The organism is Streptomyces aurantiacus JA 4570 (genome assembly GCF_000414115.1).
Taxonomy (GTDB): Bacteria; Actinomycetota; Actinomycetes; order Streptomycetales; family Streptomycetaceae; genus Streptomyces; species Streptomyces aurantiacus_A.
In genome coordinates, this window is sequence record NZ_AOPZ01000078.1 from 57,672 (window position 1) to 113,886 (window position 56,215).

Genomic DNA, 56,215 nt, shown 5'->3' on the forward strand with positions numbered 1-56,215 from the left:
TCGGTCGCCGGGGAGCGCGTCGTCCTCGTCGACGGCCGGGTCGCCGCGACCTGGGTCGTCGACGCCGGCACCGTGGTCGTCACCCCGCTGCGCCGGTTCTCCCGCGCCGACCGCGCCGCCGTCGCCGAGGAGGGGCGGGAGTTGGCGTCGTTCCTCTCCGACCAGGAGAGCCGACGTGTACGGGTCGCCGCCTCTCCGGGCTGAGGGGCGCCCACGGCCCCCGACGCGGCGGCGGGGACGGACGGCTCAGCGGTCCCTCTTGGTGACCACGAACCGGTCGATGACCAGGTAGTCGATCTCGGTGGCGAGGAAGCACTCCAACGCGTCCCGCGGCGAACAGACAATGGGCTCACCGGCCACGTTGAAGGAGGTGTTGAGCAGGCAGGGCACATCCGTGCGCGCGGTGAAGGCGCGCAGCAGCTCCGCGAGGGCCGGGTTCTGCCGCTCGTCGACCGTCTGGACGCGCGCCGTGCCGTCCACGTGGCAGGCGCCGGGGATCCGCTCCCGGTACTCCTCGCGCACCGGGAAGACGAACGTCATATAGGGCGACGAGGTCTTCTTGCCCATCTCGAAGACGCGCGGCGCCTCGGACGTGAGGACGACTGGCGCGAACGGGCGGAACGGCTCCCGGTGTTTCACCCGGACGTTGATGATGTCCTTGATGTCGGGGAAGGCCGGGTTGGCGAGGATGCTGCGGTTGCCCAGGGCGCGCGGCCCGAACTCGGTACGGCCCTGGAACCAGCCCACGACGTTCTTCTGGGCCAGCAGCTCCGCCGTCCTGTCGGCCACCGAGGCGCCGTCGGGCTCCTCCTGCCACTCGACGCGGTCCGCGTACTCCGCCAGCGCGTCCAGGGTGTGCTGTTCGTCGTACGAGGGGCCCAGGTAAGGGGTGGTGACGGCGTCGGCGGGGCGGTTTCTGAGACCCGCGGTGTACACGGCCGCGCCGATGGCGACACCGGGGTCGCTGGCGCCGAAGCTGACGTCCATGCCGGTGAACGACGACCTCTCCAGCATCTTCGTGTTGGCCACGCAGTTGAGCGCGAGGCCGCCCTCGAAGAGCAGGTGGTCCAGTTCGGAGGCCGCGGTCAGCGCCCGCAGTTGATGGGCGGTGACGGCCTCGACCATGTGCTGGGCGAAGCCGGCGACCTTGACCCGGAAGTCGAACTCCTCGCGCTTCTCGCTGTCGCCGCCGAAGAGGTCGTCGAACAGCGCGTAGTAGGCGTCGCAGTCCCGGGGGACGGAGACGGTGTACGAACCGTTCTCGTGCAGCCGGACGACGCGTTCGAGCAGCGGGTTGTGACCGGGCGGCGGGCCGTACGCGGCCAGGCCCATCACCTTGTACTCGTCGTTGTTGGGCACGAACCCCAGATAGCGGGTGATCCGTCCGTAGGCCACAGCGAGGGAGCTGGTCATGTCGACGGCGCTGTCGTCGAAGACGCGGACCACGCCGTTGCAGAGCTCGCCCATGACGGAGGACAGGGTCTCCGCCCGGCCGTCGCTCACCAGGAAGGCGGCGTCGCCCCCGCCGGCCAGGTAGGCGCCGCACATGAGGTGGGCCAGATGGTGGGGCACCAGGGCGAGCTTGTTGGGGTCCAGCTCGTGGCCGGTGCGCCGGACGAAGTCGTCGTACACCGCGTCGGGGCCGAGCATGCCGGTGTAGAGCTCGCCCGTGCGCCGCAGGGCGTCGAACTTCGCCGGGACCGACAGGTCGGTGTCGCATATCCGGGAGATCATCCGCTCGCCCACCGTCGCCGAGAAGCGCCAGGGAAAGGCGAAGACGTCCACCTGGTCGAGCTCGACGCCGGCCGACTCCAGGCACCAGTTGATCGCGTTCACCGGGAAGTCCGAGGTCTTCTTGACCCGGCTCAGCCGCTCCTCCTCGACCGCCGCGACCACCTCGCCGTCGATCACCAGCGCCGCCGCGGCGTCATGGCCCACCAGGAGATTGCGGTCGATGCCCCTCGCCCCGTACAGCCGCCCGAAAAGCTCCGCACCCCTGGTGAATCCGTTGTAACCGAGCACGATCACTGGCCCTCAGCCTCCCCAGCACGACAGCAACGGCGGACGCAGGCTACTCGGCGCGGATACGGGAGGGATAGGAGTGGTGCACGAGGAGTATGTGACGGACTCGGGGCCCGTCCACGTCCGGCGTCGCCCGGCGTGCCCGGATGTGTCGGGTGTGGCAGCTTGGGCACGCGGTCTGCACAGCACCACGGCCCGTCCGGAAGGTCATCCACACCATGGGCAGCGACATCCACGACGGCGATACGGGCGGCGAGCGTCCGGCGCCGCCGACCGGGCACCGTTCCGGCTTCGAAGAGCACCGTCCCGACACCACCGAGCACCGTTCCGCGACCACGCTCCGGGTCAACGGCAAGCCCCACACCCTCGTGGTCGACCACCGGCGCGCCCTGCTCGACGTACTGCGCGAGGACCTCGGCCTCACCGGCGCCAAGAAGGGCTGCGACCACGGCCAGTGCGGGGCCTGCACGGTCCTGCTCGACGGGCGCCGCGTGAACAGCTGCCTGCAGCTCGCGGTCGCCCTCGACGGCTGCGAGGTGACGACGGTCGAAGGGCTCGCGGGCGACGGTGAGGAGCTGCACCCGCTGCAACGGGCCTTCCTCGACCGGGACGCCTTCCAGTGCGGGTACTGCACGCCGGGCCAGATCTGCTCGGCCCTCGGTGCCCTCGACGAGGCGGCCGCCGGCCATCCCTCGCACGTCACCGTGCCCGCCACGCCCTCGGGCCGCCCGGTCCCGCTGGACGCGGACGAGATCCGCGAGCGGCTGAGCGGCAACCTGTGCCGCTGCGGCGCCTACCCCCGCATCGTCGAGGCCGTGGAGGACGTGGTCCGGTGAAGCCCTTCGGATACGTACGGGCCGCGAGCGTCGAGGAGGCGACCGAGGCGTTCGCCGCGCATCCCGGCGCCCGCTACCTCGGCGGCGGCACCAACCTCGTCGACCTCATGAAACTGGGCGTGGAGCGCCCGGCCGTCCTCGTCGACGTCAGCCGACTGCCCCTGGACACGGTGGAGGAGCTGCCCGACGGCTCGGTGCGCGTCGGCGCCGCGGTGCGCAACAGTGATCTCGCGGCGCATCCCCTGGTCCGCGACCGCTACCCCGCGCTGTCGCAGGCGCTGCTCGCGGGCGCTTCCGGCCAGTTGCGCAACGCGGCCACCACAGGCGGAAATCTGCTCCAGCGCACCCGGTGCCCGTACTTCCAGGACGTGTCCAAGCCCTGCAACAAGCGCGAGCCGGGCAGCGGCTGCGGGGCCCGTGACGGCGTGCACCGGGATCACGCGGTCCTCGGGCACTCCGAGAGTTGCGTCGCCACCCATCCGTCGGACATGGCCGTGGCGTTGGCGGCGCTGGACGCGCGCGTGGAGCTGTACGGGGAGCTGGGCGCCCGGAGCGTTCCGGCGGCGGCGTTCCACCGGCTGCCCGGGCAGCACCCGGAGCGGGACACCGAGATCCGTCCCGGTGAGCTGATCACGTCGGTGGTGCTGCCCGCCGCCACGGCCGGGTTGCCGTCGGCCTATCGCAAGGCCCGCGACCGGGCCTCGTACGCGTTCGCCCTCGCGTCCGTCGCGGTGGTGCTGCGGGTGTCGGACGGCGTGGTCGCGCATGCCGGTATCGCTTTCGGGGCGCTGGCCCACCGGCCCTGGCGGGCCCAGCGGGCCGAGGAGGCGCTGCTCGGCGGGCCCGCCACCGCGGCCGCCTTCGCACGCGCCGTCGAACTGGAACTCGCCGCGGCCGAGCCGCTGCGGGACAACGGCTACAAGGTGCCGCTGGCCCGCAACATCGCCGTCGACGTGCTGACCCGGCTCGCGTCGGCTGCCGCGACCTGAGCCCGCGACCTGAGCCGCGAGCCGCCGAACCGTCTTGTCCGCGGGCCCGCACCGTCATGTCACAGGAGGACTCCATGCCCGGCACCGGTACCGCCCTCGGCGCTCCCGCCGAGCGCCGCGAAGGACATCTGAAGGTCACCGGCGGCGCCCGCTACGCCGCCGAGTACGACCTGCCGGGCCGCGCCCAGGCGTGGCCGGTGCCCGCGACCGTCGCCCGCGGCCGGGTCACGGCCGTCGACGCCGCGGCCGCCCTGCGCCTGCCCGGCGTCCTGGCCGTCCTCACGCACGAGAACGCTCCCCGGATCGCCGAGCCCGAGGACCCCATCCTCGGCGTGCTGCAGAATCCGGCGGTGCCGCACCGCGGCTGGTTCGTCGCCCTCGTCGTGGCCGAGTCCCTGGAGGCCGCGCGCGCCGGCGCGGCGGCCGTCCGCGTCGAGTACGCGGCGGAGGACCACGACGTCACCCTGACGACGGATCACCCCGACGCCTACGAACCCGAGAGCGTCAACGGCGAGCATCCCACCCGCCGCGAGCACGGCCGCCGCGCGAGCGACTCCCCCGCCGCCCGCGTCAACGTCGCCTACGAGGTGCCGCCGCTGCACAACCACCCCATGGAGCCGCACGCCAGCACCGCGCACTGGGACCAGGGCCACCTGACCGTGTACTCGTCGAGTCAGGGCGGCACGACGGTGCGCGAGACCCTCGCCGCGCTGTTCGGGATTCCCGAGGAGCGCATCACCGTCGTCGCCGACCACGTCGGCGGGGGCTTCGGCTCCAAGGGCACTCCGCGCCCCGATGTCGTCCTCGCCGCGATGGCCGCCCGCGAGACGGGCCGGCCCGTCACCGTCTCGTTCCCGCGCCGCTTCCTGCCCGCCGTCGTCGGCCACCGCGCCCCCACCCTGCACCGGGTCCGCCTGGGCGCGGACGCCGACGGCCGGCTGACCTCCCTCACCCACGAGGTCACCACCCACACCTCGCGCATCAAGGAGTTCGTCGAGCAGGCGGCGGTGCCCGCCCGCGTCATGTACGACGCCTCGCACAGCCTCACCGTCCACCGCGTGGCCCGGCTCGATGTGCCCACCCCCTCGTGGATGCGCGCCCCGGGCGAGGCGCCCGGCATGTACGCCCTGGAGTCGGCCATGGACGAGCTCGCGGCCGAGCTCGGCATGGACCCGGTGGAGCTGCGCATCGTCAACGAGCCGGAGCGGGAGCCGGACAGCGGCAAGCCGTTCAGCAGCAGGCATCTCGTCGACTGCCTCCGCGAGGGCGCGCGGCGCTTCGACTGGTCCCGGCGCGATCCGCGGCCCGGGTCCCGCGCGGAGGGGCCCTTGCTGATCGGTACGGGCGTGGCGTCTGCCACGTATCCGGTGCTGGTGTCGCCGTCGACCGCCGAGGCGCGGGCGCTGCCCGACGGCACCTTCGTGGTGCGGGTGAACGCCACCGACATCGGTACCGGTGCCCGCACCGTGCTCGCGCAGGTGGCGGCGGACGCCCTGGAGGTGCCGCTGGAGCGGGTGCGCACGGAGGTGGGCAGCAGCGATCTGCCGTCGGCTCCGCTGGCGGGCGGCTCGTCGGGGACCGCGTCCTGGGGCTGGGCGGTGCACGTGGCGTGCCGTGAGCTGGCGGGGCTGCTCACGGCACACACAGGGCCGCTGCCCGCGGAGGGGATCCGCGCGCACGCGGACACCTCCGGCCGGGCCGACGCGGAAAGCCCGTACGCGCGCCACGCCTTCGGGGCGCACTTCGCCGAGGTCGGTGTCGACACCGTCACGGGCGAGGTCCGGGTCCGCCGACTGCTCGGGGTGTACGCGGCCGGGCGGATCCTCAACGCCCGTACCGCGCGCTCCCAGTTCGTCGGCGGCATGACCATGGGCCTGGGCATGGCGCTCACCGAGGGCAGCACGATGGACGCCGCGTTCGGCGACTTCACGGAGTGCGACCTGGCGTCGTACCACGTGCCCGCGCACGCCGACGTACCGGGCGTCGAGGCGCACTGGCTCGACGAGACCGACGCCCACCTCAACCCGATGGGAAGCAAGGGGGTCGGCGAGATCGGCATCGTGGGCACCGCCGCCGCGATCGGCAACGCGGTGCACCACGCGACGGGCGTGCGCTTCCGCGTACTGCCGCTGACGCCGGACAAGGTGCTCGGCGGTCTCGCGGGCCGACCCGGCTGACCGGGCCGGCACCTCTCCCCTTTCCCCGGTACGCGGAGTTCCCCGGTGCGCCGAGGCCGCTCAGGCGACGTCGAGGCGTTCCGTGTACGCCTCGGTCGGCGGGGCCGGTGTGGGGCTCGTCATGCCCGCCGACCAGAAGCTCGCGGTGCCGGGAATGGGGGTCACGTCGTTGAGGTAGGGGGCCGTGGCCGTGCCGGCGGGGCCGCGGACGACGGTCCAGGCGGCGCCGTCCTTGCGCAGGTAGGTGGTGCGGCTCTGGTCCTGGTAGTTCCAGCCCGATATCCATGCGGCGCGGCCCTGGGCGTCGGCGGCGATGCCGCTCAACGCGCCGACCACGAAGCCGGGTTGCGGCCGCGTCCAGGCCGTGCCGTCCCAATGGGCCAGGGCGGGGTTGCCGGGGCGTCCCGGCGGTCCGCCGACGCCCGCCTCGGTGCCCACCGCCCAGACGTCGTCCACTCCGTCCGGGTGTACATCGCCGATGCCCAGGCGGGCACCCGCGATCGGCGGCAGGACCGTCCACGCTCCGTCCCAGCGGGCCACAAGTCCCGACCAGCCGCCGCCACTTGCCTGGTCGCCGCTCACCCAGACCTCGCCGGACGAGCGCAGCACGATCCGGTACAGGTTGGCGCTCGCGACGGGCAGGGGGTCCAGCCACCGCCACCGCCCGCCGTCGCCGAGCAGCAGGCGGGCGGCGCCGCCCCGGCTGCCGCTGATCCACACCCGACCGTCGGGTCCGGCCACGACCGCGTGCAGCCGTACGTCGGGCTCGCCCTGTCCCGGGAAGGCGGTCTCGCGCCAGGTGGTGCCGTTCCAGCGGAGCAGCGGGCTCGCCTGCCCGGCGGGCGTGCCGACGCTCCACGCCGAGGTGGCGCAGGTGCCGGAGACATCGGTCAGCCGCGTGTGACCCAGGTGCGACAGGTCGGTCTTCGACCAGGCCGTGCCGTTCCAGACCATGGCCAGCGCACGTCCGCGCGACGGCCCGGCGAGGCCCTCCTCGCCGACGGCCCAGGCCAGTTGGGGTCCTGCGGCGGAAATCCGGCGCAATTGCGCGGCCGGGGTGCTGCCGGGCGCCGGCACGGCCTGCCAGCCTTGCGCACGGGATGCCGCCCCGGTGGCCTGAACCGGCCCCGAACCGAGTGTGATCCCCGAGAGCGCGCCGATCGTTCCTGCCACGAATTGTCTGCGTCTCATCGCTGGTTCCTTCCACGCGGGTAGGACGGACCACCCTCAACCAGCGGAACTCCCCGGTCTAGCCACGCACGTGACAAATTCCGCCCCGTCACGAATCCTTGCCGTTGCATTTCGGCCAGTTGTAGCCTGACGCAGGCAACTCGCCGCCTCGACCGAAAGGAACCGGCTCGTGGGTAATGCGTCCTCCTCCGCCCCCGCTCTCACCAGCACTGTCGTCGCCAAGGAATTCGACCGCTGGAGCCCTCCGCTCCGGCAGGAATTCATCGACAACGTACACAACGGCTGCCTCGGCCAGTCCCTGTTGAACGAGACCGATTCCGTACGCGTCTGGGAGACGACGCTCCAGCCGGAAGAGCGCATTCCTGTTCATCGGCATGTGCTGGACTACACCTGGATAGCGCTCACAAACGGACGGGCCCGCCAGCACAACAGCGACGGCAGCACGCGAGAGATCTCTTACGTCCGCGGCCAGACCCTCCATTTCCGTTTCACCGCGGACCAATACCACCTGCACGACCTCAAGAACATTGGCGACGACGTTCTCTCGTTCCTGATTGTCGAGGAGAAGCGGGACGGAGCGAACGAGCCCATTCCGCTCGACTGACGGCGTCGGTGTGGGCGGCGCTGTCGCCGCCCACACCCCCTCACTCACAGAACGGACACTCACAGGGCGAAGGAGAGCGCCTCCAACAGGGCGTCGTTCGCGCGCCGATCGCCGACGGATACGCGGCAGGTGGCGGGGACGACGTGCCCGGTGTCGGCGACGGCGATCCCCGCACCCCGCAGCCGCTCCATGACGCGCTCGTGCTTGTGCAGCCGGACCAGCAGGAAGTTGGTCTCGGACGGGAAGACGCGCTCCACCACGGGATGTTCGGCCAGGGCCGCGGCCATCCGGTCCCGCTCGGCCCGGATCGACGCGATGGCGGCGAGCGCCGGTCCCGAGTTGGTCAGCCGGTCCCGTACGGAGCGCTGCGAGGCGTCGGTGAACCCGAAGGGCACCTGCACACGCCGCAGCGCCTCGACGAGACCGGGCTGGGCCAGGGCGATCCCGCAGCGGGCGCCGGCGAGCCCCCATGCCTTCGACAGGGTCCGCAGCACGATGAGGTTGTCGTGCCGCTCGATCAGCCCCGCGTACGAGGGGTTCTCGCTGAACTCGACATATGCCTCGTCGATCACCACGAGGCCGCGGGCGCGAGCGACGAGGTCGAGCACCTGGGCCCGGTCGAGCCGGGTCCCCACCGGGTTGTTCGGGTCGCACAGGATCGTCACGCGGGGATCGGCCGCGAGGATTCCCTCGGTGTCCAGCTCGGACAGCTCGTCGCCGCGCAGCGGTGCCTCGACGACGGGCAGGCGCAGGACGCGGGCGAAGTGGGTGTAGAGCGGGAAGGTGGGCGGTGTGACGCAGACCCGCTCGCCGGGCGAGGCCAGCGCGGCGAGCAGCAGCATGACGCCGTCGACCGCGCCGCTGGTGAACAGCAGGTGATCCGTGCTCAGCGCGCCGACGCCCTCGTGGCCGGGGAGCCCGCCGATCGTGGTCAGGTACGTCCTGGCGAGTTCCGCCGTGTCCAGGTGGGGGTACTGGCCTTCGCCGCCCAGGAACGGGTTGGTGTTGCTCGACAGGTCCACCGTGTCGAAGCGCGGCATGTGCCGGAAGCGGGCCGGCCCCGGGACCGGCACCGTCGTCACGGGGGGAGCCGCGAACCTCGACAGCGCCGGCTCCGCCTCGGCCTGCTCCGGCGCCGTGAGGTCCTCGGCGCGCAGCCAGTGGTCGAGGGGCACGAACAGGTCGGCGCCGAGGCGGCGTCCGCCCTCCTCGTCGCCCCGGCCGAGGTGGACCCAGTCCAGGCCGGCGTGCCGGGAGTCGAGGTACAGCTGGTACACGGTGGCTTCGTGGAGGCTGTCGGGTGCGAGGGGGCCGTCGACGGCCTGGGTGAGGCAGTAGATTCCCCGGCCGTTGTGGGACGTCGTCGTCAGCCCCGCCTGGACGACGGTGCCCTTCCGGCGGCGTACGAACATGTCGGTGCGGGCCCCCAACTCCCCCTGTACCAGGGCGTCGAGGGCCGCGGTGTTGTACGGGTTGGGGAGGTCGCCCTGGCGTTCCGCGTGGCGCCGGTGGAGTTCCACGAAGGCGTCTCGCGCCCACGGGCTTCCGTCCAGTTCCCTCAGGGGGATCCGTTCCCAGGTGACTTCCTGGGACAGCGCGTGGTGGTGGCCGCGGAGTTCGCGGTGCCGGTCGTCGCCCACGTGCCGGCGCAGCACGTCCTCCACGTCTCCGGTCAGCCACAGGACGCACTCGGAGCCCGCGGCGAAGGGCACGAACCCGGCTGCCCGCAGCGGGCCCGTGTCGTCGCTGCGGCGCACGCCGGGCACGAGGATCTGGCGCACGTCCAGCGCCTCCGCGCGGCGCACCAGCGCGTCGAGGGCGTGGGCGGTGGGGGCGGGGCTGGTGGGGCGGGGCTGGTGGGGCCGTAAGGGGTCGCGCCGCCGATCAGCGTGGGACGTCGCAGCACCGCGGGGTCCAGGGCGGCGAACGCGGCGGCGTCCTGGGCCAGTTGGGCCGGCGCGCACACGGCCGCCTCGGAGGAGAGGGCGGCGCGCATCACGCGCTGCAGGGCGTCGGTGTCGATGGGCCTGCGCATGCTAACCCCGCTCGCTGTCGAGCTCGTGTGCGTGGATGCGGTCGCGGTATTCCTCGAACGACTCGGCCATGGTGCGGGCGATGCCGGCCTTCCAGCCGACGGAGCAGTCGCCGATCAGGCTCCGGCGGACGCTGTGGTCGAAGATCGCTGTCTCGCGGCTGTAGTCGCCGCGGTCCAGGTGGACCGGCACTCCGGTGAGCGCGGACATGTACTCCAGCAGGTCGGTGATGCCGACCTCCTCGTCGCCGCCCCAGTTCACGACGCGCGCGGGCGCCTGCGCCGTCTCCCACAGCAGGGGGACCTGTCGGACGACGTCGTCGGTGTGCAGCAGGTTGCAGTAGTTCTGGCCCTCGCGCGGCACCGCGCACGGCTGCCCCTCGCGCATCTCCCTGAACAGGATCATGGGTACGCCGCCGTGGCCGTACGGGCCGTAGGCGATGTTGAGGCGGGCTATCACGGAGGGCAGTCCGAGTGCCTCGGCGAGGCCCCGCACGACGCCCTCGGCGGAGAGCTTCGCGATGGGGTACGTCGGCAGCCACGGCGCCGTCCCGCCCAGGGGGTCGCCCTCCCGGTAGCGGTGGGTGCGGTCGGCGCGGTGGTAGACGACGCCGGAGGAGACGTACAGGAACGCCTCCGCGGCGGCGCAGTGGGTCATCAGCCGCGCGGTGCCGGCGGCGTTGACGCGCGCGGTCTCCTCGAAGTCCCGGCGGTCGCCCCGGTGCACCGCCGAGTGCAGTACGTGACTGAAGTCGCGGGGCAGGCCCTCCAGGTCGTCGGTGGCCATGTCCCAGGTGAAGGTGCGGGCGCCGCATTCCTCCAGTTCCTTGCGGGCGGCCGGGTCTCCGAACCGGCCGAGGCACCACACCTCGTTGTCGGCGGCGAGCGCTTCGGCGACGGGCCTGGCGACCTGCCCCGTGCCTCCGGTGACGAGAATCTTCTTGCCTTGCATGATCAGTGGCTCCTGGTCTTCTCTGTGTCTCGGGCTGTCCTCGAGTCGCCGGGTTCCTCAGCCGAGCGCACGGGCCAGTTCACGCCGCAGGGTCGCCTGGAAGGTCCCCACGTGCTGAGGGCTCATCAGCGTGTAGTGCTCACCGTCGACTTCGACGTACCGGTTGGTGTCGCGCGTGAAGTCGTCCCAGTGCCGGAGCTGGTTGTCGAGCCACTCCTGCTTGGTGCCGCGCAGCGGGGTGCAGTAGAAGACCTGCGTCCGCGCGACCGATCCCGACGGTTCGTAGTCGCGGCCCAGGTGCACCATGTTCTGCGCCAGGTGCACCCAGGCGGTGAACCGCTCGACGGTCAGGTCGAGTTCGGTCAGGCGGCGCTTCGGCGCCTGTTCGACGAGGTGCGCCAGTTGCTCGGCCTCGGGCAGCAGGCGGAGGCTGGTGGTCAGCCCTTCGACGTCGGCGGCGTCGATGAGTTCGAGGAACAGCGCGAGATTGATGGCGCCGTCGGTGAAGGTGATCTCGTTCATGCGGTCGGCGATGCGCGGCGGCAGGTTGAAGACGCCGACGAACTTGACCTCGTCGCCGTCGGCCTCCAGTCGTTTGGCGATCTCGAAGGCGACGGCACCGCCGTAGGAGTAGCCCGCGACGGCGTAGGGGCCGTGGGGCTGGACGCGCCGGATCGACTCCACATAGGTGGCGACCATCTCGGCGAACGACCCGAAGTGGGTCTCGCCCTGCCCGAAGCCGCGCGCCCGCAGCGCGTAGAACGGCCGCTCGCCGGTGAAGTACTTGGCGAGGTTGACGAAGACCAGCACCTCCCCGAGGCCGGGGTGGACGCAGAACAGCGGCGTGCCGTCGCCCGTGACCTGCAGGGGCACCAGCGGATCGTAGGCGGAGTCTCCCTCAACGCCCTGGGCGCCGGTCAGGCGGCCTGCCAGGGCGCGCACGGTCGGGGCCTGCAGGAGCGTCGCCATCGGTACGTCGGCGATGCCGAACGCGGCCTGGATCTCCAGCTTGAGCCGCAGGACGTCCAGTGAGGTTCCGCCCAGATCGAAGAAGCTGGCGGTCGCGGGCACGGCCGTGGCGACGTTCAGTACGCGGGCGTAGACGGCGGCGAGGGTGGTCTCGGCTTCTCCCTCCGGCGCCACGTAGGGGCCGAGGAACCGGGTGCTCACCTCGCTCGCCCGGCGCGCCGCCGCGTCGAGGTCCCCGGCCTCGACGGCCCCGCGCAGCCGGGTCCGCTGGATCTTGCCCAGGTTGCTGCGCGGTATCTGCTTCTCGTCGACGGGCAGGATCAGTTGGGGGCGGAATCCCCAGTGCATGACCGTGGAGCTGCGGATGGCCACGATGGCCCGGTACACGGCGGTGTCGTCGGCGGGGTCGCCCGACGGGGCGAACGCGACGGCTAGTTGCTCGGAATCGGCGCCCTCGGGGCGGATCGGGAACGCCGCGATCTGCCCGCGCCGCACGTCGTCGAGTTTGTCCAGGACCGCTTCCAGGTCGTGGCTGTAGTAGTTGACGCCGTTGACGATGACGGAGTCCTTGGTCCGGCCGACCAGCGCCAGCCGGCCGTCGGAGTCGAGGCGGCCCAGGTCGCCGGTGCGGAACCAGCCGTCGGCGGTGAACGCCTGGGCGGTGGCCTCGTCGTTGCCGTAGTACCCGTCGGTGACCATGGGGCCGCGCAGGTGCACCTCTCCCGGTTCGGCCGTTCCGGGCCGGGCCGCCGCGGTCCCGGGGTCGTCCGTGGAAGCCAGCACTGTGCCGTCTCCGTCGGTGATGCGAATGCGCAGGCCCCGCACCGGGCGGCCCAGCGGGGGGAACTCCGTGTCCAGGTCACGGGTGGCGAAGTCGGGGTTGAACACGCTGCCCGCGCAGGTCTCGGTCATGCCGAAGGCCGGCACGATCACGTCCTCGCGCAGTCCGTATCCGGACAGGGTGGTCAGGAAGTCCCGGACGGTGGCGGTCACGGTGGCCTCGCCGCCGGAGATGATGTACCGCACCTGGGAAAGGTCCACCTCCTGCTGCGGGGCGGGCCGTTGTGCGAGTGCCTGGTTGATCTGGCCGAACAGGAAGTTGGGGGTGAACGTCACCCCTATCCGGTGCGCGGTGAGCAGCCTCAGGAACTCGACCGGGTCGGCCAGCACCGTCGCCGGGGTCGCCATGACCTGGTCGGCGCCGTTGAACATCGGCAGCAGGTGCGCCTCGATGGCGGCGATGTGATCGGTGGAGATCCAGTTCAACGTGGTGTCGGCGGGCCCCAGTCGCAGCGCATCGGCCTTGCCCGCCTGCGCCGCGAGCAGGTTGGCGTGGGTGAGCCGGACCGCCTTGCTCGATCCGGTGGAGCCAGAGGTGAGCATCAGCAGCGTGAGGTCGTCGGGAGCGGCCACGTGGTCCTGTGCGGGGTCGGGCGAGGTGTGGCTCAAATCCTCCACGGTCGCCGTGCGCAAGCCGATGTCGGGCAGATCGCCGTACGCCGTCTTGGACACGACCACCAGCGGGTCGCCCAGGAGTGCCCGCAGGTGCCCGAGCTGCGTCTGCCGCCGGGAGGGGTCGGCCGGGAGCGCGAGCGGGCACGGCACGAGACCGGCGAGCACGCACCCCCAGAAGACGCGGAAGAACTGCTCGGGCTCGGTGGCGACAATCAATACCCGGTCGCCCGGCGCGGCACCGTGACCGCGCAGCCCTTGAGAAACCCGGCAGGCGCTCTCCCGCAATTCCGCGTAGGACAGGAATGAGCCACCTGGGTCACCGATGAATGTGATGCCTCGGTCCGTGTCACGGGCCGCGTTCTCCAGCAGGTGCGGGAGCGTGGTGGCAGGCGTGGTGGCAGGAATGTTTTCGGGCATGGGGGCGGAGACCTCCGATCGGCAGGGCCGGGCATGCGGCCCTGAAGTTTCATCGCGAGCGGATGTTTGATAGAGGTTCTGAATTGCTGTCCGGCTCGTCACTGCCCATACGTCAGGGCCCCGAGCGTCGGCCATGGTCATGGCCGGACGGCGTGACGCGCACCAGGATCGGGGGCGGCCGAAACGGCCTGGGGAAGGTCAGCCGAGCTCGTTGAAGCGGACGATGTCCTCGATCGTCTTCTTCAGCTTGAGCTCGTCCTGGTCGGACACGATCGCCTGCCCGACGCGGCCGTAAGGGCCGGCCTTCGTGTCGGGCGAGGAAGAGTACTCAATTTCATCAAAGATAAAGTTGCGCTCAAAATCCTGTTGCGTCAGCGAACCGTGCGCGGGGCGCCGCAGCAGAATGTAGCCATAGAAGCGGTCGGGTGTACCGTTGTCCAGAGTTTGCGTCACTCCTTCGCCCAATGCGAGGCTTATTTCCACGTCGAAGAGATCGACGCCGTACGTCATTTTGTTCACCTGCGGCGACAGCGCCCCCGGGAGCCGGATCGCGCACTCACCGAACGTCAGCCCCGATTCTTCCGTGAACACCTCCAGATGGAATACGCAATCGGGCGCGTTCAAACTGTCGAGCACTTGCCCGGCGAGGGCTTCCGTTTCGGCGAACAGCTCGGCATGACGTGTCTTGTCCAGCATGTGTGCTGCCAGGATTCCGCCCTGTGCCGCACTCAGCGGCGAGCGATGGTAACGGGTCATGGACGACCAGCGAATATCCCCCTCTCCCCAGATGCCGTCCATATACACTTCCGGAGCGTCTATGAAGGATTCGGCGACGATCTCGACGTCCGACTGGGTCGGCAGTGGCCGCAATGCTTGCGCATAGTCTTCCGGGGAGCGGACGACACTCGTCCGAAGTGCTCCGGCTCCGGTGGCCGGCTTGATGACGAACACTTCCCCCAGATCGTTGACGAGATCCGAGTACTCCGTGTCTCTGGAGGCGTATCGGCAGCGTGCCCGCCTGATGTGCGGCGGCAGCTTGCTCTTCTGGAGATACTTGTCCCGAAAATAGAGCGCCGTCTTCGAGTCCGCATTACCGGGAAGATTCAGCTGCTGCCGCAGATAGGCCGCACCGAAGACACCCATCTCATGAACACTGAGCACCCCCACCACCTCATCAAGAGGCTCGGAAAGCACCGCCCGCAATACTTCCTGGACGTTCTCCATGTCGCTGACGCGTCTGAAGCTCCGCCCCGTCGGCGGGCTCACCGGCGCCTGCACGAGATAGAAGGGGTCCAGGCCGCGGCGCCGCACCGCCTGGTCGAGGTCGTCCCGGTACCCGATAACGATCATTGTCGGCATTCTTGTGTCCCCCGTATGACAACCGGCCGATCTCGGCGATTCCGCCGGCGAAATCTCCGCCGTCAGCCGAGCTCATTGAAGCGCACGATGTCCTCGATCGTCTTCTGCAGTTTCAGCTCGTCCGGATCGGACACGATGGCCTGTCCGAAGCGGCCGTAGGGGCCGATCGGCGCATCGGGCGACGAGGGGTAGTCGATTTCGTCAAAGACGAAGTTGCGTTCGAAGTCCTGCCGGGTCAATCCGTCGGAACGACGCAGCAGCATGTATCCATAGAAGCGGTCCGGTGTACCGCTGTCCAGGGTCTGGGTTATCTCTTCGCCCAGCGCGAGGCTGATCTCGGCGTCGAAGAGGTCGACGCCGTACGTCATTTTGTTCACCTGTGGCGACAGCGCCCCCGGGAGCCGGATCGCGCACTCACCGAACGTCAGCCCGGATTCTTCCGTGAACATCTCCACATGGAATACGCAATCGGGCGCGTTGAGACTCTCGAGAACTTGGCGGACGACAGCGTCCGCCTGTCGGAACATGTCCGGATGCTGATTTCTGTCGAGTATGTGCGCGGCCAGGATGCCGCCTTTGACGGCACTGAGCGGTGCGATGTGATTGCGGCTCATGGACGACCATCGAAGGCCGCCGTCCGTCCAGATGCCGTCCATATAGACTTCTGAGGCGTCTATGAAGGATTCGGCGACGATCGCCACGTCCGACTGGCCCGGCAGCGGCTTCAAGGCTCGCGCGTAGTCTTCCGGGGAGCGAATGATCTCGGTGCGGAGAGCGCCGGCCCCGGTGGCGGGCTTGATGACGAACACCTCCCCCAGATCGTTCACGAGATCCGCGAAGGAAGTATCGGCCGTCACGTAGCGGCAGCGTGCCCGCCTGATGTGCGGAGGCAGCCTGCTCTTCTGGAGATACTTGTCCCGAAAATAGAGCGCCGTCTTGGAGTCCGCGTTCCCGGGGAGATTCAGCTGCTGCCGCAGATAGGCCGCACCGAAAACGCCCATCTCGTGAACGCTGAGCACCCCCGCCACCTCGTCAAGAGGCGCGGAAAGCACCGCCCGCAATACTTCCTGGACGTTCTCCATGTCGGTGACGCGTCTGAAGCTCCGGCCCTTCGGCGGCGTCACGGGTGGCTGCACGATATAGAAGGGTTCCAGGCCCCGGCGCCGCACCGCCTGGTCGAGATCGTCCCGGTACCCGATCACTATCAATGTCGGCACTCTTGCATCCCCCGAATTACAGCTAGCCAGAACTGTCGAGAAGCCATTTGCCGTACTGTCGCCCGGGTTGCGATCCAGCCAAGAACCAAGGGCAATCCGTTGGCATCGTGCCACAAAAAATTCAGCCATGTGGACATGCGAAACCATGATCCTTTACGGGCCGATACGTGATTTGGATCACAAGATGGGTTCTTTTTTTGGGCAGCATGGAATCACTCGCCGCCTTTCGGCTCATCGGGCCGCATTCGCCATGCTGTGTGCCGGTGGGCGCGACCCCGGCGACCACGCCGCCGACGCGGTGGTGCGCGCGTGACGCTAGGTGCAGGAGGGGCACAGCCCGCGGTAGGTGACCTCCACCTCGGACACCGTGAAGCCGAAGCGCTCCTCCTGCGGGAGGTCGGCCAGGGGGTTGCCGCTGGGGTGGACGTCACGGATGGTGCCGCAGTTGGAACAGATCAAGTGCTGGTGCGGATGGTGCGCGTTGGGGTCGTAGCGCTTGGCGCGGCCGTCGGTGGAGACCTCCATGACCTCACCGAGGGACACCATCTCGCCCAGCGTGTTGTAGACCGTCGCCCGGGAGATCTCGGGCAGCAGGTGCGCCGCACGCGCGTGCACCTCGTCGGCCGTGAGGTGCACGTGATCGCCGTCGAGGACCTCGGCGACGACACGCCGCTGAGAGGTGACTCGCCAGCCGCGTCCTCGCAGCCGCTCCAGCAGGTCGCTCATATCGTTCACCTATTCAGGCTCGGTGGAGTACGCAGAGCTTACCGGTAGCTGTACGGAATCCGAATGGATATGGATCAGTTGAGCTTCTTGACCTGGACTCCGTCCATCGTAGGATCGGTTCCCCGACCATGACCAAGGGTCGGACAGGTTCGGCGTCGACCTCTGCCCTGCTGTGTTCGACCGCCCGACCATGTTCGACGACACGGCTGTCGATCGACAAGGCCATGGCCATCCACCGGGGCCCCGCCCCGACCGCTCCACCGATCGCTCCACCGCGCAGTTCTCCGAGCATCACGATCCGCCAAGTTCGACCCGTTCGAAAGGATTTCCATGGCTGAGAACCCGGACGCAATCGTCACCGACCCCAAGATCGAGGACGCCGAGGGCTGCCCGGTCGTCCCGCACGGCCGTGCCCGTGCCCCGCACCCCACGCAGGGCGGCGGCAACCGCCAGTGGTGGTCGGAGCGGCTCAACCTGAAGATCCTCGCCAAGAACCCCGCCGTGGCCAACCCCATGGGCGAGGAGTTCGACTACGCCGAGGCGTTCAAGTCCCTCGACCTGCCGGCCGTCAAACGTGACATCGCCGAGGTGCTCACCACGTCGCAGGACTGGTGGCCCGCCGACTTCGGCAACTACGGCCCGCTGATGATCCGCATGGCCTGGCACAGCGCCGGTACGTACCGCATCAGTGACGGCCGCGGCGGCGCCGGATCCGGTCAGCAGCGCTTCGCGCCGCTCAACAGCTGGCCGGACAACGTGAGCCTGGACAAGGCCCGCCGACTGCTGTGGCCGGTCAAGAAGAAGTACGGCAAGAACATCTCCTGGGCCGACCTCCTGATCCTCACCGGTAACGTCGCCCTGGAGACGATGGGCTTCAAGACCTTCGGCTTCGCCGGCGGCCGCGAGGACGTGTGGGAGCCCGAGGAGGACGTGTACTGGGGTCCCGAGACCGAGTGGCTCGGCGACGCGCGCTACACGGGCGACCGCGAGCTGGAGAACCCGCTCGGCGCCGTCCAGATGGGCCTCATCTACGTCAACCCCGAGGGCCCGAACGGCAACCCGGACCCGATCGCCGCGGCCCGGGACATCCGGGAGACGTTCCGCCGCATGGCGATGAACGACGAGGAGACCGTCGCGCTGATCGCCGGCGGCCACACCTTCGGCAAGACCCACGGCGCCGGACCGGCGGACAACGTCGGCGACGACCCCGAGGCCGCGCCGATGGAACAGCAGGGCCTCGGCTGGAAGAGCACGCACGGCACGGGTGTCGGCAAGGACGCCATCACCAGTGGCCTCGAGGTCATCTGGACCACCACGCCGACCCAGTGGAGCAACGGGTTCTTCAAGAACCTCTTCGAGTACGAGTACGAGCTCACCAAGAGCCCGGCCGGCGCCCACCAGTGGGTGGCGAAGAACGCCGAGGAGATCGTCCCCGACGCGTTCGACCCGTCGAAGAAGCACCGCCCGAGGATGCTCACCACGGACCTCTCGCTGAAGCTCGACCCGATCTACGAGCCCATCTCGCGGCGCTTCTACGAGAACCCGGAGGAGTTCGCGGACGCCTTCGCCCGCGCCTGGTACAAGCTGACGCACCGCGACATGGGCCCGGTCGTCCGCTACCTCGGCCCGGAGGTCCCCTCCGAGCAACTGCTGTGGCAGGACCCGCTGCCGGCGCGCGAGGGCGAGCTGATCGACGCCGCGGACATCGCCTCCCTCAAGGAGCAGATTCTCGGCTCGGACCTCACGATCGCGCAGCTCGTCTCCACCGCCTGGGCCGCGGCCTCGTCCTTCCGCGGCAGCGACAAGCGCGGCGGCGCCAACGGCGCCCGCATCCGCCTGGAGCCCCAGCGCGGCTGGGAGGTCAACAACCCGGCCCAGCTCGCCCAGGTGCTGCGGGCGCTCGAGGGCATCCAGGAGTCCTTCAACTCCGCGAGCGACAAGCGGGTCTCGCTGGCCGACCTGATCGTGCTCGCCGGTACGGCGGCGGTCGAGCAGGCGGCCAAGGACGGTGGCGTCGCGGTCGAGGTGCCGTTCACGCCGGGCCGCGTCGACGCCGCGCAGGAGCAGACGGACGTGGAGTCGTTCGCCGCGATCGAGCCGACCGCCGACGGGTTCCGCAACTACGTCGGCAAGGGCAACCGTCTGCCGGCCGAGTACCTGCTGCTCGACAAGGCGAACCTGCTCACCCTGAGCGCGCCGGAGATGACGGTCCTCGTCGGCGGCCTGCGCGTCCTGGGCGCCAACCACGCCCAGTCGAAGCACGGCGTCCTCACCGACAGGCCGGGCACGCTGACCAACGACTTCTTCGTCAACCTGCTCGACCTGGGCACGACGTGGAAGTCGACGTCCGAGGCACAGGACGAGTTCGAGGCCCGTGACGCCTCCGGTGCGGTGAAGTGGACCGGCACCCGGGCCGACCTGGTCTTCGGCTCGAACTCCGAGCTGCGCGCGCTCGCGGAGGTCTACGCGAGCGACGACGCGAAGGAGAAGTTCGTGCGCGACTTCGCCGCGGCGTGGGCCAAGGTCATGCACCTGGACCGGTTCGACCTCGTCTGATCGTGACGTCAGGGCCGGTCGGCGCGCGCCGACCGGCCCCGACCTCCGTTCCTGCCGGTCCTGCGGGCGATGTCCCGTCCGGCGTCAGCTCCAGCCGAACCGGCGGTCCACCACCGCCGAGAACTCCTCCAGCGTGAGGACCGCGTCCCCGTTCTGGTCGGCGGCGTCGAAGAGCGCCGAGGACGCCTCCGCGTCTCCGACGGCCCAGAACGGCAGATCACCGGAGGCGGCCAGGGACGGGCCCTTCGTCCGCAAGGCGGTGATCACCTCTTCGCGGGTCAGCGTCCCGTTGTGGTCGAGATCGAGCGCGTCGAACAGCTTCCGGGCCTTCTCACTCATCCGTCGTCCTCGTCCCTGTCGTAGGCAGGCGGGCCGCCCCGCCGCACTCAAGGACGCAAACGACGTCCGCCCCGTTCCGGTTCCGTCCCGACCTGCTCAGAAGTCGTCCGCCGAGCGCACCCGCTCCCGTATCCAGGCACCGGCCGGCTTGAGCGGGCCCGTGCCCGCCCAGGGGCCGTTCGCATCGCAGGTGCCGGACTTGAAGACGGCCCCGGAGCGGTCGTCGTCGGAGAAGTTCCAGTTCACCCAGCTGATCTTCTTCGAGGCCATCAGGTCCAGGTACTTCTGCGACATGGTGAAGTCGTTCGCGCCCTCGCCCGCGTAGTTCTGGGTGCCGAACTCCGTGACGAACACGGGGAGTTTGCCGGCGGCGCGGGACAGCGTGTTCAGGTACTCGTCGCGGTGCGAGTAGGCGTAGAAGTGGAAGGTGTACATGATGTTCCCGGCCTTCACCGGGTTGTTCACCACCTCGGTCTCGCTCGCGCCCTCCGAGACGCCGAAGGACGACCAGGCGCGGGTGCCGACCAGCACGGGAGCGTCGGCGTCGATGTTCCTGATCACCGGGATGATCTGCTCGGCGTAGGACTTGATGCGGCTCCAGCTCACGCCGCTGGGCTCGTTGGCGATCTCGTACAGGACGTTGTTCTTGCCTTTGTGCCGCTGGGCGATCTCGGTGAAGAAGGTCTTCGCCCGCGCGAGGTTGGCGTGTGGGTCGCCCGGGTCGAGCATGTGCCAGTCGACGATCACGTACATGCCGCGTGCGGTGGCCTTCTCGATCAGGGAGTGGGCCAGATCGGTGAACTTGCGCGGATCGGTCTCGTACCCCCCTTCCTGTACGTACGTGGAGACGCGCAGGACATCGGCCTTCCAGTCGCCGGAGAGGGCGTCGAGCGAGCCGTCGGTCAGACAGTTCGCGTACCACTGGGTGCCGTGGCTGCTCATGCCGCGCAGCTGGATGGCCTTGCCGTTCTTGTTGCACAGCTTGGTGCCGCAGACGGTGAGCTGTCCGTTGGCGGCGACCGGGGAATCAGCGGCGGGGCGCGGGGCGGCGGGGTTCGCGGGGGCGGAGCGCGCGGAGGTGGCGGTGGCGGACGGGGCGGCGGAGACGAGGGCTGCGAGGAGCGCGGTGGCGAGGGCGGCTGCTGCTGGTCTCATGGGGGGCCTCCAGGGCGTTGAAGGTTAGGAACCTTTCCTAACCGATAGATAGCAGCGGCCGGGGTCGATCACAAGGTTCATGACAACCGGTACCTTGCAACCGGATGCCGATCATCCCCAACAGCCCCACATCACACGGGAGTTGACGGAGCATCACGTTCCGATGCACAGTCACCACCGTTTCCTTGCAAGCGCATTGCACCCACTTCACCCACCGCCCACAATGAGCGTTCCGGACCACGCAAGGAGTGTGCGCGTGAGTGATCCGCCCATCGTGTTCCCGGACGTCGAGCGCCTCGTCGTCGACCACCTCAAGAGCCGTCCCGAGCTGGCCGGAGTCATCGTCGACAACCGCACTCCCCCGGGCTTCGACGGCACCCAGAAGGCCGTCCTGGTGTCCCGGGCGGGCGGCGCGTGGGTCGACGACCAGCACCTCGACCACCCCCTGATCGACCTGGAGGTCTACGGCCCCGACAAGCCCGCGGCCCACACGGTGGCCACCGCCGCCCGTACGGCACTGCTGACCGTGCGCGGCACCACGTACGGCAGCGCGTACGTCACCGACGCCGTCGAGGCGGACGGACCGCGCTGGCTGCCCGACTACAACCGGCAGGCCGCGAGCCGCTATCTGTCCACCACCCGGCTCTCGATCCGCCCGGCCTGACGCGCGCCCGCACGCCCGGCCGGCGCGCCTGAAGCAGCTCGAAGGAGCCAAGAGGAGTCAGCATGCCCGGAATGAACCCGAACGAGATCCGCGTCGCCGGCACGGGACGCATCCTCACCGCCCCGCTCGGCACCCAGCCGCCCGCCGACGTCACCGTCAACTGGTCAGCTGCCTGGCGGGACTTGGGCTACACGACCACCGACGGCATCCGCTTCACCAAGAAGGACAAGATCGACCCGGTGGACACCTGGCAGTCGGTCAGCCCGGCCCGCTTCGTGTACTCCGACCGCGACCTCACGGTGAAGTTCGCGCTGCTCCAGCTCAACGAGGACACGCTGCCGTTCTTCTTCGGCGGCGGCGACGTCAAGGAGACCGCCGAGGGCTCCAAGCTCTACTCGTACCAACTGGCCGCCGAGCCCGAGAAGGACGAGCGGATGCTCGGCGTGGAGTTCGCGGACGGCAACATGATCAAGTACCGCTTCACCATCGCCCGCGGCCAGGTCACCGAGACCGAGGAGCTCCAGCTCACCCGCACCGCGTCGGTCAAGCTCGGCGTCACGTTCACGGCGCTCGCGGTGGACAACGACGCGCCACTGGCGAACTGGCTCATGAACGATCCCGCGTTCGCGAAGTAGCAGCAGCCACCGGACCGCACACCGAGGAGCCGCATGCCTGGTACGTCTGGCCCTTTCGACGTCAACGCCGCGCGCGCCCAGCGGCTCGAATCGCTGGGCCTGAAGTGGGAGTTCGAGGTGGACGGCGAGTCGTTCTCGCTGCCCACCGAGATCCCGCGCCGCTCCGCCCAGACGCTCACCTCCCTGGGCGACGACGACCTGGACGGGCTGCTTGCCCTGCTGCTCGGCGAGGAGCAGTACAAGCGGCTCTGCGAACACGACCTCAGCGTTCAGGACGTGGCCGCGATCCTCAACGCCTACGGCGAGGCGACGGGGCTGAGCGTGGGGGAAGGCTGAGCCTCGGCGTGCTCGTGGAGGAGCACGCCGAGGCGCTGGAGGCGGACCTGCTGCGGTACTACGGCGTCGACCTTCTCGACTGGTACCGCGACGAGCTGTCCTCGCGGCGCCTCGCCGTGCTCGTCCGGCAGCTGCCGCGGGACAGCGCGTTCCGGCTCGCGCAGGAGGGCGAGGCGGCGCAGTGGTCGCTGACCGACCATCTGCTGGCCGCCGTGGTCGACCATCTGGCCATCACCAACTGGATGTTCGCCTCCGTCAACCGCGACGAGGACGAGCCGGCCCCGGAGCCGCCCCGGCCGGTGCCGCGGCCGGGCGCGGATCCCGACGGTTCCGCCGACCACCACGACGGGCCGGGCCCGTCCGAGCTGGCCCGCTTCTTCGGCTGACCCACATCCCGGGGAGGGAACGTGTCCGAATCCGACGTACCGAAGTGGCTGGGCAAGTACGAGGACGACTGGGGCAAGACCGCCCTGACCGGTGTCAACGCCGAGGTCAACGGGCTCAAGGCCGAGGTCACGGCGCTGACCGGGTCGGTCAAGGGGCTCGAGGCGTCGGCCACCTGGGCCAAGGCGGAGATCACCGGCGCCTCCGCCGGGCTCAAGCTCTTCAACGCCGAGCGCGCCATCTTCGACGTGGAGCGGATGCGCGAGCAGCGGGAGCAGCGCCAGGAGGAGAACCGACTGGCCGCCGGACGCATGCGGCCCGAAGACCTCAGGCGCTCCATCACCGCGCTGGAACAGGAGGTGAGCCGCCAGATCAACGGCCTCAAGAACCGCACCGCACTGCTGCGCAGATCACTCACCCAGACCACCGTCAGGGCCCGGCAGGACCGGAGAACGGCCGTCGCCGCCAAGTCGACCGCGGAGCGGGCGCTGCGCACCGCCCGGGACGGCGTGCGCAAGGCCGAGGCCGCGCTGCGGCGGCAGCGGACCGCCCCCCGTCCCCCCGGGCGCGGGCCTCAGGCACCCCAGCGGGTGGACCAGCGCAACATCGAACAAGCCGCCCGGGCCATCCGCGACTTGGAGAACCGGGTGCGCGGGCTCGAGCGGTCCCTGGGCTGACGCCGCCCGTCAGGAGCCGTCACACACCGAAAGGAGGCAGCCATGTCACTCGTGCAAGCGCTCAACCGCTCCGCCACCGGCTTCCGCGGCCTGCGGACGAACGCCGGGCAGGCCGACTCCGGCGTCGGCAGGCTGCGGGCGACCGTGCAGCAGGCGGACCGGGCCGTCACCCGGATCAAGGGCGGCCTCGACCGCACGGCCGGCTCCCTCCGCGGGGTCAAGACGCAGGCGGACGCCGCCGCCCGCAGTGTGCGGCAGGCGGACCGGGCCATGGACGGCGCCGGGAAGTCGGCCGGGCGTGGCGGCGGCCTGATGGGGCGGATGAAGACGGGGCTGCAAGGGGTCACCACCGCGCAGCGCGGGCTGAACACGGCCATGAAGGCGAACATCTTCGGGGCCGTCATGGCGCTGCTCCTTCCGCTGATCACCAAGCTCGTCGACATGGCGATGCAGTCCAAGACGGTGCGGCGCATCGTGCAGACGGCGTTCCGGATCATCGGGCAGGTGATCGGTACGACGATGCGGGTGGCCCGGCAGGTCGTGCAGACGACCTGGAACGCCATCAAGGTCGCCTTCCAGGTCGTCCTCAAGGTGATCTGGACCGTCGTCAAGACCTACTTCACCATCTACAAGACCATCATCACGACCGTCATCGGCGCCGTCCTGGCCGTGATCAGACCGGCCCTGAACTTCCTCCGGGAGCGGATCCCGGCCGCGTTCCGCGCCGTGCGCGACGGCCTGCACCGGGCGTGGAACGGCCTCGCGGGGTTCACCAAGGGGGTCTTCAACAGTGTGCTCGGGGCCGTGAAGGGGCCCATCAACGCGGTGATCGGTCTGGTCAACTCCGCGATCCGGGCGCTGAACACGGTGAAGGTGACCATCCCGAAGTGGGTGCCGAAGTTCGGCGGCCAGAGCTTCGGCGTCAACCTGCCGACCATTCCCACCCTGGCGCAGGGCGGCGTGGTGCTGCCGCGCGCCGGCGGGACGCTCGCCCTGCTCGGCGAGGCGGGGCAGGCCGAGGCGGTGCTGCCGCTGAACAGGCTGGAGGCGCTGCTGGCCCGCGGGATGCGGCCGGGGGTGGGGGCGGCCGGCGCCCTGGCCCCGAGGCCGCGGGGCAACAGCGGCCCTGTGGTGATCGAGAACTACTACGAGGCGCGGGGCGGCAGCGCCCGGCAGACCGCCGAGGAGCTGATGTTCCTGATGAAGGCCAGGGGGTGAGGTGAGCGGATGACCAGGGGCATGACGTACGGCCGTGGAGCACCCGGGACCGCGGGCGCGACAGCCGGTGAGCCCGGCGCGCTGATCACCGTGGACGGGCAGGTGCAGTGGGCGGAGCTGCTGATCGGCCCGGGGACCGCGTACTGGGTCGCCGCCGAGGGGCTCACCGGCTGGGAGGAGCTGCCGGGCCTGGAGTCCTCCGACGCCAACCGCCCGGCGGGACACGGCGGCTGGCCCGGCACGCAGTGGGCGCAGCCTCGGGCGGTCACCGCGCAGGTGTGGTTCGCGCCCGACCCGGACGGCGGGCCCGAGGCGGCCCTCGCCGCCCTGCGGGAGCTGCGCGCCGCCACCGCCGTGCGCGACGAGGAGGAGTGGCTCGCGGTACGGCTCTACGGCGAGACGCTGGCCGTCAAGGCGCGCATCGTGCAGCGCGTGGTGCCCACCGACCGGCAGTTCCTCGCGAGCCGCCTCGCCAAGGCGACCCTGCAGTGGAAGGCCATGGACCCGCGGCGCTACGAGAGCTTCACGCGCCGCGTCACGGCCGGGCTGCCGCGCCGCGAGCCGGGGCTGGCGTGGCCGCTGACATGGCCGCTGGACTGGGGCACGCCGGGGGCGAGCGGCGACGTGACGGTGGAGAACGCGGGCAGCGCCCCCGCCCATCCCCTGATCACCTTCACCGGGCCGTGCACCACGCCCCGCCTGGCCAACCAGAGCACCGGCACCTGGCTGGAGTACGACATCCCGCTCTCCCAGGGCGACGTGCTGGAGGTCGACACCGCCGAGGGGACGGTCCTGTTCAACGGGACCGCCTCACGCCGCCACACCGCGACCGTGGGCAGCGTCCCCGAAGAGCTGTTCACCCTCGCCCCCGGCGCGTCCCGGCTGTCCTTCAGGGCCGAGTCCGGCGACGTGGAGCTGGCGTCGGCCACGGTCGCCTGGCGCTCGGCCGAATGGTGAGGCCCGATCTGAGACCTTGGAGTGTTCCATGACGATACGTTCCGCATGGCATCTGCCCACCGGGCAGACCCGGGAGGACACGCGGCTCGCCGTGAGCCTCGGAATGTCCTCCTCCGGGCCCCTGACCGCCCGGGGCGGCTGCGCCGTCGGCGGCCTGCAGCTCACCGGCACGGCGGCCACCAGCATGCAGGCCCGGCTGTCCCCGGGGCGGCTGTGGGTGCCCGGCACCTCCGCCGCGGCCCAGGGCGGCTATCCGGTCACCGTGGACGCCGACACGCAGCTCACGTTCGCCGACGGGCACGCCACGCTGCCGCGCGTCGACGCGCTCGTGGTGCGGGTGTACGACGCGGACTACGACGCGTCGGGCCGCTACGAGGCCGTCCTGGAGATCGTCCAGGGCACGCCCGCGAGCGCGCCGGTGCCGCCCGCGCTGCCCAAGAACGCCGAGCTGCTGTACGAGGTGTCGGTGCCGGCGGGCGCCTCCGCGGCGCGGGGCATCACCTGGGCGGCGGCGGTCGCGGACCGGCGCCGCTACACCGCCGCGCTCGGCGGCATCCTGCCCGCCGCGGGCGGCTTCAACGCGCGGGGCAGCCATGTCGGCGAGTACCGCGACGTCAACGGACGTCTCGAGCGCTGGGACGGCAGCCGGTGGATGCTGTACACCCCCAACGCCATGCTCAAGCACAACGCCGACCGCGGGAAGACCACGTCCACGGCCTACACCGAGACCCTCCTCGAAGTCGGCAGCAACCCCTTCGGCCTCACCTTCGTCGCACCCGCGTCGGGCTGGGTGCACATCGCCATCGGCGCGCAGATGTGGGGCGACGGCGGCAAGGAAGCCTTCATGTCGGTGAACGTGCGTCCCGCGACGGGCGGCACTCCTCTGATCGCCGCCCACGACGACCGCGCCGCGTACCACAACGGCCCCGGCGCCTCCTCGACGTACACCAACTTCCCGCTCGGCCAGCTCACGCCGGGCGTCTCCTACACCGCCATCGCCGCCTTCCGGTCGGGCACCGCCGGCAACGAGGCCCTGTTCGACAACCGTTTCGTACGCGTCGACCCGGTCGTCTGACCCGATGGACAGCCCCTACCGCGCGCTCTTCGCCGACCTGCGCACCAACACCCCCATCGACGTACTGCCCCTGCAAGGTCTGGAGTTCGACGACTACATCGGCAAACCGGGCTCGCTGACCGCCACGCTGCCGGTGCCCAACCGGCGCATGGCCCAGCGGGTCAGGGAGATCGTGGAGGGCCGTACCGCCGTCTATCTGGAACGCGGCGACCAGGTGTGCTGGGGCGGCATCGTGTGGACGCTCACCCCGGCCATGGACGAGCAGGGCCTGGTCACCGTCGCGCTGCAGGCGGCCACCTTCGACTCGTACGCGGGCCGCCGCCACATCCGCCGGACCCTCACGTACACCGACACCGACGACCTCGCCATCGTGCGCGGCCTGTGGGAGCACATGCAGACGGCGGACGGCGGCATCGGCGTCGGCTACGCCCCCGCTCCCCCGGGCACGCGGCGCACCGTCACGTACCAGGACGGCGACGAGACGCTGGTGGAGGAGGCCATCTCTCAACTGGCCGCCATGGAGCCCGGGTTCGAGTATCTCGTGAGCGTGTACCGCGACCCGGCGACCGGACAGCGCGCCAAGCGGCTCCTGTTCGGCGCGCCGCGCATCCGGATCGGTGAGGGCACCACGGTCCTGGACCTGCCGGGCGACATCCTCACGTACTCCTTCCCCCGGGACGCCACGCGCGGCGGCACGACCGCGCGCGCCCGTGGCGGCACCCCCGAGGGTGCGCAGCGTCCGGTCATTTCGGACGAGCACGTCGCGCAGGCCCTCATCGACGCCGGGTTCCCCCGCCTCGACACCACGTCCGACCACAGCAACGTCAACGACAAGGCGGCCCTCGACGCCCTCGCCCGCGCCGAACTCGCCGCGCTCAGCGGGCCGGTCGTGATCCCCGCCATCCGCATCCGCCTCGACGCGGACACCACGCCTTCGCTCCTCGGCACGACCGTGCGCCTGCGGATCCACGACGTGTGGTTCGACCCGGGTCTCGACGCGTCGTACCGCGTGATCGGTGTGAAGGTCACGGCCCCCGAGCGGGGCCGCGCCGAGACCGCGGAACTCTTCCTCGAAGCCCTGGCAGGCCCAGAAGCCCTGGAGGCCGACTGATGCCCAATCTCCCCGAGGACATCGTGGACCGCATCAAGTCCCTGGAACGGCAGGTACGCCAGCTCACGACCTACGTCAACACGCGGGCGGCGGCACACGCGAGTGCGGCGGGGGCGGCAGCCGTGCGGGCCGAGGGGGATGCGGGGAGCGAGAGCGACTCGCAGGGCGACGAGAAGGGAGCGGGCGGCGGGGGTGGCTGACGGCCGACCGGCCGCGATCCCGGTCAACTCCCCAGTTTCGCCTCGATCCAGGCGACGCCGAAGCTGACGACGTCCGCGGCCTCGAACAAGTGGCATTCCGCCGCGCCGACCAAGCCCTTCCTGCCGATTCCGGCAGCGACCATGTCGCGGCCGATGGCTTCGAAGGGCCACTGTCCCTCCGGCACCACGGAGGAGTAGTCGAAGGCGCCGTCCTGCGAGTCGATGTCGTGGAAGCGGCGCCAGACCCGCTGCCCGTCCACGGTGATCGGCTGCTCATAGTCCACGTATCGCTTGCCGGGGGCTTCGGCCAGTGCCTCCGCGTGGTGCAGCAACGTCAGGGAGTCCAGGGGGGCGCCGAGCAGGAGCACCCGGCCGCCGCTGTCGACGAGCCTGGCCAGCGGACTGTCGGGGCCGTGCGGGTCGTCCCAGGGGTGGTCCGCCATCAACGATGCCGCCTGGGCTCCGAGTGCCGCGAAACAGGCGTCGGGGTGGCGGCTGCGGACGGCGCCCGGCCACCGGCGCAGCGCCTCCGGGAGCCGGCCGTAGGCGTGGTCGGCCTCGCTGAGGAGGGGGTCGAACGCGGGGTGTTCCTCGCGGAGGGCGTCCTGCCAGTCCCTCGGCCAGTCGGTGAAGTCGTAGGGCGGGGCGTCGTTCCAGCCGCAGGTCACCATCAGGGTGCCCTGGTCTCCCACGACGTCGAGCAGCGCACCGATCAGCGTCTGGGGGCCGCCGGCCACGTACCCGAGGGCGGACATCTGCGTATGGAACATCACCACGTCACCGTCGGCCACGCCGAGCGCGGCCACATCACCGGCGATGCGGCGACGGGTCACCGGACCGTCGGAACGCTTGAGAAGAGCGAGCTCATCCATGAGGGCGAACGTATCCGGCCGACGCGGGCGACGACATCTGCTTTTGCTGCGTCTCATCCGGTCCTGCTCTACAGGCCGAGCAACTCGCTCCTCAGGAAGTTCCGCACCTCGAGGGCGAGATTGCGGACGCAGGCTACGGCCACGCCGTCCCACGCCACCAGGGAAATACGGCCTGCCCACGCTGCCGTAGAGTACTGCGGACGCCTCACCGCATAAACCGTACGAAACCGGAGCAAGTTCCCGTGCCCGCGTCCCTGAAGTCTCTCCAGCCCGTTCTGGACCGTATCGCCGACGAGGTCCAGGGCCTGCCCGGCCGTGGCCGGCCCGCCGACTACATCCCGGCGCTCGCCTCGGCCGACCCCCGGCGCTTCGGGATGGCCGTCGCCGATCTCGACGGCACGGTGTACGGCGTCGGGGACTGGCAGCAGCCCTTCTCGACCCAGTCCATCACCAAGGTCTTCACCCTCGCCCTCGACCTCTCCCTGGAGGGCGAGCTGCTGTGGGAGCACGTGGGGCGGGAGCCGTCGGGCAACCCGTTCAACTCCCTGGTGCAGTTGGAGTACGAGAACGGCATCCCCCGCAACCCGTTCATCAACGCGGGCGCCCTCGTCGTCACCGACCGCCTGCAGACCCTGACCGGCGACGCCGCGGGCACGCTGCGCGACTTCCTGCGCGCCGAATCCGGCAACCACCGGCTGACGTTCGACGAGGACGTCGCCGACTCCGAGACCGCGCACGGCGACCGCAACGCCGCGCTGGCCCACTTCATGGCGTCGTACGGCAACATCGCCAACCCGGTGCCCGCGCTCCTGGACCAGTACTTCCGCCAGTGCTCGATCGAGGCGTCCTGCGCCGATCTCGCCCTGGCCGCCGGGTTCCTCGCCCGCCACGGCATACGCGCCGACGGCTCCACCCTGCTCACTCGCAGCCAGGCCAAGCAGGTCAACGCGGTCATGCTGACCTGCGGCACCTACGACGCCGCGGGCGACTTCGCCTACCGCGTGGGCCTGCCCGGCAAGAGCGGCGTCGGCGGCGGCATCATCGCGGTCGTACCCGGCCGCTGCACCCTGTGCGTGTGGAGCCCGGGACTCGACCAGCGCGGCAACTCGGTGGCGGGCGTCGCCGCCCTGGACCGCTTCACCACGCTGACCGGGCTCTCCGTGTTCTGACGGCTCAAGAGCTCGACATGCCCGTAAGACCGTGGCTACCGCCGGAGAAGATGTCGCTCACCGACCTATGATGCGATCCCGGCCCTCCACCTGCTTGGAGAAGACGCATGACGGATGCGAGCACCGGCAAAGTGGTCGTGAACAGGGCGATGTCCCTCGACGGGTTCATCGCCGGTCCCGGCCACACAATGGACTGGATCTTCGAGCACATCACGTCGGCGACGTTCCCTGAAGTCATGGCGGCCACGGGCGCCATGCTCATCGGCCGGGGCACGTACGAGGTCGGCAAGCGCATGTCCGACGAGAACACCGACTACGACGGCGGGGCGCAGTTCGTCCTCACCCACCGCCCGCCCGACGAGCCGGACCCCAACGTCACCTTCCTCACCTGCGACATCGAGGAAGCCGTGGCCACGGCACGCCGCGCCGCCGGCGCCAAGAACCTGGAGATCCTCGGCGCCGACGTGGCCGCCCAGTGCCTGCGGCGCGGCCTCGTCGACGAGATCCTGGTGTACGTGCTGCCGGTGCTGCTCGGCGACGGCGTCCGCTTCGCGCCGCCGGGCCTCGACCGGATCGACCTGGAGCCGTTCAGCAACGTCCAGTCGGGCGGGGTCACCATGCTGCGCTTCCACGTACGCAAGTAGGCACGCTCGCAACTACCAGCCTGCTGTCACGGCCCCGTCCCGTGGGGCAAGTTCCCCACTCTCGCTCAGTCCATGACGGCCGTGGCCTCGATCTCGACCAGGTGCTCGGGTACGTCCAGTGCCGCGACGCCCAGCAGCGTGCCCGGTGGTACCGGCGTGACCCCCAGCTTCGTGGCCGCCCGCGTGATGCCCTCCAGCAGCAGGGGCATCTGGTCCGGGGTCCAGTCGACGACGTAGACGGTCAGTTTCGCCACGTCGTGGAAGGAAGCGCCGACGTGGGCCAGGGCCGTGCCGATGTTCAGGTAGCACTGCTCGACCTGAGCGGCGAGGTCGCCTTCGCCGACGGTGACCCCGTCGGCGTCCCAGGCGACCTGCCCGGCGATGAAGACCTGTTTCGTCCCCGTCGCGATCGACACCTGCCGGTAGGCGTCGATCTCCGGCAGTCCACCGGGGTTCACCAGGGTGATGGCCATGCTGCGCGCCTCCTCGTCCCGCGAGCCGGCGGGCTCGCTGCCCCCGGGGCCGAGTGGCCCGGCGGTCTCTTGTGGTTACTCGGGAACCGTAGGAGAGTGGCCGCTGACATGGAAGAACGCACTTTTCGGTGACTGGGGAACCTGATGGTGACCAAGAAGTACGAGGGCCTGCCCGACGAAGCGGATCTGACGCGCGCGGACTCGTTGGCGCGGGAGATCTTCTCGGAGGTCGCCAACAAGTGGGCGCTCCTGATCATCGAGGCCCTGGGGGAACGCACCCTGCGCTTCGGCGAGGTGCGGAACGAGATCGAGGGCATCAGCCACAAGATGCTCACCCAGAACCTGCGCATGCTGGAGCGCAACGGCCTGGTCGACCGGACCGTGCACCCCACGGTGCCGCCGCGGGTCGAGTACGCCCTCACCGTGCCGGGCCGGGCCCTGCGCGAGACGGTCGGCGGCATGTGCGACTGGACCCACCAGTACCTGGGAGACATCGAGGCATCCCGCCACCGCTTCGACGCCTGAAGGGGTGCGCCCCTCAGCCCCGGGACGCGCCCAGAGGCCGCGTGTAGGTGACGGACTCGCGGTCCACCGTGAACCCCGACTGCTCGTAGAAGCCCAGCGCACCGGACGGGTTGACCGTGTCCACGGTCAGCGACACCGTGTCGTACCCGGCCTCGCGTGCCGTGCGCAGCACGTCGGTGAGCAGCGCCGGCGCCGCTCCCCGGCCGCGGAAGCCCCGCCGCGTACCGAGAAAGCCCACATGGCAGTCCCTGCTGCCCGTCGCGGCGGTCTCCGCCGCGCTCTCCTCCGCCAGGAGGTACGCCGCCACCTCGTCGCGCACCACCTCGCCGCCCACCGCCTCGTCGCCCTCCGCCTCGTCGTCGGCCAGCAGCAGCCGCGACATCGCGGGCCGGAACGACGCGGCGCCGGTGACCCAGGTGCGCCAGTCCGTGCTGTCGAACGCGGTGAAGTTCCAGTGGTCGCGGAACGCGTCGTTGTGGGCGAGGCGGGTGGCCTCGTCGTACGCCTCGTCGAAGGGGACGAGACGGGTGCCCTCGGGAGCGGGGCGGGGCTCGGGCCGGTCGCCGTCCAGCGGCTGCTTCATGTCGAACCACCAGCGGCACGCCGTGAAGCCGCACCGCTCGGTCAGCTTCAGCAGGCCCTCGTCCCCGGCCTTCCCGTCGAGCAGCAGCTCGCCCGGCAGGGCGGACAGCTCAGGGTCCGCCGCGTGCAGGGCCTCGGCCCGTGCCTGCATCCAGGTCACGAGCCGGGTCCCGATGCCGCGCCGCCGCCAGTCGGGGAGCACCGCGGCATCGCCCTGGAAACGGGCCGCGTCGACCGCGCCGTGCGGTGTGTAGACCACGGCATGGGCGACCAGGCGCCGGCCGTCCCACAGCCCCAGGCTGTCCTGCTCCGGGTCCAGTTTGGGGTCGGACAGCGCCTCGGCGAGTTCCTCGGCGTCGACGTGGTCGCCGGTCCGGTCGACGCGCTCGACCGCCTGGTGCAGTTCCAGCCAGGCAGGGACGCAGTCCTTGCTCAGGGGCCGGGCCTCCAGGCTCTCCGGTCCCGCCATGTCGCCTCCCTCTGCCGGGTCGTACCAGCTCGATGATCTCGCCCCGAGCGGAGACCCGCCAATCGGCCACCGGCCGCCGACGGGTGGAGAAGGCAGGGATGAGCGGTACGTCACGCGGCCGCGGAAGGGCGACTCAGGCGGTGGACGGCTGGATCTCCCCGGCGAAGACGATGACCTGGTCGATGAGGCTCCGCCGCAGATGGACGACGTCGGTGCCCGCCAGGCGGGGGCCTCCGTCCGGCGTGGTGAAGACCCACTGGTAGCGGGCCCACTCGTCCGGCATGTCCACGGCCGAGCAGCGCACCATCGTGCCGGTCCCCGCCGGATGGCGCCGGATGTCCAGCACGAACCGCTCGACCGCCTCGATCCCCTCACTGCGGCCCAACGGCCCCCAGAAGACCACGTCCGAGGTCAGGGCCTGGGAGAGCAGCTGCGTCACATAGCTGTCGTCCGAGGCGTTGAAGGCGGAGATGAATGTGTCGATCGCGGACCGCGCGGTCTCTTCATGCATGCACCAGTAATACCAGTCGCTTCGCGGGACGGTCGCCGCACCGGCGAGCAGCACTAGTGGGGCAGTTCGACGGAGAGGTACGGGGACAGCGCGCGGAGAAAGCCGGGTGCGTCGAAGAGTTCGCCGGCGGAGGCGACGCCGACGGTCCTGGTCCGGCCGGTGAGGACGCGGTGCACCGCTTCCACCGCGAGCGGCGCGGTGACCGCGTAGATGTCCTGGCCCCTGGCCACGGCCCGCCGTTCCTCGCCGCCGGCGCGCACCACGACGTCGACGACGAAGCTCTGGTCCGACCTGCCGCGCTCGTCGACGGCGGCCGGCGTCGGCGTGTCCGGGGCGGAGACCTCCCTGGCCGCCTCGACGGTCATGTAGGTGCGCACCTCGGGGACGGCCAGGTGGCTGGGGACGGTGACGACGTCGGCCATGGTGAAGTCCCCGATGACGGAGCGGGTGCCCAGCGGCTCGGGGAAGTGCCAGTCAAGGACGGGCAGTTCGTCGTCGTGGTGGTCGAGGCGGCCGCTGGTGTAGCGGAGGCGTCGGCCGTTGCGGCGTTCCTGGGAGACCTTGCCCGCGGCGCGGGTGCCCGCGGTGGGGTGCCAATGGCTCAGGCCGTACGCGATGTGCGCCTCGTCGGCCTTCGTCCAGTCGCCGGCAGCGGCGGTGACCAGCAGATCACCGAGGCCGCCGTAGAAGGCCATCGCGGGCACGATCACCGCCCCCGCGGCGCGGGCGCGGTCCGCGAAGTGCGTGAACGTGTCGGCGTTGGCCTCGATCTCGGCGGCCACGTCCACGTACGGGATCCCGGCGCGCAGCGCCGCCTCGATCACGGGGGCGGCGGTCGTGGCGAAGGGCCCGGCGCAGTTGATGACGGCCGCCGTACCGGCCAGGGCGTGGTCGAGCGAGTTCGCGTCGGCGGCCGACGCCACCCGGGACTCCGCTCCGGGCACGGACGCCGCGAGCGCGGCCAACTTGTCGGGGTCGCGGCCGGCGAGAACCGGGACGAACCCGCGGTCCCGCAGGTGTGCCACCACGAACCGCCCGGTGTGCCCGTACGCGCCGAACACCAGCACCTTGTGTCCCGATCCCATGACGTCTCCCCGCTCTCGCAACGGCCCGCTGCCGCTGACCCGCCGATCAACTGATCCGCTGCGTACATCCTGGTGGGGGCGGGCGGTCGCCCACGAGTGTCCGGAACGACATGACCCGTACAATTCCAGACATGGGCTCTGTCGCGCTGGCCGTCACGGACGGCATGCTGCACTTCGAACTGTCCGTGGCGTACGAGGTGTTCGGCTCGGCGCCGGCCGGGGTGGCCGTCCCCTGGTACGACGTCGCCGTCTGCGGGTCGGGGGCGGTGCGGGTCGGCCGGTTCCGGCTGGAGCCCGACGACGGGCTCGACCGGCTCCGGCGGGCCGACACCGTGATCGTCCCCGGCTGGGCGGACGTCGACGTGGACCCGCCCGCGGACCTGGTCGGCGCGGTGCGCGCGGCCCATGAGGCGGGCGCGCGCGTGGCGTCCCTGTGCACGGGCGCGTTCGTGCTGGCCGCCGCCGGCCTGCTGGACGGCAGGCGCGCGACCACGCACTGGGCGCACACCGCGGCCCTGGCCGCCCGCTTTCCCCGTGCCGAGGTCGACCCGGACGTGCTCTACGTGGACAACGGCAGCGTGCTCACCTCGGCCGGCAAGGCCGCCGCGCTGGACCTGTGCCTGCACCTCGTCCGCCGCGACCACGGCTCGTCGGTCGCCAACGCCGTCGCCCGCCGCCTGGTCGTCCCGCCGCACCGTTCGGGCGGCCAGGCCCAGTTCGTCACCGCGCCTGTTCCCGCCCAGTACGACCACCCGCTCACGGCCCTGCTCCCCTGGGCGGTCGCACGCCTCCACCAGCCGCTGACCGTGGAGGACCTGGCGCGTGCGGCGCGGATGAGCTCGCGCCACCTGGGCCGCCACTTCAAGGCGGTCACCGGGACGACCCCGCTGCAATGGCTGCTCACCCAACGGATCCAGCGCGCCCAGGAGTTGCTGGAGAACACCGACGACAGCGTCGACACCATCGCGCAAGCCACCGGCATGGGCACGGCCACGACTTTGCGCCGCCACTTCAACCGCACCGTCGGCGTGCCCCCGGACAGCTACCGCCGCACCTTCCGCTCACGGCCCGGCCACGACGCGGGCCTCTGACGCGGGCGCCTGACGCTGGCGTCGAGCGGTCGCGCTGGGGCGGATCACGGCGGCCGCCGTACCATGCGCGGACATGACTACGCCCACCTGCGAAAACATCCGCCCTTTCCGCATCGACATCCCGCAGGACGCCCTGGACGATCTCCATGACCGTCTCGACCGCGCCCGCTGGCCCGACGAACTGCCCGGAGTGGGGTGGGAGTACGGCATCCCCCGCGGCTATCTGAAGGAACTCGCGCACTACTGGCGGCACACGTACGACTGGCGAGCGGCGGAGGCCCGGCTGAACCGGTGGCCGCAGTTCACCACCACGGTCTACGGCGCCCGGCTCCACTTCGCCCACATCCGCTCGCCCGAGCCGGACGCGACGCCGCTCCTGATGACCCACGGCTGGCCGGGGTCGATCGTCGAGTTCCTCGAGGTCGCCGGGCCGCTCACCGACCCGCGCGGGCACGGCGGCGACCCGGCCGACGCCTTCCACCTGGTCCTGCCGAGCATCCCCGGGTTCGGCTTCTCCGGCCCCACCCAGGACACGGGCTGGGAGATCCGGCGGGTGGCCGCCGCGTTCGCCGAGCTCATGGAACGTCTCGGTTACGTCCGCTACGGGGTCCAGGGCGGCGACTGGGGAGCGGCCATCAGCCGCGAACTCGGCCGGACCCGGCCGGAGAAGGTCATCGGCGTACACCTGAACCTGCTGCCGAACTCGACCCCCGCCCAGGAGCCCGGCGAGGAGGAGCTGCAGGCGCTCGACCCCGACGAGCGCGAGCGGGCGCTGGCCTCCTGGGAACGCTTCCAGGCATGGGCCCGGGACCGTCAGGGTTATGCGGACATCCAGTCGACCCGCCCCCAGACCTTGTCGTACGGCCTGACGGACTCCCCCGTCGGCCAACTCGCCTGGATCGTGGAGAAGTTCAAGGAGTGGACCGACTCCCGGGAGCGCCCGGAGGACGCCGTCGACCGTGATCAGCTGCTCACCAACGTCATGGTGTACTGGCTCACCGGCACCGCCGGATCAGCCGCTCGCCTCTACTACGAGCGGGCGCACTCCGACTTCCAGGGCAACCCGCCCCTGCCCTCCTCGACGCCGACCGCGCTGGCCGTCTTCCCGCACGACAACTTCATTCCCCTGCGCCACATCGCGGACCGCACCAACAACATCGTCCAGTGGACGACGTACGACCGGGGCGGCCACTTCCCGGCGATGGAGCAGCCTCAGGTGCTCGTCGACGACGTACGACGGTTCTTCCGGGCCAACCGGCGGGCGCGCACGGCCGTGGTGAACACGTTCGAGGGTGATCAGACGCCGGCGGCCCCCTCACTCCCCCAGTGAGGGGGCCGCCACAGTCGAGCGGCTCGCCGAGCCGGTGGAGGCAATCGCTCCGGCCTCAGCTCTCGAACCGGTCCTGGGCGTCGTCCGCGGCGTCCTGGGCCTGCTCCTGACCCTGCTGCCGCCGCTCCTGAGCCCGTTCCTGCCCCTGCTCACGACGCTCCGACGCCTCGTTCTGAACACCGTCCCGCGCCTTCTCGGCCTGCGCCTTCAGCTGCTCGGCCTTGTCCTGAAACTGATCCTTGATGCCCACGACGGGCTCCTTTCCAGATCGGGGATCTGTTCACAGGCTTGAGCACAGCTCCGTGGATCGCACGTCGAACAATCACAGAACGTCACCGCGTGAGGAGTGGCCCGGTCACCGCCCGGCCTCCGCGCCGTCGCAGCGGGCCAGATCCCGCAGCCAGGCATGGGCCGTGCCGTCGGACGGTGCGCGCCAGTCGCCGCGCGGCGAGAGGGAACCACCCGCCGACACCTTCGGCCCGTTCGGCATGGCCGAGCGCTTGAACTGCGCGAAGGCGAAGAAGCGGCGGCAGAAGACCTCCAGCCAGTGCCGGATCTCCGGCAGGTCGTACGCCGTCCGCTTGGGCTCGGGGAAGTTGGGCGGCCAGGTGCCCGCCTCCTGGTCGTGCCAGGCGTGCCAGGCCAGGAAGGCGATCTTCGACGGCCGGAAGCCGTACCGCAGCACGTGGTGGAGGGTGAAGTCGTGCAGCGCGTACGGGCCGATCGTGGATTCGGTGGACTGCGGCTGCTCCCCAGGCACCAGCTCCGGGCTGATCTCCGTGTCGAGGATCGCGGCGAGCGTCGTGCCGGTCTCCTCGTCGAACTGGCCGCTGGTGATGACCCAGCGGATCAGGTGCTGGATCAGGGTCTTGGGCACCCCGGAGTTGACGTTGTAGTGGCTCATCTGGTCGCCCACGCCGTAGGTGCACCAGCCGAGCGCCAGTTCCGAGAGGTCGCCGGTGCCGAGCACGATGCCACCGCGCTGGTTGGCGAGGCGGAACAGGTAGTCGGTGCGGAGCCCGGCCTGCACGTTCTCGAAGGTGACGTCGTACGTCGGTTCGCCCGCCGCGAACGGGTGGCCCAGCTCCCGCAGCATGAGCCGCGCCGTCGGCGTGATGTCCAGTTCCGCCGCGGTGACGCCGAGCGCCCGCATCAACCGGTGGGCGTTGCCCTTGGTGTGGTCGCTGGTGGCGAAGCCGGGCAGGGTGAAGGCCAGGATGTCGCTGCGCGGCCGGCCCGCGCGGTCCATCGCGCGGGCGGCGACGATCAGCGCGTGGGTGGAGTCGAGGCCGCCGGACACGCCGATGACCACCTTCGGCTCCCCGATCGCCGCCAACCGCTGCCGCAGTCCGGCGACTTGGATGTGGTACGCCTCGTAGCAGTCCTGGGCGAGCCGGTCGGGGTCGGCGGGCACGAACGGGAAGCGCTCGACGCGACGCAGCAGCCCGAGGTCGGCCGTCGGCGGGCCGAGCCGGAAGGGCACCTGGCGGAAGCCTCCCGTACGGGCGGCGTGGGCGCGGCGGTTGTCGTCGAACGTGCCCATCCGCTGCCGCTCCTGGCGCAGCAGGTCGAGGTCCACGTCGGCGAGCGCGTACTGCTCGTCCTGCGGGAACCGCTCGGACTCGGCGAGGAGCACACCGTTCTCGTAGATCATGGTCTGGCCGTCCCAGGAGAGGTCGGTGGTCGACTCGCCCTGGCCGGCGGCCGCGTACACGTACGCGGCGAGGCAGCGCGCCGACGCCGAGCGGCACAGCAGCCGCCGGTCCTCGGCCCGGCCGACGGTGATCGGGCTGCCCGACAGGTTCACCAGAACGGTCGCGCCCGCGAGTGCCGCCTCCGCGCTCGGCGGCACCGGAACCCACATGTCCTCGCAGATCTCCGCGTGCAGCACGAGACCCGGAACGTCCTCCGCCGCGAAGAGCAGGTCCGTCCCGAAGGGCACTTCCACGCCGCCGACCCGGATCGTCCCGCCGCGCTCGTCGTCGCCCGCGGCGATCTGCCGCCGCTCGTAGAACTCCCGGTAGTTGGGCACGTACGACTTGGGCGCGACGCCGAGGATCCGGCCGCGGTGCACGATCACCGCGCAGTTGTAGATCCGGTGGCGATGGCGCAGCGGGGCGCCGACGACCAACACCGGCAGCAGATCGGCCGACCCGGTCACGACGGCCGTGAGCGCCTCCTCGACCTGGTCGAGCACCACGTCCTGAAGCAGCAGGTCCTCGATCGAGTAGCCGGACAGGCAGAGTTCGGGGAAGACGGCGACGGCCGCCCCCTCGCCCGCGCACCGGCGTCCTTGTCGCAGCACCGCTTCGGCGTTGGCGCCCGGGTCGGCGACGGCGGCATGGCCGGTGCACGCGGCGACGCGCGCGAAGCCCTGTTGATAGATCGACCAGAAGTTCACCGGGACTCCGCGTCCAGCCAGGGCCGGTGTCCCGGTCCGCTCGGGTGGGTGCCGGTGACGCCCATGACCACCGAGTAGAGGCTGGTCTCCGCCGTGATGAAGAGGCGGTTGCGCTTGGCGCCGCCCCAGGAGATGTTGGCGACCGCCTCGGGGACGTTCAGCCGCCCGATCAGCGTGCCGTCGGGGTCGTAGCAGTGCACGCCGTCGTCCATGGCGGCGGCCCAGAGCCGCCCGCCGTCGTCGAAGCGGAGGTTGTCGAAGCGGGCGGCCTCACGGGCCCCGGCTTCGGCGAAGACGTCCCCGTCCGACAGCGTGCCGTCCTCCCGGACGTCGAAGACGCGGATGAAGCCCGCCCGGGTGTCGGAGACGAACAGCCGCCGTTCGTCCGCCGAGAAGACCAGGCCGTTCGGGGCGCCGAAGCAGTCGGCGACGAGCCGCACTTCGCCGGTGCCGGGGTCGACGCGGTAGACGTTGTTGGAGCCGATCTCGCTCTGCGCGCGGTGGCCCTCGTAGTCGCTGGTGATGCCGAAGTCCGGGTCGGAGAACCAGATCGATCCGTCGGACTTCACCGCCGCGTCGTTCGGGCTGTTCAGGCGCTTGCCCTGCCAGCGGTCGGCGAGCACCGTGACCGTGCCGTCGTGCTCGGTCCGGGTCACCCGGCGGTTGCCCTGCTCACAGGTGATCAGGCGGCCTTCGCGGTCGAGGGTGTTGCCGTTGGTGTGCCCGGCGGAGCGCCGGAAGACGCCGACCGCGCCGGTCTCCTCGTCCCACCGCAGCATGCGGTCGTTGGGGATGTCGCTCCAGACCACCTGCCGCCACGCGGGTACGTAGACGGGCCCCTCGGCCCATCTGCAGCCCGTGTACAGCACTTCGAGGCCGTCATCGCCGTTCATGCACCGCCCGGAACGGAAACGGTCGTCGAACATCTCGTACAGCGCGGGGCGCTCGCTGTTCATGGCGCCTCCCCTTTCCACGGCTGGCAGAAGCTCCTACGGCACAGAGCATAAACACCAGGATGAGATATGGTGATAGCAAGACTCGCCCGAATGGAATGCAATGGATCACATCGACCGTAACCTGCTGGAGCGGCTCCAGCAGGACGCCACCCAGTCCTACGCGGCACTGGGCGAGGCCGTGGGCCTCTCGGCCGGCGCCACTCATGAACGCGTACGGAAACTGCGCGAGCGCGGCGTGATCCGCCGCACCGCGGCCGAGGTGGACCCGGCGGCGGTCGGCGGCGGCGTCCTGGCCTACGTGACGGTCGACTCGACCTCATGGATGGGCGACGCGGCGGAGAGCTTCGCCGCGCTCCCCGAGATCCTGGAGGCGCACATCATCGCCGGCAGCGCGTCGGTCCTGGTGAAGGTCAGGACCGCGACCACCGAGCAACTGCAGGACGTGCTGCGGCGGTTGTACGCGATCGACGGAGTGAGCGGGACGCAGGCGACGGTGGTCCTGGAGACCTTCTTCGAGCGGCCGGTCTCGCCCCTGATCGCCGATCAGGACTGACTTCGGGCCGGGCAGATCGCCCGGGCCGAGAGCCTCACCCCGTCAGCGCGCTGCGCCCGACACCCTGCGAATGGGCGAATATGCGCGGACATGGGGCATTGGTGGATGTACTAGTTCATGTCCTCGACCAAAGTTCCGCACTGGAGTGACATGCGAATCCGTACCATCCCCCTTACTCTCAGCCTCGCCGCCCTCTCCCTCGTGGGCACCGCAGGGAGCGCGGCCGCCATCGGCGACGACAGCGGCACCACCAGCGCCAGCGGCAACGGCGCCAAGCAGTCGTTCGGCAACAGCAGCACCGACGGCAAGCAGAGCGTGCAGCTCTCCGCGGTCCAGGGCTCTTTGAACAAGCTCTGCCTCGGCGTGCCCGTCAAGGCGAACATCGGCTCCCTCGTCGGGCTCCTCAACATCGCCGTGCAGGACATCCCCAAGGGCGACGAGCCGCTGTCGCACATCCTCAGCGACATCCCGGTGCTGTCCGGCAACGGCCGGGCCAACGGGTGAACCGAGCGCCCTGCGGGCCGGCGTCGCGCGGTCCGCAGGGCGCTGCCCGACACTGTCGGGGGGGTAGGGTCCGCGCATGGCAGATGCGGTGGACGCTGAAGAACTTCTGCGACGTATCCGGGCTGCGCGCGACTGGGCAGTCCGTGAGGAACAGCAACTCGACGCGGCGACACGGGCGGCGATCGACGAGACCGACGTACTGGGCCTGACCATCCGGTCCAGCGCATTCGAGGCCGTACGCCAGGCCCTGGACGAGATCCTCCGGCCCGGTACCCACGAGAACACCGACTGACCATGGGGACGGGAGCTGACGTGTCGCAAGGGGAGCCGGGGGACGCCGGCGACCCGGGGCTGCTGGACGAGTTGTCCGTCGACTGGTCCAGACCCGAGCAGCCCGTGCTGCTGGACAGCCGCGGCCTGCCCATCGACACCTGGCGGGAGAACTACCCGTACGACCGGAAGCTGCGCCGCCAGGAGTACGAGCGCGCCAAGCGGGTCCTGCAGATCGAGCTGCTCAAGCTGCAGAAGTGGGTCAAGGACACGGGGCAGCGGATCGTCGTGGTGTGCGAGGGCCGGGACGCGGCCGGCAAGGGCGGCACGATCAAGCGCTTCACCGAGCGCCTCAACCCTCGCGGGGCGCGCGTGGTCGCGCTCGACAAACCGACCGAGCGTGAGCGCGGCCAGTGGTACTTCCAGCGCTACGTCACCGAGCTCCCGTCGGCCGGGGAGACCGTGTTCTTCGACCGCTCCTGGTACAACCGCGCCGGTGTCGAGCGCGTCATGGGCTTCTGCTCCCCGGAGGAGTACCGGCACTTCCTGGAGCAAGCCCCGCTGTTCGAACGGATGCTCGTGGATGACGGCGTACTGCTGGTGAAGTTCTGGTTCTCCGTGTCCCGCGCCGAGCAGCGCACCCGTTTCGCCATCCGCCGCGTCGACCCGGTGCGGCAGTGGAAGCTCTCACCGACGGACATCGCCTCCCTGGACCTGTGGGACGCGTACACCGCCGCGAAGATCGACATGTTCCGCGCCACCGACACCGCGCACGCCCCCTGGACCGTGGTGAAGACCAACGACAAGCGGCGCGGGCGGCTGGAGGCCATGCGCCACCTGCTGTACCGGTGCGACTACCCCGCCAAGGACAAGGACGCCGCCGGCAGCCCCGACCCGCTCATCGTCGGCGCGGCGGACACCCTGCTCGAACCGGGCGAGGAACTCACCGACCTCTCCCCCACCCCCCTGGCCGACAACGCGGCCGGCCCGGGAAGCCACCCGGCCGAGGGCACATAGCCGACTGACCACGCCCGCCATCCGCCTTTCAGGCGGTGGCCGGCGATGCCGCCGCGAAGTGGCGTGCCACGGCGTGGAACGACTCCTTCGGCTCCCAGTGCCAGCGCGGCGTCGGATCGTTCTCCGTCTTCCAGATGGCCTTGGTGAGGCTGTAGCTGGCGATGTCGAGGTCGTGGCGGCGTTCGCGGCGGTGGGGAGCGTCCGGGGAGACGAACTGGTACACCATCGCGGCGTGCAGGTTCATCCGCTCGTACACCTTGAGGACCTGCGTCAGGTACTGGGCCTGGGTGTGTTCGCTGCGCCGCACACCGGGGCGGATCTCCGGCTCGGGCTTGTCGTAGTCGACCACGTCCCAGCCCATGCCGCCGGCTTGGGGCGCGCCGTCGAAGGTGCAGGTTCCGCACTCCGTGATGGCGACGGGCTTGCCCCACCGGCGGTAGGGGCCGAGCTCCTTGACGTAGCCGCGCGGGTCCGGGAAGTAGGAGTAGTAGTTGACGCTGACGAGGTCGAACAGGTCCCAGTCGACCCGGTCTCCGTGTGCGGAGCCGTACGTCAACGGCCCGTGGAACACCCGGCGGGCGGTCCTGGCGGCCAGGCCGATGAACCGGTCGAGCTTCCGCTGTGCCTCTTCCGGGTGCCAGTTTCCGTTCTTCATGTTCTCGATCCGCTCGACCGCGTTGTCGCCGGGGACGATGCCGGGCACGAAGAGGAGGAACTCGCACCCCACGCTCAGGTACACCCCCGCGCCCTGCCGGCGCAGCCGCTCGGCCTGCCTGCCGGTCTCGGCCAGGTGGTCCAGGATCTGCCGTTCGGGGAGGTCGGCCAGGCGCGGCTGGAGCCATACGTGCAGCCCGTTCTCGGCCGCCTCGGTCGCGGTGGCGGTCAGTCGCCCGACGCCGGTGCCGTAGGCCACCACCGAGTTGGCGTGCAGCTCGCCCTTGATGGTGCGCATGTCGGAGCGCATCCGGCTGCGGTTCCAGCCCGTGTGCGGCGTCTCGCCGTCCGCGCACTCGTACATCACACCGCGGCGGGCGAGACCGCGCCGGGGCTCCGTCCGGCCGCCCGCCGGGCGCGTGCCGGCGGCCGCTTCCCCGGCGAGCGCCGTGCCCAGCATCGCGCCGGCGCCGACCGCCGCCGCCCCGGCCAGGAAACTCGCTCGCGTCATCGCTGCGTCGCGCATCAGGTACTCCCACTCCCACGTCACCGACGGACGTTCCCAGCGTCGGGGCCGGGCGGGGCCCTGATCATCGGCCATCGGTTCTCGTCGCGGTAACCAAAGTCGATGCCGCTACTCGTCCTCCGGCGCGGCGGTCATCTCCACGTCGATCACGCCCGCGTTCTCGAACAGTTCGGCGGTCAGCTCACCGCTGTTCCCGGTCCCCTCGAGTTCGAGCAGGACGCGGGCGGCGGAGTCGGCTCTGCCGGGCAGCCGGTCGACCTTGACCTGCAGGATCCGAAACCCGCGTCGGGTGCACGTCTGCATCAGCCGGGGCAGGAGCGCGCTGCCCGTGCGGTACGTCATGCGCAGCTCGAAGGCGGCGCCCGTCGCTCCCGGGAGCAGGCGCCTGGCCAGCCGCGGATAGCCGCGTACGACGATGAAGTGCAGGGCCGTGACGGCCACGGCGAGGACAGGCAGGCCCCCGCCGCACGCCATGCCCACCGCGCAGGTGAGCCAGATCGTCGCCGCGGTGGTCAGGCCGCGGACGGCGTCCCTGCGTACGAAGATGAGGCCGCCGCCGATGAATCCGATCCCGGAGACGATCTGCGCGGCCACACGCGAGGGGTCGAACGACACGTTGTCCAGGCCGAGGACCTGGGTGAAACCGTGCTGGGAGATCTCCATCATCAGCGCGCTGGCGATGCCCACGAGGGTGTGCGTGCGCAGCCCGGCGCTCTTCTGCCGCGCCGCGCGTTCCCACCCGATCAGGCTCGACAGCAGCAGGGCCAGCCCGAGTTCGGACAGTTGCCTGGGCCCCTGCCCGTTGCCCACGTGCCACAGGGGAACCGCCACACCGGTCACGCGCACCTCCTGCCCGACTTCGCCGCACAGCTCGCTTCGGATCTTGTTCCCTCATCGCCCGCGTTGCATCACCGCCGCCCGCCGAACTCCCAGTCGTGGACCTCGATGTCCGCGTACCGCTCGGGGACGAGGACGGAACGTGCCGCGGCCGGGTCCGGGGCGCGGAGCAGCACCGCCGTGCCCAGCCAGGTGGCGCCGTCGTCGGACAGCAGCGGCCCGTACGCGATCAGCTCGTCCTTGTCGGGCGGCATGACGATGTCGGCGGGCTCGCCCGAGCCGAAGCCGAGGACCAGGTAGCGGTTGCCGCCGGTCGGGCCGCCGGGGAAGTCCCACATGGTGCGTCCCAGCGTGTTGTGCCACCGGCGCAGCAGCACGTCGCGGTACACGCCGGCCTGGTGGTTGGGCTCGTCGAAGGCGAAGGCCCGGGCGGCGGCGGGGTCCGGCAGGTCGACGATGTGCAGGCTGCCGGAGGGCGTTTCGCCGTCGGCGGCGAAGGTCGGGCCGCGGGCGATCAGCTCCGTCGCGTACCCGTCCATGTAGGACCAGTGGTCTGGCAGCAGTTCGCCGCGCAGGGTGACGGAATCGGGCCGGTCGCGGTGGTAGCAGAGGAACTCCATGCCGAGGGACTCTCCCGCACGCGCGGCGGCACCTCAACGGAGTTGTGAAGTGAATCACGCCGGTGGACTGTCACGGTTCACCGGTGCGGGGTGTCTCGATGGGCAGCCGAAGAGAGGAGCCGGATGTGAGGCAGAGAAGTCACCGCGTGAACGTGATGGGGGTGGACGCGGACCGTGGCTGAGGACGCCTTCACCGAACACCGTCCGCTGTTGTTCACCATCGCCTACGAGATGCTGGGCAGCGCCGCCGACGCCGAGGACGTGCTGCAGGAGAGCTATCTGCGGTGGAGCGCGGTCGATCCGGACACCGTCGAGCATCCGCGTGCCTATCTGGTGCGCGTGGTGACCCGGCAGGCCCTCAACCACCTGCGCGCGGTGCGGGCGCGGCGCGAGGAGTACGTCGGTACGTGGCTGCCCGAGCCGATCCGTACCGCGCCGGATGCCGGCGAGGACGTGGTCCTGGCCGAGTCGGTGTCGATGGCGATGATGCTCGTCCTGGAGACGCTGAACCCGAGCGAGCGCGCCGTGTTCGTGCTGCATGACGTGTTCGGCTACACGCACGGAGAGATCGCCGACTCGATCGGCAAGGCCGAGGTCACCGTCCGGCAGATCGCCCACCGCGCGCGGCGGCACGTGCAGGCGCGGCGGCGCCGCTTCGAGCCCGCCTCCGACGCCAAGCAGGAGGTGGTCCAGCGGTTCCTGCGGGCGGCCGCGACCGGTGAGGTGCAGGGGCTGATGGACCTCTTGGCGCCCGATGTCGTGGCGATCTCCGACGGCGGCGGCAAGGTCGTCGCCGCCCGTAAGCCGGTCGTCGGCGCCGACGACGTCGCCCGCTTCGTCCTCGGCGTGCTCCGCACCACCAGCACCACGCGGACGCGGGTCGAGCCCGCCACGTACAACGGCATGCCGGCGGCACGCTTCCTCACCGACGGCGCCCTCGACTGGCTGGTGGCGTTCGAGATCCACGACGGATCGATCACCGGCATCTACGGCGTACGCAACCCGGACAAACTGCACCGTGCCGACGCGGTGCGGACACTCGACAGAGGAGAACACCAACCATGGAAACCATGACCGTCGAGCGCGTCATCGCCGCCCCGATCGACGACGTGTTCGCCTGGCTCACCACGACCACCAACTACACGCGCTCGCCACTGGTGCTGCGCTGCCGCCTGGCCCGGCGCGGCGAGGGCGCGCCCTACGGCGTCGGCGCGGTACGCAGTCATCTCTGGGCCATCGGCTGGCTCCGCGAGCGCATCACCCGCTACGAGCCGCCGTACGTCACCGAGTACGCCGTCGAGCGCAGCTTCCCGCCGTCCCGGCACGAGCTCGGCCGGATGACGTTCACCGAGGTCGAGGGCGGGACCCTGGTGAACTGGACCACCCGCGCGGAAATGAGCGCCCCGCTGATCGGGCCCTTCCTCACCCGGCACCTCGCACCGCGGATGATCACCGGCAGCTTCCGCAGCATCCTGGATGCCGCCGACAAGGCGCTGGCCCAGCCCCGGCCGCGCATGACGAACTCGCAAGGAGCCGACGCATGACGTCACATCCCTCCCCTCAACGTCTGGTCACCGATCCGCTGCCCGACATCCTGCGGGACGACGCCGGTCATGTGCTCATGAGCGAAGGGGACGTGGGCGATCCCGCGCGTCAACGAGCCGTCATCCAGGGTGCCTTCGAGGCGTGGCGGCGGCACCCGCTGCCGGAAGGCTTCCTCTCGCGTGCCTTCTTCGCCGGGACGGACGGCAGGACGGTCCTCGACTACGCCCAGTGGACGAGCGCCGAGGCATACCGCGCCTTCGCCCGGGACGAGGACGGCCAGGAGCTGGTACGCGGCATCCAGGCCGCCATCGGGGCGGACACGGAAGGCCCCGGCGTCTACCGGCTCTACCGCAGCATGAAGGCCGCGGCAGGAACGCCCGGTGTGACGCCGGGGGTTGTGGTGCGCGTCGCGTTCGACACCGACGGGGAGTCGACCGCGCGGAGGCTCGTCGACACCATCGTCGACCACTACGGGGGCGAACAGCCGCCCGGCGACGAGGGCGGGGGCCTGGCCTCCCACTTCCACATCCGCCAGGACGGTCTCAGGGTCGTCAACTACAGCGAGTGGACCTCGGAGGAAGCACACCAGCGGATGTTCGAGGGCCACATCGACGTCGAGGACGGCGGACCGATGGCGGTCATCAGGGAAATTCCCGGGGTGCGGGTGCTCGGATTCCGGCGCTTCCTGCCCGGACTCGGCCTTCGGCGCCCCTGACCCTCAGACCCGGTCCGCCACGATCAGCAGGTACTGGAAGCTGCCGTTCCCGTAGGCCGTCAGGAACGTTTCCTCGATGCCCGTCACCAGGTGGTCGGCCTGCTTGCGCAGCTCCCAGTAGGGCACGGCGGCGGCGGTCAGGTCCTCGACGTGCACCGGTACGAGCCGGTGGCGTGCCATGGCCCGGAAGTACTCCGAGCGGGGATGGATGTCGCAGATGTAGTGGGCGTTGATGAGGGACACCTCGCGGGACGCCCGGCCGTAGCTGTCGTTGTAGCAGCCGGTGATCGTCACATAGCGGCCGCCGCGGCGCAGCAGCCGGGCGTGCTCGGCGAACAGCAGGTCCAGCTCGACGTACATCGTGGACTCGTTGTTCCACGACGCCGCGTACGTGCCGGCGGGGAAGCCGGTGTCGAGCATGTTCAGGTGGTGGTAGCGCACCTTGTCGTCGATGTGCCGCTTGCGGGCCTGTTCGGCGGCGAAGTCGGCCTGTTTCCGGGAGATCGTGACGCCGTCGGCGTGACAGCCGTACCGCAGATGGGCCACGACCGAGCCGCCGCCCCGGCCGCAGCCCGCGTCGAGGACGCGGTCCGCCGGTGACAGCGGGCCGAGGTGCGAGGCCAGCAGGTCGGCCTGCGCCTGTTCCAGACGGTGGAGTTCGGCGGTGACGCGCTCCTGCCGCTCGGCGGGGGCGGAGCGGTCGGTCGAGTCGGTCGAGTGGGTGGGGTCGGTCGGGTCGGTCGGGTCGAGCACGGACCAGTCGACCTCTCCGACGCCGTAGTGGTGGTGGTAGAGGTCGTCGATCTTCCCGAGTTCGAGGTTGACCGGGTTCTCCTCGGCGTTCCAGTAGTCGGCGACGCGGCTCTGGTACGTGGACTGGGAGGGAACCGGTGCTGCTGTGGGCTCGGAGTCGGCAATGGTCAACGGTGACTCCTCAGGGCGGAGACGGCGATGGGTGGGGGTGAGAGGACGGCGCGCTACCAGTAGTTGGGCAGGTGGTAGCGGTGGGTGTTGGTGGCGTGCCACTCGTGGTTGCCGGACACCCAGGCGGCGAGACCCTCGGCGTAGCGCTCGACCAGGGGCGAGGTGGCGGACAGGACCGCGGACTCCTCCTCGAAGGCGTCCATGACCCTGTTGTGGATCTCGACGGCCTTCAGGTAGGCCGCCTTCAGGCCGCACCGCTCGTTGGCGGCGATGACCTGCGGCAGGTTCCAGTGGTGCGGGTCACCGGCCAGTTCCTTGGTGAAGGAGTACAGGTCGTTGACGAGGGTGGTGGCATTGCAGGCGAGAGCCGTGATCCGCTGGATCTCCGGGCGGGCGTAGAGCGCTTCGGGCAGTTCGTAGCCGTCGACGGCGTCGACGATGGACAGACAGGGGCGGAAGTTGTTGAACTGCCGCATCACCAGGTACTCCCACGTGCGCGGCACGTACCGGGTCTCGGCCCAGGCCGCCTCGCCGAGGTAGCCCAGGTGCAGCCGGGCGATGTCGTGCACGAACCGGCCGGTCTGGCTGGGCGTGGCGAGGGCGGCGAAGTCCTTCAGGGCCCAGTGGTACGAGCGCAGCGGCCCGTCGGCCTGCACCCCGCGGCGCCACTCCCCCTCGTACGCCGGATCGCCGTGGAACGGGTCGATGGCCGACTGGGCCAGGACCAGCCGTCCGCCCAGGCCGCGCGGCGAGCCGCCCCGGCCCTCTTCGGCCTCGCAGTAGCAACTGTCGACGAGGTTCTCGGCGAGCAGCAGCTTTCCCGCCGCGACGAGCCGCTCCAGGTCGGCCGCGCCCGGGTGCTGGAGCACCACGGCCCGGCCGAACTGGAAGCCCGCGAAGTCGCCCTTCCACGCCGCGGGGAACAGGTCGTGGCGGTGCGCCCAAGCCTCCAGTCTGTGGTCGACCTCCTTGACCTTCCCGGGGTCGGCGGGCACGGCGGGCCGGTGGCGCAGGCCGGGGATCGGGCCGCGCCGCCGGGTGCGCGGGGCCCGGACCGCACCGGGTGGCCCGGGCGGCCGCCACGGAGGCGTCCCGGACGGGGGCGGTGTGCTCATTCCGCGCTCCGCCCGATCTGGACGTTCTCCAGGATCCCGGCGGCGTCGGGCACGAGGATGGCGAGCGAGTAGTAGGCGGTGACCAGGTAGCTCATGATCGCGGCGGTGTCGATGCCCATGAAGCGTACGTTCAGGCCGGGTTGGTACTCCTCGGGGATGCCCGTCTGGTAGAGGCCGACGACTCCCTGGTCGGCCTCTCCGGTGCGCAGCGCGATGATGCTGGTGGTGTGCTGCGGGCTGACCGGGATCTTGCCGCACGGGAAGAGCGGGACGCCCCGCCAGGCGGGGACCTCGTGTCCGTCGACGTTCGCCGTGCCGGGCACGAGGCCGCGCCGGTTGCACTGGCGGAAGAACGCCGCGATGGCTTTCGGGTGGGCGAGCAACAGCTTGGTCTTGCGCCGCATCGAAAGGAGTTCGTCGAGGTCGTCGGGGGTGGGCGGGCCGGTGAAGGTGCTGATGCGCTGGCCGTAGTCGACGTTGTGCAGCAGCCCGAACTCGCGGTTGTTGACCAGCTCCCACTCCTGGCGTTCGCGGATCTCCTCGATGGTCAGGCGCAGTTGCTGCTCCGTCTGGTCCATGGGGTTGTTGTAGAGGTCGGCGACCCGGGTGTGGATGCGCAGCACCGTCTGCGTGAGGGACAGTTCGTACTCGCGCGGGGAGAGTTCGTAGTCGACGTATCCACTGGAGAGAGTGGGCTCCCCCACGTGTCCGGCATGCACGGGGAAGTCGGCTTCGCCCTTGCGGTTCATGGGTTTGCGCTGCCGCTCCGCGAAGGCGTCCAGGTGCGCCGCGAGCGAGGGCGCGCCGTCCACGATCTGCGTCAGCGCGTCCCACGGCAGCACCAGGACCACACCGGGTGTCTCGGCCCGTACCGAGGTGAGCCACAGCGGGTCCGCCCTGCCGACGGCCTCGTCGCCCATCTGGTCGCCGTCGGTGACGACGCCGATGACCTCCTCCTCGCCGAACTTGCCCGTGGCGTAGCGGGTGAAGCGGCCGTGCACGACGAGGTAGGTCTCGGTGACGGGCTGTCCGGCGTCGAAGAGGACCTCGCCGACGCGCACCTGGCGCACCCGCAGGCGGTCGGCGATCTCCTCCAGGACCGTGATGTCGGAGTAGCCGCGCAGGACGGGCAGTTCGGTCAGCGTCTCCGGAATGGCCCTGATGTCGTCGGCGCCGTTCTGCTCGAACTGCACACGCCCGCGGCCGATCCTGAGCTGGAGGCGCCGGTTGACGCGGTAGGTGCCGCCCTTGACGTCCGTCCACGGCAGCATCTTGAGCAGCCATCGTGAGGTGATGGCCTGCATCTGGGGTTCGGACTTGGCGGTGGTGGTGAGCTGGCGCGCCGCCCGGGTGCTGAGGCTGGTGAGCGGTGCCTCGACGACGGGCTCGTCGCCTCGTTCGGTGCTGGGTCCGGCAGCGCTTTCGGGTGTGGACACATGGCCTCCCTGTACGTGAACGGACTGACGTGGACGGACATGAGCGGACGTGCGCGGGGTGCGCGCGGATGCGCGCGCTTGCTGGTGCGGGCGCTCGGCGAGTGCGGGCGCGCCATACGGCGTGGGGGCGCACGGGAGTGTCCCGGGCCGGCGTGAGTTGAGGGGGACGGACGCGGGCGGGAGCGGACTGCCTGGTTCAGCCAAACAGCCCCGGGAGGGAGCACGGAACGTGGTACTGGAAGTGACCGGGTGCAGCGGGAGGTGCGGATCCCCCGAAAGGGCTCACCTTGGACAGGCGTGTGATTACACGCCGGTCGCGTCCGGCCCCGCACGCCGGGCGCGGCGGGCGCACGTCGGCCCCACCCGAAGGTGGGGCCGTGGGAACAACGCTCATGAACGCGGGAGGCGGCACCAGGCTCATGAAGGGGCGGGCACCGCGCTCATGCCACCCCGCGTTGGCGGATGTCCACGACGCCGGGCACGTAGGGCGGCCTGTTGTCGATCCGGCGGCGGTCCTCGGGGGACGCGAAGTGGCGGTCGAGACGGCGCACGGCCTCGGCCCAGTCGGCGCGGGTGCGGATGCGGTTGAGGCATTCGAGGACGAAGGGATCGTTCCACCGTTCCCGTACGCGCCGCCACACCTCGCGCGGTTCGTCGGTGAGCAGGCTGCCCACGGTGCCTTCGTAGATCGGCATGCCGCGCACCCGGCCGTCCGGTTCGATCTCGAAGGGGCGGAAGCTGGGAGTGCGCGCGAGGAAGTCCGGGTTCATCTGGACCTCGAAGTTCTCGGTGGTCTCCACCGTGACGGAGGAGGGGGCGGCCTCCTGGAGCCGGCGCCGGGTCTCGGGCGCGATCAGCTCGGCGACCTGCTCGTCGCTGAGCAGTTCGTGTTCGACGAACGAGGGCCGGCTGGCGAGGCCGGTGGGCACCACGGCACCGAAGTACACGGTCTCCAAGTGCGGGAACCGGGGGGCCAGCTCCGCGCACACCTGGTCCAGTTCCTGGTAGTTGCTGCGTACGACCACGTAGTCGATGCCGAACCGCGGCGCCGGAACGCCCGCCGCGAGCCTGCGGCCGACCTCCGCGTCGATCCGGGCGAGCGCGTCCGCCGCCCGGTCGAAGGAACCGGCCCGGCCGCGGATCCGGTCGTGCGTGGCCGCGTTGCCGCCGTCGACGCTCACCACGATCTTGGTGGCCACATCGGCGAGCGCCTCGACGGTCGCCGCCGGCATCGCCCATCCGCTGGTGTAGAGGAACACCCGCACGCCCGCGTCGGCGAAGTGCCGGGCGACGTCGATGATCCGCTTGATGGTCAGCGGTTCGCCTCCGCACAACGTGATCATCTGCGGTTCGAGGGAAATGATCGCGTCCGCGACCTTCAGCATTTCCTCGTGACTGAGATTCTTGGCGGGGCGCCTCCCCGACTCCGTATAGCAGTGATAGCAGCGCAACGGGCAGGCGAAGGTGACGTCCCAGATGACGGCATTGGGATTCACGTCGTCGTCCACCGTCCGGGCGCTCTTCGCGTTCTCGGCTTTCGCAGTCTTCTCAGCGCTTTCCGCGTTGGTCATCAGTGGTTCTCCAGGCTGAAGTCGGACACACATTCCTGGATCCGCACTGTACGAATCGATCGCGCCGCCGGTCGTCCGTAGTGGAGTACGCAATCAACGGCCCTTGGTACGCAGGGGCGTTGTACCTACGGGCACCGCCGCGGCCTCCGTACGCAGCGCGCCGAATTGCGTACTGGACTACGGATCTCTTTCCGCTCGACGCGGATTAGCGTTCCTTTCAGCCGAGAGCGAGAGGAGGTGCTTTCCCATGATGTATCCGCCCCCGACCACCGGCGGTAACTGACGACCGGCGGTGGCCGCTCCGCTTCCGGAGAGGAGCGGCCACCGCACCCACCACCGGCCACGTGGGCCGACGACCGCTGAAGGGTGAACAGGACCATGGCAGTCCACAACGGAGTCCTCGCACTGGTCCGGCAGTTGCCGCGGATCGCGCGCGGGCTGACCTTCGTCCTCGCGGCGCTCCTCGTCGCGCAGGCGGTGGGCAGCGCCCTGCTGCCCCTGGCGACGGGCCGGCTCGTCGTCGCGCTCACCGATACGCCGAAGTCCATGCGCGGTGTCGTCATCGGTCTCGCGCTGCTCGCGGCCGTCCTCCTCCTCGACATGGTCCTCGATCCGGTCAGGACCATGGTGGCCGCGCGCCTCGGCACCGCGCTCGACGGTGCGATGGCCCAGCGCACCGTCGAAGGCGCGCTGCGGCCGGCCCAGATCGGGCATCTGGACGACCCGGACGTGGCCGACCGGATCGAGCGCGCGCGGGCCGTCGGACTCGGCGCGCACCCGCCGGGTCAGGCGGTCACCGCGCTGGCCGGACTCGTGCCGTTGCGGCTGACCGGGCTGGTCTCGGCCGTCCTGCTCGGCTGGGCCGGCCAGTGGTGGATGCCGCTGGTCCTCGGCGCCGCCTGGGTGGTCACCGGCCGCTGGCAGGAGAAGGAGATCGAGCGGTCGGTGTCGGCGCACGCGGGTGAGACCGCGCAGCTCCGGCGGGCCGCGTATCTGCGTGACACGGCGACGACCGCGCCGGCGGCCAAGGAGCTGCGGCTGTTCGGCCTGCGCAGCTGGCTAGTCGAGCGGTTCGCCGTGGCCTGGTGGGACGGCATGGTGCAGATGCGCAGGGCCCGGGTGAGCCCGCGCCGGCACACCGTGGCGATCGTGCTCCTGCTCCTCGCGCACGTCGCCGTGGTGCTGCCCCTCGCCCTCCAGGCGGCTCACGGTTCGCTCGCGGTCGGCCAACTGGCCGTCGCGCTCCAAGCGTTGCTCGGCCTGTTCGCGCTCGGTTTCACGGGCGACCTGCAGTGGCAGTTGCACACCGCGAGCACGGCCGTGCCCGCGGCGCTCGAGGTCGGTGCCCTGGACACGGCAGGCGAACGCGGGCGTCTCGCCACCGTGGGCCTGCCCCGGCGGGAGATCCGGTTCGAGAAGGTGCGGTTCGCCTACCCCGGTGGCCGAGGACCGGTGCTCGACGACCTGGACCTGGCGATCCCCGCGGGCTCGTCGCTCGCCGTCGTCGGCGACAACGGCGCGGGAAAGAGCACCCTCACCAAGCTCCTGTCCGGGCTCTACCTCCCGGACGGCGGCCGGATCACGGTCGACGGCCAGGATCTGCGCGCCTACGACCCGGACGGCTGGCGGCGCCAACTCGCCGTGGTGTTCCAGGACTTCGTGCGCTACCCGTTCTCCGTACGCGACAACGTCGGCTTCGGTCACATCGAGACCGCCACCACCGACGCCGACCTGGCCGCGGCCACCCGGCTCGGCGGGTTCCTCGGCGTCGAGGAGGAGCTGCCCGACGGCTGGGACACCCCGCTCAGCGGCGCCTTCACCGACGGGACGGAACTCTCCGGCGGGCAGTGGCAGCGGCTCGCGCTGAGCCGCGCGCTGTATGCCGTCCGGCACGGCGCCCGGCTCCTGGTCCTCGACGAACCCACCGCGCACCTCGACATCGAGGCGGAACACGAGCTCTACGCGCGGTTCCTGGAGATCACCGCGGGGCTCACCACCATCCTGGTCTCGCACCGGTTCGCGACCGTCCGCCTGGCCGACAGGATCGCCGTGGTCGACGGCGGCCGGATCAGCGAGTTCGGCACGCACGACGAACTCGTCGCCTCCGGCGGCCGGTACGCGCGGATGTTCCGCGTCCAGTCCGAACCCTTCCAGCTGCACGGAGGAACCCGTCGTGCGTAAGAACGCGCGTAAGCGCAAGAACGAGCAAGCCGTCGTGCGCGAGCCCGCTGGGAAGGCCGCGAAGGCCGCGAAGAACGCGAAGGCCGCGAAGGCCGACAGGACCGTGCGGGCCGTCGTACGCGAGAACCTCGCCGCCGTCCGGCTGCTGATCGGCACCGCGATCCGGGTGGACCGGCGGCGCGGGCTGCTCGTTCTGATCGTCTCCCCGCTCCTGAACGTCGTCGCGGCGCTGCAGGCGATCGGCCTGCAGTGGATGGTCGACGGCGCCGTCGACCACGACCGCGCCCAGACGGTGCGGGGCGCGCTGCTCCTGCTGGTGGTCACCGTGCTGGTCCATCAGGCCACCGCGGTCGCGACCGACGTACGTCTGGTGCTGCAGCACCGGGTGGGCCTCGAGTTCGACCGCCGGCTGATGAATCTGTGCTCGAAGCCGCCGCACATCGGGCACTACCAGGACCCCGAGTTCCTGGACACCGCCGAGGTGGTGCGGCAGCGGCGCGGCGAATTCGGCGGCGCCCTGGCCGCGTTCGTGGAGAACGCCAACCTGCTGGCCAGGTTCGTGGCCGCGCTGGTCCTGCTGATCACCGCGAGTCCGCTGCTCGCCCTGCTGCCGCTGACCGTGCTCCCGCTGGCGGCGGCCAACCGGTGGCAGGCCCGTCTGGTCACGGCGGCCGAGCGCGCAGGCGCCGAGGCCGACCGCCGCCGGATGGCCCTGTTCTCCCTGGCCACCGATCCCGCGCCGGCCCGCGAAGTCCGGCTCTACCGGCTCGCCGACGAGATCGCGGCGCGTCACCGGGACGCGTTCGCCGCCGCGAGCGGACCGCGCGAGGCGGCCCGGGCCAAGGGCGCGATCGCCGTCGCGGCGGGGTGGCTGCTCTTCGGCTCCGCGCTCATCGGCGGTCTGTACGTCGTGTCGCGGTCGGTGATCCACGGCTCGGGCTCGGCGGGCCAGGCCGTGCTCGTCCTGCTCCTGAGCACGCGACTCGTCGGCGCCACCACCGGGCTCGGCTGGCTGCTCGGGTGGCTGCGCCGCTCGCTCGACACGGTCGCGCTGTATCTGCGGCTGGTCGACTACCCGCACTCCGGTGGGACGCACGGGAACGCCGGAGCTGACGCGCGCGGCGGAGCCGACGGGGCGGGCACGATGCTTCCACCACGGGGCGACCTCGTCCTCGAAGGGGTCTCGTTCACCTACCCGGGCCGCTCGGCTCCCGCGCTGGGACCCGTCGACCTGCGGCTGCCCCGAGGGGCCACGGTCGCGGTCGTGGGGGACAACGGCGCGGGCAAGTCCACGCTGGTCGCCCTGCTCGCGGGGCTCCAGCCGGTGTCGGCCGGGCGGATCGCGTTCGGCGGCCAGGACCTGTCGGAGCTGCCCGCGGACCAGTG

54 protein-coding genes and 1 pseudogene (2 of these 55 only partly in view) are annotated in these 56,215 nt (G+C 70.7%); 30 read left to right on the forward strand and 25 right to left on the reverse strand.

The features are described from left to right. Window positions 1–204 carry the end of a winged helix DNA-binding domain-containing protein gene (locus STRAU_RS11020; RefSeq protein WP_037658687.1) on the forward strand. 897 nt of this gene lie to the left of the window's left edge, so the window shows 204 of its 1,101 coding nt (coding positions 898–1,101); its start codon lies beyond the left edge, outside the window; the stop codon is at window positions 202–204. A 42-nt stretch (window positions 205–246) separates the two neighbouring features. Here the strand turns inward: STRAU_RS11020 and STRAU_RS11025 are convergent, their stop codons facing one another. Beyond that, on the reverse strand, window positions 247–2,028 hold the full coding sequence (locus tag STRAU_RS11025) for a carbamoyltransferase family protein (RefSeq protein WP_016640370.1): 1,782 nt from the start codon (window positions 2,026–2,028) through the stop codon (window positions 247–249). 212 nt (window positions 2,029–2,240) lie between these two features. On the opposite strand from STRAU_RS11025, the gene STRAU_RS11030 reads away from it, so the two are divergent. The 3 genes from STRAU_RS11030 (at window position 2,241) to STRAU_RS11040 (ending at window position 6,024) form a co-directional block, all read left to right on the forward strand. Beyond that, window positions 2,241–2,858 (forward strand): (2Fe-2S)-binding protein, encoded by a 618-nt coding sequence (locus tag STRAU_RS11030; protein WP_016640371.1) that lies wholly within the window; start codon window positions 2,241–2,243, stop codon window positions 2,856–2,858. After that, a complete protein-coding gene (locus STRAU_RS11035; protein WP_016640372.1) occupies window positions 2,855–3,847 on the forward strand; it encodes an FAD binding domain-containing protein in 993 nt (330 codons plus the stop codon). Before STRAU_RS11030 ends, STRAU_RS11035 begins: the two co-directional genes overlap by 4 nt. Before the next feature lie 74 nt (window positions 3,848–3,921). After that, window positions 3,922–6,024: a xanthine dehydrogenase family protein molybdopterin-binding subunit gene (locus STRAU_RS11040; protein WP_037658643.1), complete on the forward strand. Its 2,103-nt coding sequence runs from the start codon at window positions 3,922–3,924 to the stop codon at window positions 6,022–6,024. Between the two features lie 60 nt (window positions 6,025–6,084). Here the strand turns inward: STRAU_RS11040 and STRAU_RS11045 are convergent, their stop codons facing one another. Then, the gene (locus tag STRAU_RS11045; RefSeq protein WP_037658645.1) at window positions 6,085–7,215 is read right to left on the reverse strand and encodes a hypothetical protein; all 1,131 of its coding nucleotides are present in this window, start codon (window positions 7,213–7,215) and stop codon (window positions 6,085–6,087) included. 169 nt (window positions 7,216–7,384) lie between these two features. Between STRAU_RS11045 and STRAU_RS11050 the strand changes: the two genes are divergently transcribed. Continuing rightward, the gene (locus STRAU_RS11050; RefSeq protein ID WP_016640375.1) at window positions 7,385–7,819 is read left to right on the forward strand and encodes a cupin domain-containing protein; all 435 of its coding nucleotides are present in this window, start codon (window positions 7,385–7,387) and stop codon (window positions 7,817–7,819) included. A 59-nt stretch (window positions 7,820–7,878) separates the two neighbouring features. Here STRAU_RS11050 and STRAU_RS11055 read toward each other — a convergent pair whose 3' ends face one another. The 6 genes from STRAU_RS11055 to STRAU_RS11080 form a co-directional block, all read right to left on the reverse strand. Beyond that, the gene (locus tag STRAU_RS11055; RefSeq protein WP_259299881.1) at window positions 7,879–9,600 is read right to left on the reverse strand and encodes a pyridoxal phosphate-dependent aminotransferase; all 1,722 of its coding nucleotides are present in this window, start codon (window positions 9,598–9,600) and stop codon (window positions 7,879–7,881) included. A gap of 255 nt (window positions 9,601–9,855) precedes the next feature. Further along, the gene (locus STRAU_RS11060; protein WP_016640377.1) at window positions 9,856–10,803 is read right to left on the reverse strand and encodes an NAD-dependent epimerase/dehydratase family protein; all 948 of its coding nucleotides are present in this window, start codon (window positions 10,801–10,803) and stop codon (window positions 9,856–9,858) included. A 57-nt stretch (window positions 10,804–10,860) separates the two neighbouring features. Then, window positions 10,861–13,644: a non-ribosomal peptide synthetase gene (locus STRAU_RS11065; protein ID WP_016640378.1), complete on the reverse strand. Its 2,784-nt coding sequence runs from the start codon at window positions 13,642–13,644 to the stop codon at window positions 10,861–10,863. Between the two features lie 198 nt (window positions 13,645–13,842). Further along, window positions 13,843–15,003, reverse strand: coding sequence for an ATP-grasp domain-containing protein (locus STRAU_RS11070; RefSeq protein ID WP_037658647.1), 1,161 nt, complete (start codon window positions 15,001–15,003; stop codon window positions 13,843–13,845). A gap of 62 nt (window positions 15,004–15,065) precedes the next feature. Further along, complete coding sequence (locus tag STRAU_RS11075; protein ID WP_037658648.1) at window positions 15,066–16,220, reverse strand: ATP-grasp domain-containing protein; 1,155 nt, start codon at window positions 16,218–16,220, stop codon at window positions 15,066–15,068. Window positions 16,221–16,535: 315 nt separating this feature from the next. Then, window positions 16,536–16,946, reverse strand: coding sequence for a Fur family transcriptional regulator (locus STRAU_RS11080; RefSeq protein ID WP_016640381.1), 411 nt, complete (start codon window positions 16,944–16,946; stop codon window positions 16,536–16,538). 330 nt (window positions 16,947–17,276) lie between these two features. On the opposite strand from STRAU_RS11080, the gene katG reads away from it, so the two are divergent. Next, on the forward strand, window positions 17,277–19,502 hold the full coding sequence (gene katG, locus STRAU_RS11085; protein WP_016640382.1) for a catalase/peroxidase HPI: 2,226 nt from the start codon (window positions 17,277–17,279) through the stop codon (window positions 19,500–19,502). An 84-nt stretch (window positions 19,503–19,586) separates the two neighbouring features. Here katG and STRAU_RS11090 read toward each other — a convergent pair whose 3' ends face one another. Then, window positions 19,587–19,841, reverse strand: a complete 255-nt coding sequence (locus tag STRAU_RS11090; RefSeq protein ID WP_016640383.1) for an EF-hand domain-containing protein — start codon at window positions 19,839–19,841, stop codon at window positions 19,587–19,589. Between the two features lie 96 nt (window positions 19,842–19,937). After that, window positions 19,938–20,996 carry a glycoside hydrolase family 5 protein gene (locus STRAU_RS11095; RefSeq protein ID WP_016640384.1) on the reverse strand — a complete coding sequence of 353 codons (1,059 nt, stop codon included), beginning with the start codon at window positions 20,994–20,996 and terminating at the stop codon, window positions 19,938–19,940. A 256-nt stretch (window positions 20,997–21,252) separates the two neighbouring features. Between STRAU_RS11095 and STRAU_RS11100 the strand changes: the two genes are divergently transcribed. The 10 genes from STRAU_RS11100 (at window position 21,253) to STRAU_RS11145 (ending at window position 28,253) form a co-directional block, all read left to right on the forward strand. Next, complete coding sequence (locus STRAU_RS11100; RefSeq protein ID WP_037658650.1) at window positions 21,253–21,660, forward strand: hypothetical protein; 408 nt, start codon at window positions 21,253–21,255, stop codon at window positions 21,658–21,660. 62 nt (window positions 21,661–21,722) lie between these two features. Then, window positions 21,723–22,295 carry a phage tail tube protein gene (locus STRAU_RS11105; RefSeq protein WP_016640386.1) on the forward strand — a complete coding sequence of 191 codons (573 nt, stop codon included), beginning with the start codon at window positions 21,723–21,725 and terminating at the stop codon, window positions 22,293–22,295. A gap of 33 nt (window positions 22,296–22,328) precedes the next feature. Next, entirely contained in the window at window positions 22,329–22,631 is a 303-nt protein-coding gene (locus STRAU_RS11110; protein WP_016640387.1) for a hypothetical protein, read from the forward strand. An 8-nt stretch (window positions 22,632–22,639) separates the two neighbouring features. Continuing rightward, window positions 22,640–23,017, forward strand: a complete 378-nt coding sequence (locus tag STRAU_RS11115) for a hypothetical protein (RefSeq protein ID WP_016640388.1) — start codon at window positions 22,640–22,642, stop codon at window positions 23,015–23,017. A 21-nt stretch (window positions 23,018–23,038) separates the two neighbouring features. Next, a complete protein-coding gene (locus STRAU_RS11120; RefSeq protein ID WP_016640389.1) occupies window positions 23,039–23,692 on the forward strand; it encodes a hypothetical protein in 654 nt (217 codons plus the stop codon). Window positions 23,693–23,734: 42 nt separating this feature from the next. Then, window positions 23,735–24,910, forward strand: coding sequence for a phage tail family protein (locus STRAU_RS11125; protein ID WP_016640390.1), 1,176 nt, complete (start codon window positions 23,735–23,737; stop codon window positions 24,908–24,910). A 9-nt stretch (window positions 24,911–24,919) separates the two neighbouring features. After that, a complete protein-coding gene (locus STRAU_RS11130) occupies window positions 24,920–25,867 on the forward strand; it encodes a phage distal tail protein (RefSeq protein WP_259299882.1) in 948 nt (315 codons plus the stop codon). 28 nt (window positions 25,868–25,895) lie between these two features. Then, complete coding sequence (locus STRAU_RS11135) at window positions 25,896–26,942, forward strand: hypothetical protein (protein WP_016640392.1); 1,047 nt, start codon at window positions 25,896–25,898, stop codon at window positions 26,940–26,942. Window positions 26,943–26,946: 4 nt separating this feature from the next. After that, a complete protein-coding gene (locus tag STRAU_RS11140) occupies window positions 26,947–28,053 on the forward strand; it encodes a hypothetical protein (RefSeq protein WP_016640393.1) in 1,107 nt (368 codons plus the stop codon). Then, entirely contained in the window at window positions 28,053–28,253 is a 201-nt protein-coding gene (locus tag STRAU_RS11145) for a hypothetical protein (RefSeq protein WP_016640394.1), read from the forward strand. The genes STRAU_RS11140 and STRAU_RS11145 overlap by 1 nt, the downstream gene beginning before the upstream one ends. Window positions 28,254–28,276: 23 nt before the next feature. On the opposite strand, the gene aac(3) is transcribed toward STRAU_RS11145, so the two are convergent. Then, a complete protein-coding gene (aac(3), locus tag STRAU_RS11150) occupies window positions 28,277–29,125 on the reverse strand; it encodes an aminoglycoside 3-N-acetyltransferase (RefSeq protein ID WP_016640395.1) in 849 nt (282 codons plus the stop codon). 242 nt (window positions 29,126–29,367) lie between these two features. Between aac(3) and STRAU_RS11155 the strand changes: the two genes are divergently transcribed. Together STRAU_RS11155 and STRAU_RS11160 are read left to right on the forward strand one after the other, a co-directional pair. Beyond that, window positions 29,368–30,294, forward strand: coding sequence for a glutaminase (locus STRAU_RS11155; RefSeq protein WP_016640396.1), 927 nt, complete (start codon window positions 29,368–29,370; stop codon window positions 30,292–30,294). A 107-nt stretch (window positions 30,295–30,401) separates the two neighbouring features. After that, window positions 30,402–30,938, forward strand: coding sequence for a dihydrofolate reductase family protein (locus tag STRAU_RS11160; RefSeq protein ID WP_016640397.1), 537 nt, complete (start codon window positions 30,402–30,404; stop codon window positions 30,936–30,938). A 65-nt stretch (window positions 30,939–31,003) separates the two neighbouring features. Here the strand turns inward: STRAU_RS11160 and STRAU_RS11165 are convergent, their stop codons facing one another. After that, entirely contained in the window at window positions 31,004–31,411 is a 408-nt protein-coding gene (locus STRAU_RS11165; RefSeq protein ID WP_016640398.1) for a RidA family protein, read from the reverse strand. 144 nt (window positions 31,412–31,555) lie between these two features. On the opposite strand from STRAU_RS11165, the gene STRAU_RS11170 reads away from it, so the two are divergent. Beyond that, on the forward strand, window positions 31,556–31,936 hold the full coding sequence (locus tag STRAU_RS11170) for a winged helix-turn-helix transcriptional regulator (protein ID WP_016640399.1): 381 nt from the start codon (window positions 31,556–31,558) through the stop codon (window positions 31,934–31,936). Between the two features lie 13 nt (window positions 31,937–31,949). On the opposite strand, the gene STRAU_RS11175 is transcribed toward STRAU_RS11170, so the two are convergent. From STRAU_RS11175 to STRAU_RS11185, 3 genes are all read right to left on the reverse strand, one after another. Beyond that, window positions 31,950–32,987, reverse strand: coding sequence for a GNAT family N-acetyltransferase (locus STRAU_RS11175; RefSeq protein WP_016640400.1), 1,038 nt, complete (start codon window positions 32,985–32,987; stop codon window positions 31,950–31,952). A gap of 133 nt (window positions 32,988–33,120) precedes the next feature. Next, the gene (locus STRAU_RS11180; RefSeq protein ID WP_016640401.1) at window positions 33,121–33,498 is read right to left on the reverse strand and encodes a hypothetical protein; all 378 of its coding nucleotides are present in this window, start codon (window positions 33,496–33,498) and stop codon (window positions 33,121–33,123) included. Window positions 33,499–33,551: 53 nt separating this feature from the next. Then, on the reverse strand, window positions 33,552–34,583 hold the full coding sequence (locus STRAU_RS11185) for a saccharopine dehydrogenase family protein (RefSeq protein ID WP_016640402.1): 1,032 nt from the start codon (window positions 34,581–34,583) through the stop codon (window positions 33,552–33,554). Window positions 34,584–34,714: 131 nt separating this feature from the next. Between STRAU_RS11185 and STRAU_RS11190 the strand changes: the two genes are divergently transcribed. After that, window positions 34,715–35,674: a helix-turn-helix domain-containing protein gene (locus STRAU_RS11190; RefSeq protein ID WP_016640403.1), complete on the forward strand. Its 960-nt coding sequence runs from the start codon at window positions 34,715–34,717 to the stop codon at window positions 35,672–35,674. 73 nt (window positions 35,675–35,747) lie between these two features. Further along, entirely contained in the window at window positions 35,748–37,004 is a 1,257-nt protein-coding gene (locus STRAU_RS11195) for an epoxide hydrolase family protein (RefSeq protein WP_016640404.1), read from the forward strand. A 55-nt stretch (window positions 37,005–37,059) separates the two neighbouring features. On the opposite strand, the gene STRAU_RS11200 is transcribed toward STRAU_RS11195, so the two are convergent. The 3 genes from STRAU_RS11200 to STRAU_RS11210 form a co-directional block, all read right to left on the reverse strand. Beyond that, window positions 37,060–37,254, reverse strand: a complete 195-nt coding sequence (locus STRAU_RS11200; protein ID WP_016640405.1) for a hypothetical protein — start codon at window positions 37,252–37,254, stop codon at window positions 37,060–37,062. A gap of 105 nt (window positions 37,255–37,359) precedes the next feature. Further along, window positions 37,360–39,405: an NAD(+) synthase gene (locus STRAU_RS11205; RefSeq protein WP_016640406.1), complete on the reverse strand. Its 2,046-nt coding sequence runs from the start codon at window positions 39,403–39,405 to the stop codon at window positions 37,360–37,362. After that, on the reverse strand, window positions 39,402–40,361 hold the full coding sequence (locus tag STRAU_RS11210; protein WP_016640407.1) for an SMP-30/gluconolactonase/LRE family protein: 960 nt from the start codon (window positions 40,359–40,361) through the stop codon (window positions 39,402–39,404). The genes STRAU_RS11205 and STRAU_RS11210 overlap by 4 nt, the downstream gene beginning before the upstream one ends. Before the next feature lie 100 nt (window positions 40,362–40,461). On the opposite strand from STRAU_RS11210, the gene STRAU_RS11215 reads away from it, so the two are divergent. The 4 genes from STRAU_RS11215 (at window position 40,462) to ppk2 (ending at window position 42,705) form a co-directional block, all read left to right on the forward strand. Continuing rightward, window positions 40,462–40,914 (forward strand): Lrp/AsnC family transcriptional regulator, encoded by a 453-nt coding sequence (locus STRAU_RS11215; RefSeq protein ID WP_016640408.1) that lies wholly within the window; start codon window positions 40,462–40,464, stop codon window positions 40,912–40,914. A 150-nt stretch (window positions 40,915–41,064) separates the two neighbouring features. Further along, window positions 41,065–41,418 (forward strand): rodlin, encoded by a 354-nt coding sequence (locus tag STRAU_RS11220; protein WP_037658658.1) that lies wholly within the window; start codon window positions 41,065–41,067, stop codon window positions 41,416–41,418. Between the two features lie 76 nt (window positions 41,419–41,494). Continuing rightward, on the forward strand, window positions 41,495–41,710 hold the full coding sequence (locus tag STRAU_RS11225) for a hypothetical protein (RefSeq protein WP_037658660.1): 216 nt from the start codon (window positions 41,495–41,497) through the stop codon (window positions 41,708–41,710). Window positions 41,711–41,712: 2 nt separating this feature from the next. Next, the gene (gene ppk2, locus STRAU_RS11230) at window positions 41,713–42,705 is read left to right on the forward strand and encodes a polyphosphate kinase 2 (RefSeq protein ID WP_052029042.1); all 993 of its coding nucleotides are present in this window, start codon (window positions 41,713–41,715) and stop codon (window positions 42,703–42,705) included. 28 nt (window positions 42,706–42,733) lie between these two features. On the opposite strand, the gene STRAU_RS11235 is transcribed toward ppk2, so the two are convergent. The 3 genes from STRAU_RS11235 to STRAU_RS11245 form a co-directional block, all read right to left on the reverse strand. Further along, the gene (locus tag STRAU_RS11235; protein ID WP_037658697.1) at window positions 42,734–43,885 is read right to left on the reverse strand and encodes a hypothetical protein; all 1,152 of its coding nucleotides are present in this window, start codon (window positions 43,883–43,885) and stop codon (window positions 42,734–42,736) included. A gap of 108 nt (window positions 43,886–43,993) precedes the next feature. Further along, window positions 43,994–44,725 (reverse strand): MgtC/SapB family protein, encoded by a 732-nt coding sequence (locus tag STRAU_RS11240; RefSeq protein ID WP_016640413.1) that lies wholly within the window; start codon window positions 44,723–44,725, stop codon window positions 43,994–43,996. Window positions 44,726–44,793: 68 nt separating this feature from the next. Further along, window positions 44,794–45,342, reverse strand: a complete 549-nt coding sequence (locus STRAU_RS11245) for a YciI family protein (protein WP_016640414.1) — start codon at window positions 45,340–45,342, stop codon at window positions 44,794–44,796. Between the two features lie 174 nt (window positions 45,343–45,516). On the opposite strand from STRAU_RS11245, the gene STRAU_RS11250 reads away from it, so the two are divergent. From STRAU_RS11250 to STRAU_RS38965, 3 genes are read left to right on the forward strand one after another with little or no spacing between them, the layout of a single operon-like run. Continuing rightward, entirely contained in the window at window positions 45,517–46,416 is a 900-nt protein-coding gene (locus STRAU_RS11250) for an RNA polymerase sigma-70 factor (RefSeq protein WP_016640415.1), read from the forward strand. Beyond that, window positions 46,404–46,886, forward strand: coding sequence for an SRPBCC family protein (locus tag STRAU_RS11255; RefSeq protein ID WP_016640416.1), 483 nt, complete (start codon window positions 46,404–46,406; stop codon window positions 46,884–46,886). The genes STRAU_RS11250 and STRAU_RS11255 overlap by 13 nt, the downstream gene beginning before the upstream one ends. Continuing rightward, the gene (locus STRAU_RS38965) at window positions 46,883–47,602 is read left to right on the forward strand and encodes a hypothetical protein (RefSeq protein ID WP_016640417.1); all 720 of its coding nucleotides are present in this window, start codon (window positions 46,883–46,885) and stop codon (window positions 47,600–47,602) included. Before STRAU_RS11255 ends, STRAU_RS38965 begins: the two co-directional genes overlap by 4 nt. 3 nt (window positions 47,603–47,605) lie before the next feature. On the opposite strand, the gene STRAU_RS11265 is transcribed toward STRAU_RS38965, so the two are convergent. The 4 genes from STRAU_RS11265 to STRAU_RS11280 all read right to left on the reverse strand — a co-directional run bounded on the left by STRAU_RS11265 (window position 47,606) and on the right by STRAU_RS11280 (window position 52,648). Next, window positions 47,606–48,526: a geranyl diphosphate 2-C-methyltransferase gene (locus tag STRAU_RS11265; RefSeq protein ID WP_016640418.1), complete on the reverse strand. Its 921-nt coding sequence runs from the start codon at window positions 48,524–48,526 to the stop codon at window positions 47,606–47,608. Window positions 48,527–48,579: 53 nt separating this feature from the next. Next, window positions 48,580–49,641, reverse strand: coding sequence for a family 2 encapsulin nanocompartment cargo protein terpene cyclase (locus STRAU_RS11270; protein WP_037658662.1), 1,062 nt, complete (start codon window positions 49,639–49,641; stop codon window positions 48,580–48,582). Continuing rightward, window positions 49,638–51,077 (reverse strand): family 2B encapsulin nanocompartment shell protein, encoded by a 1,440-nt coding sequence (locus STRAU_RS11275; protein ID WP_016640420.1) that lies wholly within the window; start codon window positions 51,075–51,077, stop codon window positions 49,638–49,640. The genes STRAU_RS11270 and STRAU_RS11275 overlap by 4 nt, the downstream gene beginning before the upstream one ends. Before the next feature lie 440 nt (window positions 51,078–51,517). Then, window positions 51,518–52,648 (reverse strand): radical SAM protein, encoded by a 1,131-nt coding sequence (locus STRAU_RS11280; protein ID WP_016640421.1) that lies wholly within the window; start codon window positions 52,646–52,648, stop codon window positions 51,518–51,520. A 378-nt stretch (window positions 52,649–53,026) separates the two neighbouring features. On the opposite strand from STRAU_RS11280, the gene STRAU_RS11285 reads away from it, so the two are divergent. Together STRAU_RS11285 and STRAU_RS43555 are read left to right on the forward strand one after the other, a co-directional pair. After that, the gene (locus STRAU_RS11285; protein WP_037658663.1) at window positions 53,027–54,829 is read left to right on the forward strand and encodes an ABC transporter ATP-binding protein; all 1,803 of its coding nucleotides are present in this window, start codon (window positions 53,027–53,029) and stop codon (window positions 54,827–54,829) included. A 1,144-nt stretch (window positions 54,830–55,973) separates the two neighbouring features. Then, window positions 55,974–56,215: pseudogene (locus STRAU_RS43555) on the forward strand (ATP-binding cassette domain-containing protein); its annotated part runs 283 nt beyond the window's last position; the annotation flags it as partial.

Coding starts and splice junctions, on each gene's coding strand:
- STRAU_RS11030 (WP_016640371.1), top strand. CDS start 2,241: ATGGGCAGCGACATCCACGACGGCGATACGGGCGGCGAGCGTCCGGCG.
- STRAU_RS11040 (WP_037658643.1), top strand. CDS start 3,922: ATGCCCGGCACCGGTACCGCCCTCGGCGCTCCCGCCGAGCGCCGCGAA.
- STRAU_RS11045 (WP_037658645.1), bottom strand. CDS start 7,215: ATGAGACGCAGACAATTCGTGGCAGGAACGATCGGCGCGCTCTCGGGG.
- STRAU_RS11060 (WP_016640377.1), bottom strand. CDS start 10,803: ATGCAAGGCAAGAAGATTCTCGTCACCGGAGGCACGGGGCAGGTCGCC.
- STRAU_RS11065 (WP_016640378.1), bottom strand. CDS start 13,644: ATGCCCGAAAACATTCCTGCCACCACGCCTGCCACCACGCTCCCGCAC.
- STRAU_RS11070 (WP_037658647.1), bottom strand. CDS start 15,003: ATGCCGACAATGATCGTTATCGGGTACCGGGACGACCTCGACCAGGCG.
- STRAU_RS11080 (WP_016640381.1), bottom strand. CDS start 16,946: ATGAGCGACCTGCTGGAGCGGCTGCGAGGACGCGGCTGGCGAGTCACC.
- katG (WP_016640382.1), top strand. CDS start 17,277: ATGGCTGAGAACCCGGACGCAATCGTCACCGACCCCAAGATCGAGGAC.
- STRAU_RS11090 (WP_016640383.1), bottom strand. CDS start 19,841: ATGAGTGAGAAGGCCCGGAAGCTGTTCGACGCGCTCGATCTCGACCAC.
- STRAU_RS11095 (WP_016640384.1), bottom strand. CDS start 20,996: ATGAGACCAGCAGCAGCCGCCCTCGCCACCGCGCTCCTCGCAGCCCTC.
- STRAU_RS11105 (WP_016640386.1), top strand. CDS start 21,723: ATGCCCGGAATGAACCCGAACGAGATCCGCGTCGCCGGCACGGGACGC.
- STRAU_RS11110 (WP_016640387.1), top strand. CDS start 22,329: ATGCCTGGTACGTCTGGCCCTTTCGACGTCAACGCCGCGCGCGCCCAG.
- STRAU_RS11125 (WP_016640390.1), top strand. CDS start 23,735: ATGTCACTCGTGCAAGCGCTCAACCGCTCCGCCACCGGCTTCCGCGGC.
- STRAU_RS11130 (WP_259299882.1), top strand. CDS start 24,920: ATGACCAGGGGCATGACGTACGGCCGTGGAGCACCCGGGACCGCGGGC.
- STRAU_RS11135 (WP_016640392.1), top strand. CDS start 25,896: ATGACGATACGTTCCGCATGGCATCTGCCCACCGGGCAGACCCGGGAG.
- STRAU_RS11140 (WP_016640393.1), top strand. CDS start 26,947: ATGGACAGCCCCTACCGCGCGCTCTTCGCCGACCTGCGCACCAACACC.
- STRAU_RS11145 (WP_016640394.1), top strand. CDS start 28,053: ATGCCCAATCTCCCCGAGGACATCGTGGACCGCATCAAGTCCCTGGAA.
- STRAU_RS11160 (WP_016640397.1), top strand. CDS start 30,402: ATGACGGATGCGAGCACCGGCAAAGTGGTCGTGAACAGGGCGATGTCC.
- STRAU_RS11165 (WP_016640398.1), bottom strand. CDS start 31,411: ATGGCCATCACCCTGGTGAACCCCGGTGGACTGCCGGAGATCGACGCC.
- STRAU_RS11170 (WP_016640399.1), top strand. CDS start 31,556: ATGGTGACCAAGAAGTACGAGGGCCTGCCCGACGAAGCGGATCTGACG.
- STRAU_RS11175 (WP_016640400.1), bottom strand. CDS start 32,987: ATGGCGGGACCGGAGAGCCTGGAGGCCCGGCCCCTGAGCAAGGACTGC.
- STRAU_RS11180 (WP_016640401.1), bottom strand. CDS start 33,498: ATGCATGAAGAGACCGCGCGGTCCGCGATCGACACATTCATCTCCGCC.
- STRAU_RS11185 (WP_016640402.1), bottom strand. CDS start 34,583: ATGGGATCGGGACACAAGGTGCTGGTGTTCGGCGCGTACGGGCACACC.
- STRAU_RS11190 (WP_016640403.1), top strand. CDS start 34,715: ATGGGCTCTGTCGCGCTGGCCGTCACGGACGGCATGCTGCACTTCGAA.
- STRAU_RS11195 (WP_016640404.1), top strand. CDS start 35,748: ATGACTACGCCCACCTGCGAAAACATCCGCCCTTTCCGCATCGACATC.
- STRAU_RS11210 (WP_016640407.1), bottom strand. CDS start 40,361: ATGAACAGCGAGCGCCCCGCGCTGTACGAGATGTTCGACGACCGTTTC.
- STRAU_RS11215 (WP_016640408.1), top strand. CDS start 40,462: ATGGATCACATCGACCGTAACCTGCTGGAGCGGCTCCAGCAGGACGCC.
- STRAU_RS11220 (WP_037658658.1), top strand. CDS start 41,065: ATGCGAATCCGTACCATCCCCCTTACTCTCAGCCTCGCCGCCCTCTCC.
- STRAU_RS11225 (WP_037658660.1), top strand. CDS start 41,495: ATGGCAGATGCGGTGGACGCTGAAGAACTTCTGCGACGTATCCGGGCT.
- ppk2 (WP_052029042.1), top strand. CDS start 41,713: ATGGGGACGGGAGCTGACGTGTCGCAAGGGGAGCCGGGGGACGCCGGC.
- STRAU_RS11235 (WP_037658697.1), bottom strand. CDS start 43,885: ATGCGCGACGCAGCGATGACGCGAGCGAGTTTCCTGGCCGGGGCGGCG.
- STRAU_RS11245 (WP_016640414.1), bottom strand. CDS start 45,342: ATGGAGTTCCTCTGCTACCACCGCGACCGGCCCGATTCCGTCACCCTG.
- STRAU_RS11255 (WP_016640416.1), top strand. CDS start 46,404: ATGGAAACCATGACCGTCGAGCGCGTCATCGCCGCCCCGATCGACGAC.
- STRAU_RS38965 (WP_016640417.1), top strand. CDS start 46,883: ATGACGTCACATCCCTCCCCTCAACGTCTGGTCACCGATCCGCTGCCC.
- STRAU_RS11270 (WP_037658662.1), bottom strand. CDS start 49,641: ATGAGCACACCGCCCCCGTCCGGGACGCCTCCGTGGCGGCCGCCCGGG.
- STRAU_RS11280 (WP_016640421.1), bottom strand. CDS start 52,648: ATGACCAACGCGGAAAGCGCTGAGAAGACTGCGAAAGCCGAGAACGCG.
- STRAU_RS11285 (WP_037658663.1), top strand. CDS start 53,027: ATGGCAGTCCACAACGGAGTCCTCGCACTGGTCCGGCAGTTGCCGCGG.